Raw genomic sequence first — 57,671 nt, 5'->3', positions numbered from 1 at the left:
TCTGGTCGGCGGCCGGCATGACCGCACCGAAAAGATCCTGGGCGCCGGCATCGGCGCGATCGCGGGCGCCGGCATCGGCTCCTATATGGACGAACAGGAACGCAAGCTGCGCCAGCAGACCGCCGGCAGCGGTGTCGACGTGATCCGCCAGGGCGACGACCTGCTGCTGCGCATGCCCTCGGGCATCACCTTCGCGTTCAACGACGCCAGCGTCCAGCCGCAGTTCCGCCCCACGCTGGACGAGGTATCCTCGATCCTGTCGCAATATCCCAAGACCTATATCGACGTATATGGCCACACCGACAGCGACGGGTCGGACGCCTATAACCAGACGCTGTCGGAACGCCGCGCCCAGTCGGTCGCCGGTTATCTGACCAGCCATGGCGTCCAGTCGGCGCGCATCGCCACGCGCGGCTTTGGCGAAACCCAGCCGATCGCGTCGAATGCGACCGAGGAAGGCAAGGCCGCCAACCGCCGCGTCGAAATCAAGATCTCGCCCGTCACCGAATCCGACGTGCGCAACTGACAATGGCTCGGGCCGCTCGAACGGGCGGCCCGACCGACCATCTGCGCTGCCGACAGCACAAAACCGCCCCTACGCGCCCGTCAACATTATCCTCATTGACCTTCGCGCGCGCCGGGCATAGCAGGGCCGCCGCTGTCGCAACCCAAAGAGTGCCCTGACAATGACCTATGTCGTGACCGACAACTGCATCCGCTGCAAATATATGGATTGCGTCGAGGTCTGCCCCGTGGACTGTTTCTACGAGGGCGAGAACATGCTGGTCATCAATCCCAACGAGTGCATCGACTGCGGCGTGTGCGAACCGGAATGCCCGGCCGAGGCGATCCTGCCCGACACCGAGAACGGCCTTGAGAAGTGGCTGGAACTCAACACCAAATATTCGGCCGAATGGCCCAACATCACGGTCAAGGGCGAGGCCCCGGCTGACGCCGACGCGATGAGCGGCGTAGAGAACAAGCTGGAACAGTTCTTCTCGCCCGAACCCGGCGAGGGCAGCTGATCGATATTATCCTGCGCCATCAAGGCGCAGCGTCCCATTTTGTGCCGCACCCCCAGACTTTGTGTCCGGGGGTGGCAATTTTGTTACGAATCTGCTAAATAGCGCCCAGCGGACGAACATGGTCGCGTTCGTCCTGGAGTATTCGCATCATGTCTTGACGGTGACGCCGCGGACTTTCCCCGACTCGTGCCCCTGCTGCACCTGCCCCGCGACGGCCCGTTCCCCGGTTGAATAGAAAGGTTTCAAATGGCTGCCAAGGCGCTGTCCTTTGACGTTGGTGATTATGTCGTTTACCCCAAGCACGGCGTGGGCCGTGTGATCGAACTCCAAAAGGAGCAGATCGCGGGCATGGAGCTGGAGCTGTATGTGCTCCGTTTCGAAAAGGAGCGCATGACGCTGCGCGTTCCCACCAACAAGGCCGAAGGCGTCGGCATGCGCAAGCTGTCCTCCAACAAGACGCTGGAGGAATCGATGGAAACCCTGAAGGGCAAGCCCAAGGTCAAGCGCACCATGTGGTCGCGCCGCGCCCAGGAATATGAAGCGAAGATCAATTCGGGCGACCTGGTGTCGATTGCCGAAGTGACCCGCGACCTGTTCCGTGCCGACGACCAGCCCGAGCAGAGCTATTCCGAACGCCAGATCTTCGAGGCCGCTTCCAGCCGCCTCGCCCGCGAACTCGCCGCAATGGAAGAGACCGACGAGCCCACCGCGCTGCAGAAGATCCTGCGCATCCTCAATGAGGCCGCACCGAAATATGCCAAGGTCGAAGGCTGATCCCTTCGCCCGAACAGGCTGAAACATGACGAAGGGCGCCCTCCCAGAGGGCGCCCTTCTTCGTTACGGCAGGGCCATTGCGGGAATCCTGCCCTCGTCCGTTGACTCCCCCGAACCGTTCTTCAGGACGCATAGGGGAATAGCCATGAACGACCAGAATGACGCGCAGCAGGATCTGATCCAGCGTGGCTATTCGCGCCGCGACGCCGCCCGCATATTGGGCGTGCTGGGCGCGGGCGTGGCGGTCGCCACCGCCGGCACCCCGGTCTGGGCGCAGCGCAATGACGGCCCGGAAGAAGGCAATTTCCCCAAGGTGCGGATCGGCTCCAACGAATGCTGGACCGGCCCCTTCCCCGTCGCCCAGGCCGCCGCGGCGAAGATCGTCTCCCATGCCAATTTCTACCACCCCGGCACCGAAGTCACCGACTTCAAGAAGACGCTCGCGACCATCGAGGGCGTGCCGGTCGATCATGTCCTGCCCTGGCCGGGGTCCAGCGATCCGCTCTCGCGCATCGTCGTCGCCTTTTGCTCGCCGCAAAAGGGGCTGGTGACCGCCGATGTCAGCTATGAACAGCCCTGGGGCACGGCGGAATGGGCCGGCGCCAAGGTGACGAAGGTGCCGTTGACGCCCGATTATCGTCATGACGTGAAGGCGATGCTGGCCGCCAATCCGGACGCCGGCCTCTATTATATCTGCTCGCCCAACAACCCCACCGGCACGCTGACGCCGGTGGCCGACATCGAATGGCTGGTCGCCAACAAGCCGGCCGGATCGATCGTTCTGGTGGACGAAGCCTATCTCCATTTCTCGCACGGCCAGTCTGCCGCGCCGCTGGTCGCGCAGGGCAAGGACGTGATCGTGCTGCGCACCTTCTCCAAGCTGTTCGGCATGGCCGGCATGCGGCTGGGCGCCACCATCGCGCGGCCGGACCTGCATGCCAGGATGATGCGCTATGACGGCAAGCGCATGTCGACCAACCTGCCCCTGCCCTCGGTCGTGTGCGGCACGGTCGCGCTGACGCAGAAGACGCTGATCGAGCAGCGCCGGGCCGAGATGATCGCCGCGCGCGACTTCACCTTCGCCCATCTCACCAAGCGCGGGGTCAAGTTCATCCCGTCGGACGCCAACATGTTCATGGTCGACTGGGGCAAGCCGGCGGCCGGCGTGCAGGCCCAGTTCCTGGCGGCGGGTGTCGGCATCGGCCGCAACTGGGCGCCCTGGCCCACCATGTCGCGCGTCACCGTCGGCTCGATGGCCGACATGCAGGCCTTCTGCGCCGCGCTCGACAAAATCATGGTCTGAAAAAGGGCCGGCTTCGCTGTGGAAGCCGGCCCCTTGGATCAATTGCCCTTTACCGAATCGGCGGCATCCTTGGCGGCGTCGCCGACATCGCTCGCGGCCTGCCCGACCTGGCTCGCCGCGCTCGACACCGCATCATCCTTGCGGGTCTGGCTGCTGATCAGGAAGAAGGCGGCAACCGCCACCACCACGACCAGCAACAGGATCGCGATGGTCGTGCCACCGCCGCCGCTGCGCTTTTCGATGATGGTCGTCGTGGGCGCCGGGCGTTCCTGATAATCTGCCATAAAGTCTCTCCTCTTTGTCACCCCGTGGGGGCAACAATGCCGGAGAGTGGGCAAAGGTTTCAGCCGCCCCGTTGGCCCGCCTTACTCGCCGGTCGGGACGAAGGCGCCCTTGGCGCGGTCCTTGACCACCTTGTCGGCGCGGAACACCGATCCGCTCATGGTGATATAGACGCCCGGCTCGGCGACCTGCGCGGTGGCAAAGGCCATGCCAAGGTTGAAGCTCGCATCGCTCTCGCCAAAGCGCGCCGGGGCCAGCGCACCGACCAGCACGACGGTCTTGCCGGGAATGTCCTGCAACAGCTTGGCCGTCTCGGTCATGGTGTCGGTGCCATGGGTGATGACGATATGCTTCTCGCGCGCGGCGGCAACGCGGGCGGCGATCAGCGCACGATCCGTGTCGTCCAGTTCCAGGCTGTCCTTGCGGGTGATTTCCTCGATCCGGAAGGGCCGCTTGACCCGTGCCACCTGCAACAGCTTGGCCATCACCGTCTCGCCGACCTGATAGTCGGACAGGGCGTCGAAATAGACCTTGTCGATCGTGCCGCCGGTGGTGAGCAGCAGGATGGGGGTTTCGGGGGACAGCATGAACGGACTCCGTATATCGATCGCGCCCCCTTAACGGATAATGGCGCCGACCGGAACCGTCCCTATTCGCCCCGCGCCATCGCCGCACCCCGGTCGCGCGCGGCGACCAGCGTGTCGGTCAGAAGGTCGAGCAGGCGATTGTCGGCGTCCAGCACATTGAGGCCCTGGCGCGTCATGCCGCCGGGGCTGGCGACCTGATCCGCCAGGGTGGCCGGACTGACGCTGGCGCGCGCCGCCATGTTCGCCGATCCCTGCACCGTGGCCAGCGCCATGCGTGCGGCCTGATCGGCAGGAATGCCCAGCGCCTCGCCGGCGCGCGACAACGCATCGATGAAGCGGAACAGGAAGGCCGGACCGCAGCCCGACAGGGCCGTCACCTGATTGAACAGGGCTTCGTCACCCATCCATTCCGCCAGACCCAGCGGCGCGATCAGCGCGGCAATGTCGGCCTTGGCCACCGCATCCGTCGCCGCATCGGTGTAGAGCGCCACCACGCCCTCGCCCAGCCCGACCGGCAGGTTGGGCATGGCGCAGACGACATCGCGCGGCGCCGGGAAATGCCGGCGCAGGTCGGCGATCGGTGTTCCCGCCAGGATCGACACCAGCCGCGTTTCCGCCGTCAGCAGCGGCGCAAGCCCGGCCGCGACATCGGCAATCTGATAGGGCTTCATGCCCAGCAGCACAGTCGTGCCGGCCGGCAGCGCCGCGGGATAGGCGGTGACGACGGTCACGCCGTGCGCCACCGGCTTGCCGCTTGGTCGCAGCACGGTGACGCGGGCGGGATCGAGCCCGCACGCCAGCCAGCGGGTCAGCATCTGCCCCGCCATATTGCCGCAGCCGACAAGGAAAAGATGATCGGGCCAGCAGGCAATGGTCATGGTCAGGCTTTCAGGCAGATATGTCAGGCTTCGCCGCGGGTTTCGATCAGGCTCGCGCTGATCGCCTCGCTCGGGCTCTTGCCGCCCCACAGGACGAACTGGAACACCGGATAGAAACGCTCGCACTCGTCGATCGCGGTCTCGATCAGCACCTGCGCCTGGTCCAGCGTCAGCGTGCCGCCCTGCCCCAGCAAGGCGCCATGGCGGAACAGGATGATGCCGCTCGACGACCACAGCTCGAAATGACCGAGCCAGAGCTGTTCGTTGATCAGGCCCAGCGTCTCGTAGATGACGGCGCGCTTGTCGTCATTGACGCGGATGTCGGGCAGCGCGAGAAGCTGCAGCACCTGATCCTCGTCGCGCCAGATGCCGCGCAGCTCATATTGCGCCCACGACCCCTGAGTGCTCGCGACGATCTCGTCCTCGCCGACCTGCTCATAGCTCCAGCCATGCGCCTCGTAAAAGGCCGCCAGCATGTCGATCGGCGCGGCCTCATGGCCGCCATTCTCAAATTCGTCGCTATCCATCATCGGCGCGCCTTTATCACCGCAAGCGGCGAAAGGACAGGGCGCTTACTCGGCGCCCGCATCCTTATCCACAGCTTTCGTCTTGGCGGCACGCACGGTCTTGGTGACCGGTTCGGGCGCCTTGCCTTCCAGCGCGTCGAGGCGAGCCTTGAGCAGTTCGACTTCCTCGCGCGCGGCGGCGGCCATGGCCTTGACCGCGTCAAATTCCTCGCGGCTGACGAAGTCGACGCCGCCGATCCATTCCTTGGCGCGTTCGCGCGCATTGGATTCGAACTCGCGGGTCATGCCCGCGACCGTGCCGGCAGCGCCGTTCACCAGCTTGGCCAGGTCGTCGAAAAAGCGGTTCTCGCTCTGCATGATCGTCTATCCTCGTATCAGGCGCGTGGATGCGCCGAAATCATATCTGGGTCTGGAGTGCCGGCGCGACAAGCCTGTGCGCATCCGGGTTCAGGCGGCCGACCTCATAGTTGAGGTAGGAGGCAAAGACCAGCCAGACCAGATAGGGCAGCATCAACGCACCGGCAAAGGGACGGATCCGCCAGAACAGGGCGGTGGTGAGCGCCACCAGCAGCGCCAGCACAAGGATCAGCCCCAGCGCCGCACCGACCTGATGCGCGCGAAAGAAGAGTGGCGACCAGGCAAGGTTGAGCGCCAGTTGCACCAGGAACAGCGCGACCGCCGCTCCCCGCCCCCTGGCCCCGCGCGCATGCAGCACGATCGCGAAGGCCAGCGCCATCAGTATATAGAGGATCGTCCAGGCGACGCCGAAGGCCCAGCCCGGCGGCATCAGCGCCGGCAGGTTGAGCGAGGCGAACCAGCGATTGCCAAAACCGCTATTGGCGAGCCGGCCCGACAGGAAGCCGAGAAAGACGATCGCGGGCACGGTCACCAACGCCCAGCGCAGATAGGCAAGACGCAACTGACCCTGGGACGCGATCTCGTTCATCGGCAACGCAGCTCCAAGCTATTCGGCGGGTTCGGGCGAATCCTTGAGCGCCGAATCCAGTTTGCGACCAACGGTTTGCGGAGAAACCGTGCGCTTGGCAACGCGCGAATAGAAAATGGGAATGAGGAACAGGGTGATGAGCGTCGCCAGGCTGACGCCGAACACGATCACCACGCCGATCGAATGGCGCGCCGCCGCACCGGCCCCGCCGCGCAGCACCAGCGGCACGGCGCCGATGACGGTCGCGATCGACGTCATCAGGATCGGGCGCAGACGGCGCTTGGCCGCCTCGCGGATCGCCTCTGCAATCTCCATCCCTTCGTCCCGCAACTGGTTGGCGAACTCGACGATCAGGATGCCGTTCTTGGCCGCCAGGCCGACCAGCATGACGATGCCGATCTGGCTATAGAGGTTGATCGATCCGCCGGTGATCGCCAGGCCCAGCGCACCACCGGCCACCGCCAGCGGCACCGTCGCGATGATGACGCCGGGGTGGATGAAGCTTTCGAACTGCGCGGCGAGCAACAGATAGACGATCAGAATGGTGAGGCCGAAGACGACCCAGATCGACCCGCCAGTCTCACGCAGCGACTGGCTCTCGCCACGATAGCCGATCGCCAGCACCTCGGGCGACTGGCGCGCCTGGTCCTCCAGGAAGGCCAGCCCCTGCCCCAGCGATGTGCCCGGCGCCAGCGCGGCGGTCAGGGTGATGGCGCGCAGCTTGTTATAGCGGTTGAGCTGACGCGGCCCGGCCACTTCGCGCACGGTCACGACCGCCGACAGCGGCACCAGCACGCCGCTGCGGCTGCGCACCTGGATACGTTCCAGATCGGCGAGCGTCTCGCGCCCGTCGCGCTCCGCCTGCACCAGCACGCGATATTCCTCGCCCCGGTCGACATAGGTGGTGACGCGGCGCGAGCCGAGCAGGCTCTGCAGCGCCTGGCTGACATCGTTCACCGACACGCCCAGGTCGCCGGCGCGCTGCAGATCGGTCTCGATCCGCATCTGCGGCTTGGTTTCCTTGTAATCGCTGTCGAGGTTGATGAGCCCCGGATAGCTCGCCGCCGCCAGCATGATGCGGTCGCGCGCGGCCACCAGCCCTTCATAGGTGGAGCCGGCCAGCACGATATTGACCGGCAGGCCGCGACCACGGCCGAGCCCCGATCGCGGCGCCGCATTGCCCCGCACGCCGGGCTGGTCGGCGATCACCTTGTTGATGATGGTCGCGACTTCCGCCGTGGTGATGGTGCGGTCTTCCCACGGCCGCAGGAAGGCGATGACATTGCCGTTGTTGTAATCGTCGGTGGTGCCGAAGCCGCCGGGGGTGCGGATCACCAGATTCTGCAGCGTGCCGTCCTTGCGCAGGAAGGCGAGATCATTCTCGATCTTCTGCATATAGGCCATCATCCGGTCGAAGCCGGTGCCTTCGGGCGCATTGATATTGGCCTCGACCACGCCAGTATCCTCGGCCGGGGCCAGTTCGGCCGGCAGACGGGTGAAGAGGAAGAAGGCGATCCCCAGGAAGATCGCGACCCCTAGCAGCGGCATCAGCGGTTTCTTCAGCGTGCAGTCGAGCCAGCGGCCATAGCCATGCTCGATGCGCTGGAATCGATCATCGACCCAGCGCGCCAGCCGGCCGCGCTCGGCATTCTTCAGCAGCTTGGAGCAGAGCATCGGCGCGAGGCTCAAGGAAATGAAGCCGGAGAAGCCGATCGCCGCGATCATCGCGATGGCGAGTTCACGGAACAAGAGGCCGGTCTGGCCGGCCAGGAACATGACCGGCACGAACACGGCGCAAACAACCAGGGTGGTCGAAATGATGGCAAAGCCCACCTGCCGCGTGCCGAGATAGGCGGCGACCAGCGGATCATCGCCCTGCTCGACGCGGTGATAGACATTTTCCAGCACCACGATCGCGTCGTCGACCACCAGGCCGATGGCGAGGACGAAGGCGAGCAGGGTCAGCAGGTTGATCGACAGGCCGAGCAGCCACATCACCGCGCAGGTGGCGAGCAGACAGATCGGCACCGTCACGGCCGGCACGATCGTCGCCCGCACCGATCCCAGGAACAGGAAGATGACGAGGATGACGAGCAGCGCCGCCTCGATCAGCGTGTCATAGACATTGTCGATCGCGCGTTCGATGAACAGGGATTCGTCGGTGCCGATCGCCACCTTCATGCCCTTGGGCAGGGTCGGCTCCAGCTCCTTGATCAGCGCCTTGGCCTTCTGCGCCACTTCCAGCGTGTTGGCGCCCGACTGGCGGATGATGCCGATGCCGATCGCCGTGCCCTGGTTGGAGCGGAAGCTGCTATAGGGGTTTTCGGCCCCTTCCTCGATCCGGGCGACATCGCCCAGCTTCACCTGATAGCCATCCTCGCCCCGGCCCACGACCAGCTGCGCGAACTGGTCCGGCGTGGCGAAGGGCCGCTCGACGCGCAGCGTCTGGTTCTGGTCCTTCGATTCAAAGCGACCGGCGGGCAGTTCGACATTCTGGGTGCGCAGCGCCGCCTCGACATCGGCAGGCGTCAGGCCGAAGGCGGCCAGCTTTTCCGCGTTGAACCAGATGCGGGTCGACGGCCGCGCCTCGCCGCCGATGGTGACGCGGGCGACGCCATCGATCGCGGCGAAGCGGTCGGCAATGTTGCGGTCGAGATAGTCGCTGATCTGGATCGGCGACCAGCCGGGACGCGAGAAGGCGAGGAACAGAATCGATCGCGCGTCAGAATCGACCTTGCGGATCTCGGGCGCCAGCGCATCCTCCGGCAGATCTTCGGTCACCGACCCGACACGGTCGCGCACGTCATTGGCGGCGCTGTCGATATCGCGCGAGGGATCGAACTCGATATTGATGTTGGACGTGCCGTCCTGCGAGGTCGAGGTGATGGTCTGGATGCCCTGCACGCCCGCGACCGCATCCTCGATCTGCTGGGTGATGCGGGTTTCCACCACCGACGCGGCGGCGCCGGTATAGGTGGTCTCGACCGAGACGATCGGCGGATCGGTATCGGGATATTCGCGGACTGAGAGGCTGAAATAGCCGACCAGGCCGACGATGCACATCAGCACCGCGACCACCGCCGAAAAGACCGGCCGGCGGACCGAGAGATCGGAGAGCTGCATCGGCTTAGCCGGCGGCCTTGGCGGCCTTGCCGCCCTTGTCGTCGCCACTCTTCTTGTCGCCAGCCAGGCGCACCGGTGCGCCATCGGTCAGCTTCACCACGCCTTCGGTCACGATCTGCTGACCGGCCTTCACGCCGCCCAATATCTCGACCAGGCCGTTCTGGCGGATGCCGGTTTCGACCTTCGTCCGCTTGGCGGTGCGACCGTCCAGCACGAAGACGAACCGTTCGTCGCCATCGCCGATCACGGCCAGTTCGGGCACGCCCAGCGACTGGCGCTCGCGCGAGAAGACGCTGACCGTCAGCAGCATGCCGGGCTTCAGCGCCTTGTCGGGATTGGGCATGATCGCGCGGACCCGAACGGCGCGGGTGGCGGGATCGATCACCGGATCGATCGTCGCGATCGTGCCGTTGAACGGCCGGTCGGGCCAGGCGGCGGACACGGCCTTGATCGGCATGCCCTCGCGGATCATCGACAGGCGCGTCTCGGGCACGGTGAAGTCCAGCTTGATCCGCGAAATGTCGCTGACCGTGGCGATCGCGGTGCCGGCGGTGATGACCGCGCCGGGCGATACGGTGCGCAGAGAGACCCAACCGCTGAACGGCGCGCGGATGGTGCGGTCGCCGATGCCCGCTCGGGCGAGGTCGGCATTGGCGCGGGCGCTGCTGGCGAGCGCGATCTGCTGCTCGACCGTGGCGCCGGTGGCAAAGCCGCGCGACTTGAGCGCCTGGATGCGCTTCAACTGCTGGTCGGCCTGCAGCGCGGTCGCTTCGGCCGCGGCCAGCTCGGCCTTTTCCTGCCCCACGGCCATGCGAGCGATCACCTGCCCCTTGGACACGAAACCGCCATCGGTGAAGTTCAGCACGTCGATCCGCTCGGTCACCGGTGCGGACAGCACCACCTGCTCATTGGCGAGCGCGGTGCCCACCGCCTCGACATTGTCGGTGAAGCGGGTGGGCGCAATCGCCACCGCCTCCACCAGCGCCGGCGGGCGAGCTTTCTTTTCCTTCTCCCCGGCGCAACCGGCAAGACAAAGGGCAACGAGAATGACAGGCAGGGTCGAGCGCATGACGAGGGGCTAACGGGCCTTTGTGACGGACACAACCGCATGGAATGTGTCAAAATGTATCGCAGGGCGGGTAACGAAGCTGGCGCGATTATCCGCCAAGCCGCGCGTGAATCAGAAATTCGACATTTCCCTGTGGCCCGGTGATCGGACTGGTCGTGATTCCAAGCACTTCCCAGCCCTTCTCGCGGACCCAGGCAGCTACTTCGTCGCAGACGCGCTGGTGGATCACGGGATCGCGCACCACCCCGCCCTTGCCCACTTCCTCGCGCCCTGCCTCGAACTGCGGCTTGATGAGGGCAACCATCTGCGCGCCGGGCCGGGCGAAGCTGATCGGCTTTTCCAGCACCTTGGCCAGGCTGATGAAGCTGGCGTCGCACACGATGATGTCGACCGGCTCGGTTATATGGGCGTCGGTCAGGATGCGAGCGCTGGTCTGTTCATGGACGATGACGCGATCGTCGGAGCGCAGTTTCCACGCAAGCTGGTTGGTGCCGCTGTCGACGGCATAGACCTTGGCCGCGCCCTTGCTGAGCAGCACATCGGTAAAGCCGCCGGTCGAGCTGCCGACGTCGATCGCGACGAAACCGGTGACGTCGATGCCATATTCATCGATCGCATGGGCCAGCTTGATGCCGCCGCGCGAGACCCAGGGATGGTCGCGCCCGCGCACGTCCAGTTCGGCGTCGTCGGGCACCTGCTGCCCCGCCTTCTCCACCTTCTTGTCGCCCAGATAGACGAGGCCGGCGAGGATCAGCGCCTGCGCCCGCGCGCGGCTTTCGGCGAGGCCATTGTCGACGAGCAACTGGTCGGCACGAATCTTGGCCATCAGCGCACCAGTCCGGTGAGGGTCGACGGGGTCAATAGCTGCGGCAATGTCTGGGCCTCCTTGCCCGGCGCGTACCAGAGGTAGAGCGGCACGCCCGAACGGCCCTGCGCTTCGAGGAAGCGGGTAATCGCCGGATCGGCATTGGTCCAGTCGCCCATCATGACGGTGACGCCCGCCTTGTCGAACGCCGCACGCACCTCCGCCCGCTCGATCGCGGCGGCCTCATTGGCCTTGCAGGTCAGGCACCAGTCGGCGGTGAAATAGAGGAAGACCGGCTTGTTCGCGGCACGCAGCCCGTCGAGCTTTTCCGCATCGAAGGCTACGACGCCCCCCTCTCCCGCTGCCGCAACGGCCGGCGCGCGCGCGGGCAATGCCATCGCGGCACCGACCAGCAGGATCGCCGCGCCGACGCCGACCTGCAACCAGCCGCCGCGCCCGGCCCGCTGGCGCATACCCAGCCACCAGAGCAGCAGCACCAGCGCCAGCGCCGCGCCCAAACCGATGGTCATGCCACCGACCCCGAGCTGCTGCCCCAGCAGCCAGGCAAGGCCCAGCGCCGTCAGGAACATCGGGATCGACAATATGCGCTGCAACCGGCCCATCCATGCGCCGGGCCGCGGCAGGCGATTGCGCAGCGCAGGCAGATAGGCGAGCAGCAGGAAGGGCAGCGCCAGCCCAAGCCCCAGCCCGGCAAAGATCGCCAGCGCTGCGCCCAGGGGCAGCACCAGCGCCGTTCCCATCGCCGCGCCCATGAACGGCCCGGTGCAGGGCGTCGCGACGAAGGCCACCAACGCGCCGGTCCAGAAGGCGCCGACCATGCCGCCCTTCCCCGCCAGCTTGCCACCGCCGCCAAAGGCCGGCAGGTCGAACAGGCCAGCCAGGTTGAAGGCGATCGCGCTCACCAGCAGCAGCAGCGCCAGGATGATGCGCGGATCCTGCAACTGGAACGCCCAGCCGACCGCGCTGCCCGCCGCGCGTAGGCCCAGCAGCAGGCTGCCCAAAGCCAGACAGGCGACGATCACGCCAAGGGTGTAAGCCAGCGCCTCGCGACGCGCCGCCCGTTCGTCGCCACCCGCCTTGGCCAGGCTCAGTGCCTTCAGGCCCAGGATCGGGAAGACGCAGGGCATGACGTTGAGCAGCAGCCCTCCCAATATCGCCCCGCCCAGCGCCAGCAATATCGTGCCCGCCAGCCCCTTGGGCGCGATCGCCGCGACCTCGCCGGGCTTGGCGCTCAGCAGGAAGCCGACATGGTCGCCGGTGCGCAGCACCGCCTGCGCAGCGCCGCCCTTGAAACCCTCGCCCGCCTGCGTCTCGACGAGCAGCCGATCGCCCTCGCGGCTGACCTTCTGCGCGGCGGCGAAGCGGGCCAGCCCGTCGCTCAACGGGAAGAGATGAACGTCGCGCGCCTGCGCATCGGCCGGGAACGGCACCGACAGGCGCAACTTGCCATCGACGATCTGATAGGTAGCCTCGCTGCCCAGCGGCCGGGGCAGATGGCCGCGCCAGCCATCGAAGCGCGCCTGCATCGCCGGCACGACCTTGCCGTCGCCCGCGACCAGTTCCAGCGCCAGTTCGCCGCTTTCCGGCACGCAGATCTTGTCGGTGCAGGCCAGCCATTCGGCCTTCACCCGGATCGGCAGGCGGGTGCCCGCCGCCACGTCCGGCGCCACGCCCAGATTGGCGAGCACCGCATAGGGGCCTTCATAGACATGATTCATCAGGCCCGAAATCAGCAGCGTCTCGGGCACCGGATAGCGCAGCGCGCCGATCGTCACGCCCTTGGGCAGGGTCCAGGTCACGGTCATGCCCAGACCCGCATCGCCCGGATTTTCCCAATAACCGTGCCAGCCCTTTTCCGGCTTCATGGCAAAGGCAATGGTCGTGCCCTTGCCGGGCGCGGGCGCCGCACTTTCGGCCATCAACTGCGCGGCGATATGCGCCGGGCCGCCGCCAAAGGCCGCCTGGGCCTGCACCGCGGGAGATGCGATCGACAGCCCCGCCAGCATGGCGAGCGTCACGAATATGACTTGAAAAATCCGCATCGGGCCTCTGGTCGGGTGGATGCAAGGGGGCTAGGTCGCTCCCTATCCGCCGTCAAGGCATGAGAAGGTACCCATATGTTGAAACACGTCGCCGCTGCCCTGTTGCTTGCCACCGCCATGCCCGTCGTGGCGCAGAGCCCCGCGCCTGCTGCCGCTCCTGCACCGGCCGCCCGCAGCATTGCCGCGACTCCGCCCAAGCTGATCGTCGCCATCTCGGTCGACCAGTTTTCGGCCGACCTGTTCAGCGAATATCGCCAATATTATACCGGCGGCCTCAAGCGCCTGACCAGCGAAGGCGCGGTCTTCCCGCGCGGCTATCAGAGCCACGCCGCGACCGAGACCTGCCCCGGCCACTCGACCATCCTGACCGGCAGCCGCCCGTCGCGCACCGGCATCATCGCCAATAACTGGTTCGACCTCGACGCCAAGCGCGAGGACAAGAATCTCTATTGCGCCGAGGATGAAAGCCAGCCGGGCAGCAGCAGCGACAAGTACGAAGCCTCGCCCCTGCACCTCAAGGTGCCGACGCTGGGCGGCCGGATGAAGGCAGCCAACCCCGCCACCCGCGTCGTGTCGGTCGCCGGCAAGGATCGCGCCGCGATCATGATGGGCGGCGCGACCGCCGATCAGGTCTGGTGGCTCGGCGGGCCGCAGGGCTATGTCAGCTACAAGGGCGTCGCCCCCACCCCGCTCGTCACCCAGGTCAACCAGGCCTTTGCCCAGCGCCTCGCCCAGCCCAACCCCGGCTTCGAGCTGCCCGCCCAGTGTGTGTCGAAGGATTTCCCGGTCCAGGCCGGCAACCGCACCGTGGGCACTGGCCGCTTCGCGCGGGAAGCGGGCGACTATAAGGGCTTCCGCATTTCGCCCGAGCAGGATGCGATGACCCTGGCCTTCGCCGCCGCCGCGATCGAGAGCATGCAGCTGGGCAAGCAGGCGCAGACCGACATCATCTCGATCGGCTTGTCGGCGACCGACTATGTCGGCCACACCTTCGGCACCGAAGGCACCGAAAGCTGCATCCAGGTCGACCGGCTCGACACCGAACTCGGCGCCTTCTTCGACAAGCTCGACAAGGACGGCATCGACTATGTCGTGGTGCTGACCGCCGACCATGGCGGCCATGACCTGCCCGAACGCCACCGCATGAACGCGATGCCGATGGAACAGCGGGTCGACATGGCGCTGACGCCCAAGGCGCTCAATGCCACCATCGCCGAGAAGGCCGGCCTGCCCGGCAAGAAGGTGATCTGGAGCGACGGCCCGTCGGGCGACATCTATTATGACAAGGGCCTGACCGCCGCACAGCGCGCCAGGGTCGAGACCGAAGCACTCAAATATCTGCGCGCCCATCCGCAGGTGCAGACCGTCTTCACCAAGGCGGAAATCGCCGCCACCCCCTCGCCCTCGGGCCCGCCCGAAAGCTGGAGCCTGATCCAGGAAGCGCGCGCCAGCTTCTACCCCAGCCGCTCGGGCGACCTGCTGCTGCTGCTCAAGCCGCGCGTTATGTCGATTCCCGAACAGGCGGTGATGGGATCGGTCGCCACCCATGGTTCGCCCTGGGATACCGATCGCCGCGTGCCGATCCTGTTCTGGCGCAAGGGCATGCAGCATTTCGAACAGCCGCTGGGCGTCGAGACGGTGGACATCCTCCCCAGCCTCGCCGCGCTGATCAAGCTGCCCGTGCCCAAGGACCAGATTGACGGCCGCTGCCTCGACCTGGTCGCCGGCCAAGGCGACAGCTGCGCCGGGCAATAAGCCCTTGCCGATCCTCCCCCCGTCAAAAGGGGGAGGATCAGATATTCTCGCCAATCCCGTCCGTGCTTTCCAGCAGGGCATGAACTCGGTGCGGGGCCGACACCTCGACCCGGCTGGTCACTTCGTGCCGGGCCTTGGCCTGGCGCACATTGCTGTCGGCCGGCACGCTTTCGGTCAGCCAGACATTGCCGCCGATGACCGATCGGCTGCCGATGATGATCCGGCCCAGCACCGTCGCGCCGGCATAGATGACGACGTCATCCTCGATGATCGGATGGCGCGGCTGCGCCTTTTCGAGCGCGCCCTTCTCGTCCGAGGGGAAGCTGCGCGCGCCCAACGTCACGCCCTGATAGAGTCGCACCCGATCGCCGACGATCGCCGTCTCGCCGATGACGACGCCGGTGCCATGATCGATGAAGAAGCCGTGGCCGATGCGCGCGCCGGGATGGATGTCGATGCCGGTATGGGAATGGGCGATCTCGGATATGATCCGCGCCACCAGCGGCGCCCCCAGTTCATAGAGGCGGTGCGCCAGCCGATGATGGATGATCGCCAGCATCGAAGGGTAGCAGATCAGCACCTCGTCCACGCTGCGCGCGGCCGGATCGCCCAGGAAGGCCGCCTCGACATCGCTGTCGAGCAGGGTGCGCAGCGCCGGCAGGCTGTGCGCGAACTCGCCAATGATCCGCGCCGCCGCCGCGTCAACTGCGGCGATCGGGTCGTCCTTCATCGCATAGATGAGTTCGAGCCGGATCTGGCCATAGAGGCGGCTGAGCACGGTCTGCAGCGTCTCGGCGACATAGGCGTCCTCATTATGCAACCGCACGAAGCTCGGCCCCAGTCGCAGCGGGAACAGCGCGCCGCACAGCGCACCGGTGATCTTCACCAGATTGGCGCGAGACGGGAATCCTTCGGCGCCATATTCGGCATGATGCTGCTGTTCCTGCCGCCAGCGACTGCGCGCGGCGGCCAGGTCCGTGACCAGCCGGTCCAGATCCCAATAGCCCACGCCTTCACCCTGCATATCGCCGTCCGCCATTCCCTGCGCCTCTTGTCCGATGGGCAACCGGAATAACCCGCGTCTGCGCGCCAGGATAAACGAGTTTTGCTTGGGGGTAGCGAGATTCTCTTTGCCGAACGCGCCAGAGGCCGATCAGACCTTGGCTTCCGGCCTGTTCAGATAGAGGCAGATTTCGACGCGCAGCCCGCCCTCGGGCCGGTTGGCGAGAGTCAGGCGACCGCCCTCCTGCTCCACCGTCTTGGCGACGATGGCCAGGCCCAGCCCCATGCCCCGCGTGTTGCGCTGGCGCGCGGTGTCGAGCCGATGGAAGGGTTTCAGCACCTCCTCCAGCCGGTCGCGCGGAATGCCGGGGCCATCATCATCGACGCGGATCAGCACCTCATTGTCATGCCGCGCCACGCTGACCCGTGCGCGCACCCCATAATGGAGCGCATTCTCGATAAGGTTGCGCACCGCGCGCCGCAGCGACAGCGGGCGAACCTCCATCTCCAGATGATCCGGCCCGTCATAGATCACATCGTCGCCATGATCCTGGAATGCGTCGACCACCGTCGCGATCGTGACCGCCACGTCGATCCGCACCGCCGGTTCGGGGTTCTTCTCGCCGCCCAGAAAGGCCAGCACGGACTCGATCATCTCGCCCATCTCCGCCAGATCCTCGCCCATCGCCTCGCGGATTTCAGGATCGTCCACCGCTTCCAGCCGCAATTGCAGCCGGGCGAGCGGCGTGCGCATGTCATGACCGACCGCCGCCAGCGTCTCGGTCCGCTCGTTGATCAGGCGATGGATGCGGGTCTGCATCGCGTTGAAGGCGCGGATCAGGTTGCGCACATCATTGGTGCCCGCTTCCGCCACCGCCACCTGCTGGGCCAGGCCGATCCGCTTGGTCGCATGGGTGAGGTCGCGCAGCGGCGCCAGGGTCCGCCGGATCAGCACGCCGCCGGCAATCAGCAGCGCCAGCACCGGGATCAGCGCCAGGCCGAAGCGGCCGAAGGTGAAGGCCCATTTGCCGCCGCTATGGTGCATGCCGAAATAGAGCCAGCTGCCATCCGCCAGCTGCAGCCCGCCATTGATCTGCGAGGAGCGTCCGGGCGAATTCAGCCGCAGCCACAGCCGCGATTCATGCAGGCTGGGTTCCCAGTCGACGATCTGCTGCCGCATCCGCGCCAGTTCGGGCGACAGCGGCGGTGGCGGCGGCGCGGCCAGCGTCCAGTGGATATCATAGCGGTCGGTGGTCAGCTGCGCGCTGACCCCGCCGCGCTGGCTGACCGGCGCCTTGGCCACCAGCTTGCGCGCGATCACCAGATGCTCGGCCAGGCGGCGCGCCTCGTCATCCTGCAGCGACAAATGGCTGGCGCGCTCATAGATGAGCGTGCCGACCACGAATTCCAGCAGAACGGTCAGCAGCAATATGCCAAAGATGCGGCCGACCAGCCCGAGCGACCGGCTGAACCGCTGTCGTCTCAAGCGCGCGCGACTTCCGCGTTGAACATGTAGCCGACGCCGCGCACCGTGGTGATCGGCGCGGGCCGGTCCTCGGTCGACAGCTTGCGGCGCAGGCGGCTGACCAGCACGTCGATGCTGCGGTCACTGCTGTCACCCATGCGGGTACGCGACAATTCGATCAGCCGCTCGCGCGCGATCACCCGCTGCGGATGGCTGAGGAAGCTGCCCAGCAGGTCGAACTCGGCGCCGGTCAGGTCGACGATCGCACCAGTCGGCGACCGCAGTTCACGCCGCGGGAAGTTGACGATCCAGCCGTCGAAGCGCGCTTCATTCTCGCGCTGCTCGTCCGGGCCACGCTCCACGCCGACGCGGCGCAGGATGGCCCGGATACGGGCGATCAGCTCGCGCGTGCCAAAGGGCTTTGGCAGATAATCGTCGGCGCCCAGTTCCAGCCCGACGATACGGTCGGTCTCGCTGCCCTTGGCGCTGATGAAGATGATGGGCACGTCGCTCTTGCGACGGATCTGGCGGCACAGGTCGATGCCGTTGGTGCCGGGCAGCATGACGTCCAGAACGACCAGGTCGACCGGGCCGGCATCGAAGGCCACCCACATTTCCGGACCGGACGAGGCCGGACGGACCTGATAGCCATGTTCCTGCAACGCGCGCGCCGTCAGCGTGCGGAGCGGCGGATCGTCTTCGACAAGGATGATCGAGGGGGCGGTCATGCGCGGAGCAACATCAGGCTGTTCATGATGTTGGGAGATAAGCAGCGACCGGTGGAGGGTCAACCGCAGCTTGCTGCCGAAACAGTTGACGGGGGCCACAGCAACAATTTGTCACGCCGGCGACAGCTCGGCACAAGATAAGGCCCGGAAATACAGCAGATCGGGCCCGCGCGAACGGGCCCGATCCGTAAAGATCAGAAAGCGGCCGAGATCGAGAAGACAACCGTGCTGCGCGCGATCGACTTGCCGAAATTATCGCCGTCCGCGACCTGGAAGTTGGGACGCAGATAATTTTCCTCGACGCGGGCAATGTCGGTGTCGACATAGGCAATGCTCAGCGTCAGCGGCGTGCCCGGCACGGCCAGGTCGGCACCGACCAGCCAGTCGAGATATTTGCCGGTCGGCGCGACCGACGTGCCGTTCGGGCCCAGGCCGCTATTGCCGTTCGACCAGCCCAGATGCGCCTTCAGGCTGACCGGGGTGTTCGGGATCGCACCGCTGACATCGCCCCAGATGTAGAAATTATCTTCCTTGTCACCCGGCTTGTAGATGGTGCAATCGGCATCGCTGCACCACTTGCCCAGCGCTTCCTGCTTGGGGGCATAGGCCACGCCGAGCAGACCCTTGACCGGACCGACCTGGCTCGACAGCTTCACATAGGGTTCGGCGAAGTCGGTCTTGTCGGCGCCCGACGGGTACATGTACCAGGTCAGGCCGAGGTCCAGCGTCGCGCCGCTGTCACCCAGAGGAATGGCATAGCCTGCGAACAGGTCCAGTTCCATGTTGGCGCCGCCAAAGGTGCCCCAGCCCGAAAGGTTGGAACCCCAGGTGCCGACATAGACGCCGCTTTCATGGGTTGCGGTCAGGCCACCCTGGATCGCCATGCCGCGATCGGACTGCGAAACACCACGGAAGCGATAATCGGAAACCAGGCCGACGCTGCCGGTCACGGTGACCGGGCCTGCGGGTTCTTCCTGGGCGAAGGCCGGCGCACTCGACATCAGAGCCAGAGCGGCACAAGCGATTTGATACTTCATGAACATTCCCCTTTTACGAAAGAATGTTCCGTCCTGCATCCGCGGCCCGAAGATCTGTTGGAATATCGTCTTCCGTACCGGCGGATGACTACTCGACTATTCTCGCCAGCCGTCGGCGCAAACCTCTATCTTCGCATCTGCACAAGGGAAGAGAGGCTCTGTGATATAGCGATCACGGTTCTTTTCTAATTGCCACCGATATTGTTTCTATTTGATGTCCAAATTACATCTGAACATGAAAAAGCCGCCGCATCCGGGGATGCGGCGGCTTTTCTGTCATGCAGGCTCGTGTCAGGCGACGAGCTGGCGCATCCGTCCCGTCGCGCCGAACAGCTCCACCTTGGCGCCAGCGCCGGTGCGGCGATCGGCCCATTCGCGCACCATTTCGGCGCAGGTATGGTCGATATGGGTCAGGCGCTCGACATTGAGGATGACCAGCTGCCCCGCCGGCACCGATTCCAGCTTTGCCGACAGCTTGGGCAGGCTCAGGAAGCTCGCCGTGCCGTGCAGCGCCACTTCATGCGCATCGCCGCGGCTGGCTTCCTCGACGCCCAGACGCAGGCGGCTGGCATGGGGGATCAGTTCGATCAGCGACAGGCCGATGCCCACCAGCACGCCGGTCAGCAGGTCGGTCGCGACGACGCAGATCAGCGTCGCGGCCCACACGATCGCCGGCAGCGGACCATAAAGGTGGAACAGATGCTTGACGTGCGACAGGCTGACCAGGCGGAAGCCCGTCACGACCAGAATGCCGGCCAGCGCCGCCATCGGCACTTCGCGCAGCAGCCAGGGCAGCAGGGCGACGAAGCCCAGGATCCAGGCACCATGCAGGATCGCCGACAGGCGGGTCTTGGCGCCGGCCTGGACGTTGGCGGACGAGCGGACGATGACGCCGGTCATCGGCAGCGCTCCAGCCACGCCGCACAGCAGGTTGCCCACGCCCTGCGCGCTCAGTTCGCGGTTGTAATTGGTGCGCACGCCATCATGCATGCGGTCGACCGCCGCCGCCGACAGCAAAGTCTCGGCACTGGCGATGAAGGCGATGGCAATGGCGGTGGTGATGATCGTCGGGCTCATCAGCTGCGCCAGCAGGCCCTGTTCGGGCAGGCTGATGGCGGACAGGATCGATTCCGGCACGACAACACGGGCGACCGGCAGGCCGAGCGCGAAGGCCACCAGCGTCGCGGCGACAACGCCAACCAGCGCACCCGGCACCAGCTTCATCGATGCAGGGCGGAACTTCTCCCAGCCCAGCATCGCGCCGATGGTGACAAGGCCGACAGCGAAGGCGGTGGCGGCATCCTGATTGGTGAGGCCCAATATCTGGCCCGGCATCGCGATCAGATTGTGCAGGCCGCTCGACAGCGGCTTGTCATCGAACAGCACATGAAACTGGCCGACGACGATCAGCACGCCGATGCCCGCCAGCATGCCATGCACGACGGCCGGCGAAATGGCGCGGAACCAGCCGCCGACCTTCAGCAGGCCGGCGACGATCTGGATCGCGCCTGCCAGGATCAGGATGGGGCCAAGGGCCGACAGCCCCTGTTCCCGCACGATTTCGAAGACGATGACCGCAAGACCGGCCGCCGGACCGCTGACCTGCAGCGGCGAACCCGCCAGCAGGCCGACGACCAGGCCGCCGATGATGCCGGTGATCAGGCCTTTTTCCGGCGGCACGCCGGAGGCAATGGCGATGCCCATGCACAGCGGCATGGCCACCAGGAACACGACGATCGACGCCGTGAAGTCGCGGCTGAACGTGCCGCCGGAAAAGGCCTTCAACATGATTTACTCCGCAGCTTGTGCGATGAGCGATTCGCCGGCCAGGCGACGCCCATGCGGCAGCGCCACGGGCAGCTTCTGCCCTTCGCGCAGCACCGAGAAACGACCGGTTTCGCCGTCCAGGCCCAGGACCTGGCCGGCATGGATGTCGACATACCAGCCATGCAGGGCGATCTCGCCGCGGGCGATGCCCGACGCGACCGACGGATGGGTGCGCAGATGCGACAGCTGCACGACGACATTTTCCAGCGCCATGTTGCGCAGCTTTTCGGCGGCATCCAGGTCGGCAGGATAGGATTCGCGGCACAGCTTCTGCGCGGCATGGCTGTGGCGCAGCCAGGCAGCGACATTGGGCATGCCGGTCAGATCGGCGTCGGTGGCCAGCGCCTTCATCGCGCCGCAGTCGCTGTGACCGCACACGATGATGTCGCGCACGCCCAGCACCATCACGGCATATTCGACCGTGGCGGTCACGCCGCCCAGCTGACTGTCATGCGGCGGCACGATGTTGCCGGCGTTGCGGCAGACGAAAAGGTCGCCCGGCTGGGCCTGCATGATGTGCTCGGGAACGATGCGCGAGTCGGCGCAGGAGATCATCAGCGCCTTGGGGCTCTGACCATGGCTGGCCAACTGATTGTAGAGCGTGCTTTCGTTCGGGAAGACCTTGGTCTCGAAACTGAATACACGACCGATAAGCTCGTTCATGGCTTTCATCCTCTTATTGCTATTGCGTTGCCGATCAGGGGGCGGACCGGCCTAGCTTGCAAAATACGCAGCAGATTTTGCTGCGGCGCAGCGGAATTGTTAAAAATCATGTCTGGGATGCAAAGCGCCCGACAGGCGCGCCAAATGGCGGAAAACCGCCATCAGCGCGCCTTTTCGAGGGGGTCAGCGCCGGTCGACGACCGCGCTGAACATGTATCCGACGCCACGAACAGTCACGATCGCGGCGGGCCGTCCCTCATGGGACAGCTTGCGCCGCAACCGGCTGATCAGCACGTCGACACTGCGGTCGGACGAGGGCGCGTCGCGCACGCCCGCCAGTTCCATCAGCCGCGCACGGGCAATCACCGCCTGGGCATGATCCAGCAACACGGCGAGCAGCGAAAATTCCGCTGCCGTCAGTTCGACCAGCGCGCCGGCCGGGTCGGTCACTTCGCGCCGGGCGAAATCGACTACCCAGTCGTCGAAGCGCGCCTGGGTCTGACGCCGCAGGCCCAGCGCCCGCTCGCTGCGCCCGCGCCGCAGCACGGCGCGCAGACGCGCCGCCAGTTCGCGGGTCGAATAGGGTTTGGCCATGTAATCGTCGGCGCCCAGTTCCAGGCCGACCACCCGGTCGACCTCGCTGCTGTCGGCGCCGACCAGGATGATCGGCACGTCGCTACGCTCACGCACGTCGCGGCACAGGTCCATGCCGTCCGGCCCGCGCAGTCCTGCATCCAGCACGACCGCGCCGACCGGCATCCGGTCCATGGCACTGAATATATCGCTCGACGAGGCCGCAGGCAGAGCGCGAAACCCGCTCTGCTCCAGGAATTCGCGCACCTTGTGCCGCAAATCCTGCTGCGTCTCGGCGACCAGTATCAGCGGTGGACTCATCAGCCCTTCACGGTCAGCGCGCGTACGCTGTCCAGTTCGTTCACCAGCACGGCACGGTCCTGCTGCGCGACCGACACGGCCTCGGCATTGCGGGCGCTGGCATAGCGGGCGACCTCTGCGTCCACCTGGCTGCGGGCAGCAGCGCAGGTGCCGGCATAGCTGCCCGACAGCGGGGCGAAGCGATGGACCGCCTTGCCGAAGGCCGGCACCGACTGGCCCTGGGCCGCGACGGCGCGGTCGACGCGCACATCGGCCTGCCAGCGGCAGACCGGGATGGCGTTGCGATTGCCGAAGCGCGGCTCGACCTGGGTGAAGCGCACCGACGATGCGGTGTGATAGCTGGCCGTATAGGCCTGGGCGCCGTGGGTCAGTTCGGCGCTGTGGATCGGGGTGGGGATCGGGGTGGAGGAAGCGGCGAGCGCCGCGACACTGGCAAGGATCGGCAACATGGGTGGCTTCCCTTCGAAACAGACAATATCCAGCAATAAGCGGGATCCTTCCGACGGGTTTAGGCAGGGAGAATGTCTCCCCAATATGCCGAACGTTACAAATTATTGCTGTGTCGCAGCATGCCGTCAAGCGACCCTTGCGATCACCGGACTGGCCTGAAGCGGCCGCGCCGCCCCCGACAGGGCCTCGATCAGCCCGGAAAGCCACAGCGCATCGGCCACGGCGCGGTGCCGCGCGGTATGCTGCGCATCGGCATGGGCCATGGCGGCCGCGATCCGCGGCTCGTCCGCGCCCCACTCATCCAGCAACAATGAGACATGATCGATCGCGAACGGCGCCACAACGGCCTGCGTATCGGCCAGCGTCTGCAGCCAATATTGATCGATCACGCTGTCGGCGACCACGCGGCAGCCGGCGACCGCCGCCGCCAGTTGCGCCAGCACCACGTCCGCCGGCTCGCCTTCCGCCTCGATCCGGGCGCGCGACAGGCCGTGCAGCGCCTCGGCTTCGGCGGTCCAGTCCCAGCCGGCCCAGGCTGCATGCGGTCGAATGATCCAGCTGCGGGCAATGCCGCCGCCCGCTATGCCCACTTCGATCGGGAAGGACCGTCCGTGCCGGGGCAGGCACGACGCCTCGAAATCGATCGCTATGATGGTCAAAGGCTCTCTCCGAATAATTCCACGTCCGCCCCATTTTTGGGTCTGGCCGTCCACGCCTGATACGCCCCTGTCTCCTCCAACTATGTCAGGCCGATGTCATTGGCCATCAGGATTTTCGGAAAAGATGCGAACCGACGGTCCGGTGCGACCGGTGCGACCATCGCACCGGATTTCAACCGCCTATGGCCAGCGGCCTGCATTGCCGCTACCCCGTCACGATGACGGACGGACGACTGCGGGACGCGAACGACTAATGTGGGTGTTGCTGGGCATCGCCCTGATCGTCGCGGGCTTCGTGCTGCGCTTCAATCCGCTGCTGGTGATCCTGGCCTCGGCCATCGCCACCGGCCTTGCCGCCGGGCTCGATCCGCTCACCATCCTCGCTGCCTTTGGCAAGGCGTTCAACGACTCGCGCTATGTCTCGGTCGTCTGGGTGGTGCTGCCGGTGATCGGCCTGCTCGAAGCGCATGGGCTTCAGGAACGGGCACGCGGCCTCATCGACCGGATGCGCGGCGCCACCACCGGCCGTTTCCTTCTCTTCTATCTTGTCGCCCGCCAGATTTCAGCCGCCATGGGCCTGATCTCGGTCGCGGGCCATGCCCAGACCGTGCGCCCGCTGGTCGCGCCGATCGCCGAAGCCGCGGCCGAGAAACAGGCCGGCGCGCTGAATGAGGAGCAGCGCGACGAGATCAAGGCCTGGGCCGCCGCAACCGACAATGTCGGCGTCTTCTTTGGCGAGGATATCTTCCTCGCCATCGGGTCGATCCTGCTGATCAAGGGCCTGCTGGAGCAATATGGCATCTTGCTCGAACCGCTCCAGCTGTCGGTCTGGGCGATCCCGACCGCGATCGCCGCGCTGCTGATCCACGGCTTTCGCCTGTGGCGGCTCGACCGCCGGCTGAACGCGCAGGGTGCCAAGGAAGCGGAGGACGCCGCATGATCACCCTCCACTGGGTCTATGCGCTGATGGGCGCGGTGTTCGCCGGCTATGCGCTGCTCGGCGCCGCCGATCGCAGCAACCCGCGCCGCTTCACCACCGCCGCCTTCTGGGCACTGCTCGCGCTCAGCATGTGGGCGGGCGATCGGATTGGCGACATCGGCAATGGCGTCCTGGTCCTCGGCCTCGTCGCGATTGCCGGCTTCAAGGGGCTGGGGCGAGGCTGCGGCGGCGTGCCGCTGGAAGAGCGGCAGGCGCGCGCCGACCGCCATGGCAATGGCCTGTTCGCCATCGCCCTGGTCATCCCCGTCACCGCGCTCGCCGGCACCTTCCTGTTCAAGGAGTTCCCCGCCTGGATCGATCCCAAGCAGACCACCCTCATCTCGCTGGCGCTGGGCGTCCTGATCGCACTCGCCATCGGCTGCACCTGGCTGCGCGCCCGGCCGATCGTCGCCCTGCAACAGGGGCGGCAATTGATGGACTCGGTCGGCTGGGTGGGCATATTGCCGCAGATGCTGGCCAGCCTCGGCGCGGTGTTCGCGCTGGCCGGCGTTGGCGATGTCGTCGGCGGCATCGTCCGTCTCGCCATTCCCGATGGCAGCCTGCTCGGCGCGGTGATCGCCTATGGCCTGGGCATGGCGCTTTTCACCATCGTCATGGGCAATGCCTTTGCCGCCTTCCCGGTGATGACCGCCGCGATCGGCATTCCGCTACTGATCCACCACTATCATGGCGATCCGGCGATCATCTGCGCAATCGGCATGCTGGCGGGCTTCTGCGGCACATTGCTGACCCCGATGGCCGCCAATTTCAACCTCCTCCCCGCCGCGCTGCTGCAGCTCAAGGATGAATATGGCGTGATCCGCCGCCAGGTCGGCACCGCCCTCCCCCTGCTCTGCGTCAACATCCTCCTGATCTATTGGCTGGCTTTCCGATGACCCGACTGACCCAAGATATTGCCGATCGCTTCGCTGCGCTGACCCTCTCTCATCTGGGGCGGCAATATCCCTACAAGATGGACCTGACCTATCAGGGACCGGAGGATGCGCGCATCCCGGCCGACCATCATCCGATCTTCCATGGCAGCTATGACTGGCACAGCTGCGTCCATGGCTGGTGGCAGGTGATGCGCCTGCGCCGCCTCTATCCCGCCATGGCCCAGGCCGATGCCATCCGCGCCCGCGCCGACGCGATGCTTGTGCCGGACAAGGTCGCGGGCGAGCGCGCCTTCCTCACCCGCCCGACCGCCGGCGGGTTCGAGCGCCCCTATGGCTGGGCCTGGCTGCTCGCGCTCCATGCCGAACTCGCCCGGCAGGACGGCCCCTGGGCCGCCGCGATCGAACCGCTGGCGCTCGATTTCGCCGCGCGCTTCCACGCCTTCCTGCCGAAAATGACCTATCCGCTGCGCGTCGGCACCCATTTCAACAGCAGCTTCGCGCTGATCCACGCTTATGACTGGGCCAAGGACCGCGATCCCGCGCTCCAGGCGCTGATCCGCGAGCGCGCCCTTGTCTGGTTCGGGCAGGACCGTGCCTGCCAGGCCTGGGAACCGGGCGGCGACGAATTTCTCTCCTCGGCCCTCACCGAAGCGCTGCTGATGAGCCGACTGCTGTCGCGCGATGAATTTGCCGACTGGTTCGGCGCCTTCCTGCCCGATCTTCTGACCGGCCAGCCGGCGACCCTGTTCACCCCGGCCACCGTGTCGGATCGCAGCGACGGCAAGATCGCCCATCTCGACGGCCTCAACCTCAGCCGCGCCTGGTGCTGGCGCGGCATCGCCGCCGCGCTGGGCGCCGACACGCCGATCGCGCCGATTGCCGAGCAGGCGGCCCTCGCCCATCTCGACGCCGCGCTCCCCCATATAGCCGGCGACTATATGGGGGAACATTGGCTGGCCAGCTTTGCCCTGCTGGCGCTGGAGTAACCCCCGCCTCAGGGCATGTTGGCGAGCAGCAGCTTCATATGTGCCGTCGGCGTGGTCGTGCGCGACTGGAGGCGGAACATATAGTCATAGGCCCACCAGGCGCCGCCGCCCCAGGCGGTCCAGCCCAGCACCGCCGACGACGTCTTCAGACGGCGCAGCATATCGGGATATTCCTTCGCGCATTGCGGCTGGCCCGACGCGGCGATCTCGCCGAAGAACAGCTTCACCTTGTACTTCTCGGCCCAGGTCAGCGCCGCATTCACGCGCTGGCCGGCCTTGACCTCGCACTTGTCGGTGGTGCCGGTCGACCAGGCATCCAGATATTGATGCACTTCAAAGGCGTAATTCTTGCCGGGATCGACGAATTTCACCGCCTGCGCGGCATTGCCCGAACTCACCCAATTATGCGCCCCGGTCCAGGCCGTGCCAGGGATCAGCAGCTTGTTGCTGATCTTCTGGGCGCGGATATCCTTGGTCACCTGCCCGGCAATGGCCCACCATTGCGCCGCCGTCTGCCGGTTTGGCTCGTTCATCAGGCCGATCCAGACCTTGGGGTTGGACCGATAATCCTCCATGATCTTGACCCAGGCATTGGTCAGCGCCGTTGTCGCCAGCGTGCCGCTACCGACCAGGGCCGCTGAGCCCTTCACCTGACGCGCACCATAATTATGCATGTCCAGGATCACCGTCAGGCCCAGCGCATTGGCCTGGGTCACGACGGACTTCAGCGCCTTGCGATCGACCTCCGACAAGGGGCCGTAGAGATTGGGCTGCAACCGTTCCCAGCGGAATGGCACGCGCAGCAGCTTGAAGCCCTGCGCCGCATAGCTGCGCATTTCCGCCGTGCTGGGATAGATATAGTTGGTGCCCAGCTTGCCGCCGGCGCCGCCAAATTCGCCGCCGGAAATATTGATGCCCGGCAGAACCTTGGCCGTGCTGGTCGCCGTAGCCGCCGGCACGGCGGCCGCTGCCGCCGCAGCATAGGCCTGCGCCGCCGTCGTGGTCGGCACCGTCGCGCTGGTGCCAGTGCTGGCGGCTGACGCAGAACTGGACGATGACGGGATGGTGATCACCCGTGCGTCCGGCGCATCCGCCTCGCCCCCCGATAGTGTAACGGCCGCAAGAACACCCGTCGCGCCCAGCGCAACCACAGCGGCGGCAACGCCGCCCCCCATCTTCTTCATGAATTGCCTACCCTGTCAGACCCAAAAGGAGGCGGGCCCTTAGCTAGCCTAGTTAGACAATGTCTTCACCCGGTTGCGGGATTTGGTTAAGCCTCCGACAGGCTGTTCCAATAATGCGCCATATGGGTTTTCCCTTAGGCAGAACTCCCGATCTCACAAGGGAAACGGGGGTGGACCATCGTTCCCATGACCGCAAAATCAAGCCGGCATATTTGACCCGGATAAATATCATTTGCCAATATATCCGGGTAATATTAAGGACGCCTCATGACCGAAGAGGAAAAGCGGGCCGCGATCGCCGCCTACAGGGAGCAGAAAGTCGAAAGCGGCATCTATGCCCTATCCTGCCTGCCCTCGGGCCAGCGCTGGGTCGGCAGCGCACTCAATCTCGCCACGATCCGCAACCGGCTCTGGTTCACCCTGCGACTGGGCCATGATCGGCACCCCGGCCTGCAGGACGCCTGGAATGCCCATGGCGAAGACGGCTTCGACTTCGAAATTCTCGAACGGCTGAAGGCGGATGATCTCGGCGCCGGCCGCGACCGCCGGTTGAAGGAGCGCCTGCTCCAATGGGCGGAGGAGTTGCAGGCGACGCGGATCTGACCGAGCCGCCTGCCCTGTTTCAGCTTGCGACTGCCAGCAGCTTGGCACTCATCGCCGGCCATTCGCTCATATCCCATCCTTCGGGCGTCTCGCGGGTGATGATCTGGTCGGCGCCGAAGCAATTGCCGAGGTCAATATCCTCGCTCTTCTCGAACGCCCGGTCGGAGAGCGAATAGAAGGGACGGACCTTGGGCAGGGTCAGATCGTCCGGATTCTGCTCGACCACGATCGCCAGCCGGTGCGATCGCAGCCGCACCAGCGACCCGATCGGATAGATGCCGACCGCGCGCTGGAACGCCTGGAAGATTTCCGCGTCGAACAGCGCGCCGCCATCCTCATCGATCTTCAGCAAGGCGCGCGACGGGTCTTCGCCACTGCGGTGCAAACGATTGGACGTCATGGCGTCATAGCTGTCGCAGATCGCGGCCATGCGCGCGAACATGCCGATCTGCTCGCCGGCAAGGCCATTGGGATAGCCGCTGCCGTCCAGCCGCTCATGATGGTTGAGGCACACGTCCAGCACTTCCGCCGGCATTTCGCCGCCCAGGGTCAGGAACTCGTGCGCCAGCGTGGTGTGGCTCTTGACCACGTCCCACTCCTCCGGCGTCAGCGGTGCGTCCTTGTCCCACACTTCCTGCGGCACATGGGCCATGCCCATGTCCATCAACAGGCCGGCCAGGCCAGCCTTGCGGATATCGTCGGGCGACAGGTGCATCTGCTGGGCAAGGCCGATCATCAGCGCGCAGACCGACAGCGCATGCTGATACAGATATTCGCCGCTATTCTTCATCCGCGTGATCGCCATGAAGGCGTGCGGGTTGCGCTGCACGGAGCTGGAAATCTCGTCGACCATGGTTTCCAGCTTGGCCGCCTTGACCGCCTTGCCCAGCCGCACATCCTCATAGAGTTTGCGCATGGTGCGACCCGACTTGCGCGCCAGCCGCTGGGCATGGACCATCTCGGCGCGGATCGGCAGCTTGTCCTTGGACAGCGGATCGAAGGGACGGTCGACCGGCTGGGGCGCGGCGCGGCGCACGATCGTCGGCCCGGCACGGCCGAACACCCGTTCGCGCGGCTCGGCCATCTGCACCACGCGGGATGGCGCCGGCTGGGCCGGGGCGACATCCGCACCGCGCGACACGTCGATCGTCACCCACTCGACCTTGCTGGCATGCAGGTCCGCCAGTTGCTCGGGATCGTCGAGCAGCATCTTGCGCTTCCAGAAGGGGTGGGAAAACCACGACCCGTCCAGCTTGTGCAAGAACATCCCCAGTTTCACGTCCTGGGTGCGGATTTTTTTCAACATTTATACGGCCCCGTAGTCCCCGCTTTCATTTCGCAGGTCGTGCCTTTCCAAAAGGTTAAGACACATGATGCCGGCAGCAAAAGGGCCGCATCGTTTCACCGCATAAACGCGCACCAACTGCTTGAAAGTCGTCAATTCTCTTCCTGGTTGCGGGAGACGGCACCTCGCGCCGACCAATGATGTCGCTGCGCCTACCGCAACCGGCCATTTTCGCTTATCCTCCTGCGGTCCGGACAGGGAGGCGATCGATGCGCGTGATGGTGCTGGTGAAGGCAACGCAGGACAGCGAGGCAGGCGGCCCGCCCGACCCGGAGATGATGGCGGCGATGGGCCGCTTCAACGACGAACTGGAAGCGGCCGGCATATTGCGCATGGCCGACGGCCTGCTCCCCTCCTCTCATGGCAAGCGCATCGCCTTCGACGGGGCCGATCGCCGCGTCATCGATGGCCCCTTTCCCCAGGTCGGCGAACTGGTCGCGGGCTTCTGGCTATGGGAAGTGGCCGACATGGACGAAGCCGTCGCCTGGGTGAAACGCTGCCCCAACCCCATGCCCGGCCCCAGTGAAATCGAGATCAGGCCGTTCCACGAATGGGCCTAGCGCCCCTCATATCCTTGCATTGCATTGATCTGCTGCCGTTTTTCCCGGCACTCGGTATTTACCCCGATAGCTCTTGGGCCGACGAAGCGGAATCATCCGACCTCCCTTCTTCTCGATTGCCGGCCGCCCCGCACATTTCCGGTGCGGCGCGCGCCAGGGACAGGAGATCGTGTGGCGAAAAAGATTTTCGTGCTCGGCGGCGACGGCTTTTGCGGCTGGCCGACAGCGTTGCATCTGTCCGAACTGGGCCATGAGGTCGTCATCATCGACAATCTTTCGCGTCGCCGGATCGACGCGGAACTGGGCGTCCACAGCCTGACGCCGATCGCCATGGTCGACCAGCGGCTGGATGCCTGGCACCAGGTCAGCGGGCGGACCATCCGCTTCCATTATCTCGACGTCGCCCAGGATTATGCCCGCCTCCTTGCCCTGCTGGCGGAGGAGCGCCCCGACGTGATCGTCCATTTCGCCGAACAGCGCGCCGCCCCCTATTCGATGCGCGGGCCGACCGAGAAGCGCTATACCGTCAACAACAATGTCGGCGGCACCCACAATGTCCTGACCGCGCTGGTCGCCTGCGACCTCGACGCGCATCTCGTCCATCTCGGCACCATGGGCGTCTATGGCTATGGCGGTGCCGGCTTCGAAATCCCCGAAGGCTATCTGACCGTCCAGATCCACGACGATGCTGGTGCCCCGCATGACTGGGAAATCCTGTATCCGACCCGGCCGGGCAGCGTCTATCACATGACCAAGTCGATCGATCAGTTGCTGTTCCAATTCTATGCCCAGAATGACCGGCTGCGCATCACCGACCTGCACCAGGGCATCGTCTGGGGCACCCAAACGGCGGAGACCCGGCGCCACCCCGCGCTCCTCAACCGGTTCGATTATGAGGGCGAATATGGCACCGTGCTCAACCGCTTTCTGGTGCAGGCGGCGCTTGGCCATCCGCTGACCGTCCATGGCACCGGCGGCCAGACCCGCGCTTTCCTCAATATCCAGGACACGGTGCGCTGCATTGCGCTCGCCGTTGCCCATCCGCCGGAGCGCGGCGACCGCGTCAAGATCATCAACCAGATCGCCGAAAGCCTGCGCGTGCGCGACCTAGCCCGGCTGGTATCCGACCTGACCGGCGCGGCGATCGAATATCTGCCCAACCCCCGCAAGGAAGCGGCAGAAAATGACCTCGACGTCAGCAACGCCACCTTCCGCGCGCTGGGCCTCGACCCGATCCTGCTGACCGACGGCCTGCTGGCCGAGACGCTGGAAATTTCCGCCCGTTATGCCGACCGCGTCGACCAGCGCCACATCCCGGCGCGCACGGCCTGGACGCGGGAGCAGCAGGCGGCGCTCGACCGGGCGGGGCCGATCGAGACGATCCGCCCCGTCCTGCCCGGCGTGGCGGGAGCGGGCCGATGAGATTATGGGTCATCTGCCTTCAGGCGCTGCTGTTCATCGGCCTGCTCATCGCGATCGGCCAGAGCGGCCTGTTCGACACGATCATGGGCCGCAACGTCCGAATGGGCGACCCTCTGTTCGAGGATTATCAGCGCGGCTCCATCCCCTTCATCGATGTCGATGGACGCGACGTGTTCGTGGCGCAGTCGCACCCGGACAATCCCCTGATCCTGTCCGGCTTTCCGGCCTATGCCAGCAAGCTCTTCCGCCTGCCGACCGATAGCCGGCCGCTCAGCGGCACCTATAATATCGCCTTCGCGACCGACGCCGTGCCCGATGCCGAAGGGGCGCTGCGGATCAGCATCAACGGGGTCAAGCGCGCCGACGTCGTGCTGAACCAGGGGCGCTTCAAACGGCGCGCCAAGATCGAACTGACCCCCGCCGAACTGGCCTCGGGCCAACTGGAGGTCAAACTGGCGCTGGTCGGGCGTGGCCCGATGGCCGAATGCACGCCCAATGAAGCGCTGGCCGCCGTCGTCACGATCCTGCCGGAAAGCGGCCTGCACCTCAAACTGGACAAGGCGCCGTCCACCACCCGCGACCGGCTCGCCTTGTGGGGCGACCTGATCCCGGTCAAATGGGACGAGGATGACAAGGCGGCGGATCTCGCCACCCTGCTCGCCGCCGCGCGGCTGAGCGAGAAAGGCTATGGCATCTATTTTGGCGAAAGCGGCTATGCCGCCCAGGCGCTGACCGACATCGACAAGGGCGCAGCCATCCGTCCCGGCCGGACGCAGGCGCTGCGCTATCCGGTCAGCCTGGTCAGCACGATCGAGAATGGCGGCGCTCGCCGTTTCGATCGGGAAACCACCTGGCGCTATCGCTATGATGTCGGGCAATTGCCCAATGGCGAACTGCCGTCCGCGCTCGACCTGCGCCTGCTGCTCGGGCCGATTGCCGAAACCCGCACCGCGCTGTTCGTGACGCTCAACGATCATCTGCTCTTCACCCACACCCTGACCGATGAGGATCAGCGCTTCAGCCATTCGATCGCGCTGCCGACCGCCGATCATCTGGATCGCAACCAGTTGGAAATCACCCTGACCGCGCATGAGCGGGGAGAGATGCGGTGCGGCGCGCGCCGTCTGATCGCCGCGGAAATGCTGCCGGAAACCATCTTGCGGGGCGGCGGCGAACGGCTTGTGCCGGCGATCGTCCAGTTGCGGGGCCTGCTTGCCGCCAATCGCCCGGTCGCCTTGAAGGCCGGCGCACTGACCGCACCGCAGGGACAGGCCACAGCCCAGTTGCTGGGTCAGATGCGGCCCAGCGCCCTTGCCTTCGGCACCCAAAGGCCGGGCACCACGATCGAGGTGCTGACTGGCGACATTGCCGGCGCGCTGGCACGGGTCCGCCCCGCCGGACGGCAATGGCTGGTCCACTTTCCCGATGACCGGCGCGAAGGCGTCATGGTGGAACCCTTCGCGCGTGGTGCATCGGCGGCCAGGGCAGCCGTGGCTCTGCTGGTGACGGTCCATCGCCCGGTTCCCGTCCCGCCGCCCGCCACGCCGGCGACCACCCCGCTGCGCGCAACAGCCCCTGCCCCCTGATGCCGCCGCCCCCGGATTATGACCGGACCCAGGCCAATTTCCAGTCGACGGACAGTTTCGCCGGCGGGCTGGCCCGCCCGGTATCGATGTTGCGCGCACCCGCCCTGCTGCTGACCTTCACGACCATCGCCCTGTTCCAGCTATGGCTGTTCGAACTGGGTTTTCTCGACCGCTTCTTCCGCACCCATGATTATGTGTTCGGCCCCTATCTGGGCTTCAGCGCGATCTCGATCCGGACCTTCATCTATTCCTATTTCATCTCCTTCTCGCTCTATGCAGCGGGATCGGTGCGGGCGCGCATCCTGCTCTGCCTCGACCTGTGCCTGCGCTACATGGCGCTCTGCACCATCCTTGACCTGGGCAGCGTGGCGCTGTTCGCCTATGTCGGCACCCCCTTTTCGCTGGCCGCGATCCAGATCATGGCGGGCCTTGCGGGCATGGCGGTCTTCGCCTTCGTCATCATCCGGCGCGGCACCATGCCTGCCCCGGTGCCGGTGCTGCGCGGCCCTCAGCCCAAGGGGCGCGCCCTCTACCGCCTCGCCATTGCCGGCACGATCGCGGCGATCATCGCCATCTGGGCGGCACAGCAACCGATCCTGCTGTTCGAGGAGATGCGCGACATCAGCCTGCTCGGCGGCATCGGTCCGGGCGTCATCCTGTTCGTGCTGCTGACCTTTGCCCAGCTCTACATCGTTGCCGTCGCCGAGCGCTATCGCCTGTCGCGCCCCGACTTCGCCGCCCCGGTCAGCGTCATCGTGCCCGCCTTCAACGAACAATATGTGATCGGCCAGACGATCCAGCATATCGACCGCGCCGCCGCCCATTATGGTGCGGAGGTCGAACTGATCGTGATGGACAATGGCTCGGTCGATGGCACGGCGGACATCGCCCGCGCCGTGATCGATGCCTGCTCCGCGCTCAAGGGGCGGGTCGTGCATGTCGCGACGCCCGGCAAGGCCCATGCCCTGAACGAAGGCGTGCTGCATGCGCGCCATCCGTTCATCGTGCGGATCGACGCCGACACGCTGGTGGGCGAGGACAATCTGACACTGGCAATGCAGAATTTCGCCGATCCCGATGCTGGCGCGGTCGGCGGCGTGCCCTTGCCGCCAGGCGGCGCGATCTTCGATGCCGGGCGCCTGGTCGAGGTGATCGTCAAGCATGGCTATTATTCGCCCGCGCTCAGCGTCATGGCCGGGCTGGTCGGCATTCCCGGCATGTTCGTCATCTATCGGGCGGACGCGCTGCGCCGGGTCGGCCAGTTCGCCTCCGGCATGAATGGCGAGGATACCGACATCTCGCTGCGGATCGCCGAACTGGGCTATCGCACGCTGGTCGATCATCGGGTCAGCTATGTGTCCGAAGTGCCGACCAGTTTCGCTCACCTGCGCGAACAGCGGCTGCGCTGGTTCCGGTCGGTCTATCATGTCAGCGCGCGCGCCCATTCGCTCATCAGCGCCCCGGACTTCAGCATCCGCGGCAAGCTGGTGCTACCCTATATGCTGATGAACACCGCGCGCCGGGCGATGATGATCCCGCTCGTCATCTTCGGCCTGCTTGAACTGTTCATCACGTCGAGATCGATCGCCTTGCCCCATTGGCAGGCGATCGTCGCCGTGCTGGTCGGATCCCCCCTGGTTGCCGCGGCGATCGCGATCCTGGCGAATAACCGCCCCCGCGCCCTGCTGGCGCTGCCCCCCTATATCTTCTTCCGCGCGCTGCGCGCCTGGTACACGCTCGAATCCGCGCTCACCATCCCGATCACGTCGATGTCCACGCGCATCCAGATCGGGCGCGACCCCTGGCCGCAAAGCCCGCCGCCCGATCCACTTCCCCCGCCATCCCCCCCTTCATCGCCGGAGGTCTCATGAAACAGATCGTCATTCCCGCCGCCCTGCTGGGCCTCGCCGCCATGCCTCAGGCCGGCTGGGCAAAGCCGGGCGACCTGTCGGTCGAGGGTGAACTCTCCTACGGGCTCGACGTGGTGCCACCCGACGTGGTCGACAACAGTCCCGATCAGGATCGGATCAAGTCGCTGTTCACCGGCGAAGTGGGCCTGGCCTATGATGCCGGCCCGGCGATCCTGCGCGCGTCCGCGGGCGCCCACATCTATCCGTCGGAAGCCGATTATAATCGCTATCCGCTGACCGTCGGCGCGCAGATCGACTGGCCACTGGCGGCCAGGGGACGGACCAGGCTGCGCTTCCAGCCCAGCTATGAATATGTGCTGGGCGATGATGGCCGGGTGTTCGATCGTGCGCGCATGGATGTGCAACTCATCCACCGCCACAATCCTGCCCACACCAGCACGGTGCGCCTGCGTTACGGCTATCGCAACCAGAGCGAACAGCGCTTCCAGGGCTATGACCAGAGCGAGTGGCTGGGCGAACTGCGCCATCTCTGGCGGCCGGGCGGCGGGCAGACCCGCATCATGGGATCGCTATTGGGCCTGCACGCCAATGCGCAGGCCAACCGCTTCAGCTATAATGGCTATGGCACGATGCTGATCGCCCGCACGCCGCTGCGCGAGGGACTGGAAGTTTATGGCCGGCTCTATCTGGTTCATCGCAACTACAAGGCGGCCTTTTCCAACGCTTACCCTTTCAAGCGGGAGGATACGCAATTGCGCCTGACCGGCGGCGTCGAACAGGCGCTGACCCGGCGGATCAACCTGTTCGGCGAGGCCGGCTATGCCAGCAATGATTCCAACGTCCCCACCCGCGACTATAGCGGTTTCGTCGGCCGCATCGGCATCCGCTTCCATTAGCCACGGCGCGCCAGTCTAACAGGCAGGAAAATGGTGCACCCGACATGAAAGCGATGGGCACTCAAATCATTGGGAAATTTCCGTATCTCTATTGGATTGAGTGCCGCTTTGCGCCGGAGTGGCTACCATACGGTGTCAGGATCCAGAATCCCGAAAGCCTTCCCTGGCTTATCGGTTGGCATGCGCTGGAATGGCTAACTTTTGGGACAAATCGGCCAATCCGGCTGGGCAGCTCGAACTTCCGATCCTACCAAAACCCGACGTTCAACGTCATAGGCTCGCCCGTTCCTGAACGGGAAGGTCTGGCCCTTTGTGCTCTAGCAGCTTTCAAACGCTCGAGGCGAACTAGCGACGCTATCGCAAGCGACCGACGTGAACCATTAAGGCATCCGAGCCGACAATGTCGCAGCTGACCATATCCGAGATACGCTATCCATAAAATCGTCAGCCATGCGATCCATGGAGCGCAGTCGCCGCCTCGTCGTTTGCCTAGGCAGGAGGCTTGATCGTGTGGCGGACAACCGTCCATTCGTGGCCATCGAATTGCAGGCGAACGTCGCCGTCCTGTCCCCCGGTTTGGTTAACGTCGCTCGCAAAGCGTCCTCGATATCCTCGCACCCGCTCCGGCTTCGGCTGGTTGGTGAAAAGCAGCTCGAGCGGACGCTCGCTCGGAAGCCTCGACATGTAGTCAGCCAGCGCCATCGAAGGGCGGTGATGACTGTCCGCTTCGTGCGAAAGCAGCAGATACGTCTTCTGTGTTTCCTCGGCGAATCCGGCGCTTTCGATAGCGCGGTAGAAGTGGCGACTGATACCGCCGTGATGGGGTGCCTGGATCACGGACACCCCCTTCAGCTTGTCGGTGAGCGCAGTCTCGTACGTGGCGGCGCTGTCGCTGCCGACGGCAAAGCCATCGAATCCCGAATCCCCCGTTACCAGGATCCCCTGCCCACCTGCATCAAACCTGATAATGTAGCTGAGTTGGTTGCTGTCGCTTAGCCCTTCAAGATGACCCCAACGCTTAGCGCGGAACGCTACGACGCCCTTGGGAATCCGGTCGCGGCGGTCGGCGATCAGACGATCCGTTGGAGACAGGATTGTCGCAGTCACTTCGCCAGACCTACCTGGAGCGAAGAGGCGGCCGGTCCACGCAAAGGCGCGCGGAGCGCGGTCGGAGCACCCGTGGCATTCGACGAGGATGTCGCAGGGATTCGGCAGGGCATCCACTAGGCTCTTCAGCGCGGACGCGTTGATGCCGTCCTTAGCATTGGCGATGCGCATGTGGGCGAGTTCGGCCCGCGCCGCCCGCGTCGCACCAGCGGGCCAGTCGACGCGGGAAAAAATCCAGTCGCCCAGGTCGCGACGCAGCAGAGCGCGGCCATGCTCGACCGCATCGGCCAAGCGCGCGAGGACGTAGCCGAATCTCGTCCCTTCGCGGACTACGTCGGCGTCCGGAACGTGCTCGCATCCCCGTCTCCCAACGATCGAATACGCGTGGTCCACCTCCGTTTGGAAGCGCGACCGCCATTCATCGACGGGGCGCTCCGCCGACACCGGGTCTCCGTCCGCGATGTTCAAGGCGTCGTCCGACCTATCTTCGGGCCCATCCGAACCGCGCGAGAGGCGCTCCAGCGCGGTATCGATTGCGCGCAGCGTCGTACGCCGCCGGTCCTTCGCGGCGACGTATTGCTGATAGGCCCGGTCGCCTCCCTCGCCACGGAAGCGGTTGGCTAGAAGATTCTCGTCACCCGCAAGACGACCGAATTCTGCGCCTGACTCGTCGTCAGCCACCGGCGGAAGCCACAACTGGCCAATGTCGATGCGGCGCTTCTTCAGGATGATCGTGATGCCGTCCAGATGGTCGGCGTCGTAGTGGGTGCCGATCACCAGATCGATCCGCGGACGACCGAAGCCCGGCGGCTTGAGCCACCGAAAGAGCTTGTCCTCCACTCCCGGCCCCGCGCTTGCGTTGCCGCCATCGGCGAGTACGTGCACCTGGTCGCGATCACTCCAGAAGGTGAGGAGCAGCGCGCTGCCGAGCCCCACGTCATACATCGTCACGTCGACCTTCACACGGAATCCTCCATCAGACAGCCAATTCCCGAGCGACGCTTCCTAAATGCGGCCTGATCAGCCCCATACATGAGCAGTCACGGCGTCGTAGAATTCGACCTCCAGCGGCCACTTATCGTGGCGCAGGCCCTTTAGCCAGTTCGCGCGCGCAATGATGTCCTGATTCCACGCGTCCAACTGATCGCCGTAGAGACCGACATACAGCTTTTTGAACCTGCCGCGTCCAATGCGGGTGAGTATATGGTCGTCGTTCGTCGCAAGTGAGTGACCAAAGATGAACCAGCAATGAGGTCCCTTAGTCACATTGGCAGTGAACTGCTTCAGGCCCTGATAGAGATAGGCATTGTGCCGAATCTTGGCCTTTTTCTGGGCGCTGGTGCCCTCGGCCACGAACAGCGGGAACTTGTTTTCGGCCAGCGCAGTGCGGGCCTGGTCGATCAGGGGCTCACCCTTGCGCACCCATGTGTACTTGAGCAGATCCCTGCCGGAATCGAACAGGTGCAGCGCACCGTGGAGGAACATAACGCTGGCGCTATGCGCGTTCGTTTCGCCCTGCCACACGACATATTCAGCATCAGGCTCGTCCTCGTCGTTCCCGAAGCCGTCGTTCTTCGCGAGGTCGGCGGTGGCTCCAAAGAACGGATCCTCGTGCATCAGCGTCCAGTACAGCAGCAGGTCGTAGTTCAGCGTGAAGACGCAGCCTGCCTTGTCGCCCGACAGGAAATGGGACAGGAATCGGCGGCAAGCGTCGAACTTATCATCCGGGATCTCGGACGGAACATGCGGGTGGTTGCCCGCGATCGTTTGGACCAGGATCTCTTTCAGCATGGCGGCATGGTCGAGCATCTTCTGCGGGGCCGCTCCTCCGTCTGCCACGTAGGCTGGCAGGATAGTCGCCGAACTCTCCAGCGTGCGGATCACCGCCTCGAAGTCCTTGGTCCCCAAGGCCGCGAACACCTGCTCAAGTTCGGGAGCCGCAGAGAAGTCGGCCTGATCGTATAGTGACCCATAGTGGAAGATGTCGGCCCGGCACGCGATGCTAAAGCCGTTGCCCAGCAGCAGGTGCCGCTTGCTGAACTGCTCACTATCCGCGATCGCCTCGTCGAACGTTATCAAGTATCCTCACTCCCTAGAGTTGCAGGTTCCACGCCCGGCCGTCTCCCAGTCTCAACAGTCGGCAGCGGTCTAACGCGATTGTGCCCCTCAATCGAGCCTGTTTACTTTATGCTAACTAGCGAAACTCAGGCTGATATACGCTGTCCAAAGCTGAGCCCGAGCATGGACCGTCCAGCTATTTTCCCAGGAGACATGTTGGTGGAAGTGCCGACCCGCGATACAGGTGGCGTCGCGCTGGACGAATGGCATGTTGCGTCTGAAGCTGTCGTTCAAAACTAGAGCAGCGAACGACCGGCTTTGGTCGACAGTCGACGAAGCGAACCTTCGTTTGGACAACTCAGTCAGAGACCTTTAGTCGGTGAGGCCGAATTCACTCGCGAAGCGGCGCAATTCAGATCGCATTCGCAGAGTGTCGAAAAATGAAATATCATCGCGTAGGTCTGCCGCAAACTTGGCAGCGTCTTTGATTGCTTTGCCGGTCGCCCAGGCCGAACCCACGGCAAGTGGATAGCCGAGCGCTCCCACTCCATATGCCGCTGGAAGCAGAACAGCTGTGCCCACCGCGCCCATTACGTAAGGTGCGGTTTTCATTCGGCCGAGCCGCGCGATAATCTCGAGCGAACGCCATCTCTCCCCAAAGAGCAAGTCGTTCTGAAAGATAGCCACGGCGTCATCAAAATGCGGAACCAGGCCGTTGTACTGCCAATCCATCGTGCGCTGCAGTACGACGTTGCGATACCTGACGATGAAGCTCAGAAATGGGTTCGACGTGGCCACCAGCCTCGTTAGCTGAAAGGGGTCCAGCCGTGCCCACGAACGCGGCTTGATCCCAACGCAGGCCAGAACATGTGCGAACAGGTATGGGTTCGCCGGACTGACCGTCCAAGGCTCGAGCACCGGCTGCTCGTGCTCGCCGGGCATGCGTCGGGCAATGCTGCTGCTGGTGAACAGATAGGCGCCGTGCGCTTCCGCCGCAGCGAGCTGATAGAGCGCATTGGTCCGCGCCAGCGTCGCCGACAGCAGCTTAGGGTCGGCGCCGCGCCGAAGATACTCGTCCTCAACCACCGCCCGGCTGAAATGTCCGTTCAAACTGCGTTCGGTCAGCGCGCTCATATTATATTCGGTCCGTCCGCGCCCAGCATTGCTGAATTGTGCTCCGAACGCCGTCCATGACAGATCGCGAAGACTGCGCACATCGTTGCCCGGCTCGGCATCGCTCGCAACGAGCGCGCGAAACCGTTGTTCGACGCTCGCGATACGCGGCACTACTTTGACATCAGGACCAATCAAATTGCGCCAATCAAGCGGAGTTGCCTCCGGCTGCTCGAGCAAGAAAGGGCTTTCAGGGCGCAATTGCAACCGATCGAACAGCCGCGTGTCGGAGGCGCGTTGAGCAAAATAGTCGCCCGCGGTGGCGACCGCCTCGCGGCTAGTTAGGCGAAGGCCAGGAAGATCGCGCTCCAAGAGCGGCTGATTACGGGCGACCAGCGCTAGCGTCGCGCGCGACTGCCAAACGAAAGGCGTCCCCACCAAGACCCGGTGGCCTAGCAGCGTCAGTACGTTGTGCTCAAAGGTCAGTCGTTCCTCAGCGCGCTTCGGATCAGACTGGAGGACATTGTCGGCGGTGCCGAGATAGATCGGCGCGTCCATGTTACTGGTGAACATCGCTAATTCGGTACCACGCGGCTATAAGACGCCGAAATCAAAGGGCACAGTCGCTGGCAGCGGCTGCAGCCTGCATCTTGACTATGAAGGACGCAGCTCTCCAAACTTGCTCTACGTCGGCTCACCTCTGCCTCTGCCTCGAACGCCGTCCCATCAAAATCGAGTGAGGCCGCCTGCGCAGCAACTTGCGCCGCGCGCAACCCCTCTTCCATCTGGCGCAGATTGGGAACGCCACCCAAATGTTCAACTGCGGTAACCGCATTGATGATGCCTCCGCGGCTCAGACTCATTAACCTCGCCGCGCCAATCGCGCTCGCCACATGATCCATGCCGGAAAACCGGTCACTAACGATAGGCCCCAGCGGCATCGGCGTCACATCCAAAGGCGCGATCATCTCCCAATAATCACCGAGCTCAGAGAGCCGGATGTGTCCCGGGCCTTCCAGCACTACTTGCACGCCCAGTTCTCGCGCCTTGTGAATGAACTGCGCTTGGATCGCGATTTCCTCGCGCACGACCGCATCTAACCCATCAGCCACCGAAGCTGCTCTGAACGCTGTCCCAAGGTTGATGACACCGCCGTATTGAGCGGCGATTGCGCAAATATCGTCGAAGATTTGAGCAAACAGGCTGCGCGAACGCCCATTGATTAACATGTCACGCACCACGATACCCCCGCCACGACTCGTGATCGGCGTCAGCCGCTCGCGTTTCGCTTGTTCGAACAGACCCAAAGTCGGCGTACAATGGACCGTTATGAAGTTGATGCCGAGCTTGAACACAGCCTCGATCCGCGCGAGCAAGTTTGCCGGATCGAGCCCCTCGCTCGGTGAGAACATGAGGTAATGCGGTAACAGACCGATCGGCCCGTCGAATAACTCGCGAGCCACCTGCCAAGGCTCGCGGTCAGCACGCTCAACGCTCAAATCCATCATCAGGTCGGGTCGCGTCTCGGCGGTCAGCAAGCGCTCGACTTTGGCTGCCTCGCGTCCAGCGGCTTCCAGCATCTCGAGTCCGAAACTCAGATTGACTCGAACGGGCACCGCCGAGCCAGCACGAAGACGATTGGGCGAATTGTAATCCACGCAGTGCATGTAAATCTTGGTCTCGAATACGAAAGAAACCGCCGGTACTTATCACGGCAGGCCTCGACCTTGGCCAAAACAATCATCCTCGCCTAGCTGGACAATCACCGTACCTTCATCTCTCGCGATGTGAAGGGAACAGGATAGGAATCCACCCGGTATCAACCGAGGGGGTAGATCGTCTGAAGAGCAACTCCGCTGCGGCCATTGCCGTCGAGTTCGATCACGCGCAGCGGATCCGAGAGGCCGGATGGTGTCTCGATCGGACCTACACCGGAGAATTTCTCGATGAGATGGCGGGCCAGCGCCCGGCTCGATGTCGTGATGACAAGATTGAGCGACTTGCTGTTCTCCAGCACGGTCGCGCGCAGGATGTCGAGCAAGCCGACCCGATTAAGATCGTCGAGATGGATCACGGGCTCGTCGAGGAAGAAAGTACCGCCCAGGCTGCGGGCGCGTGCGAGGAACAGGGCAAGCGCGAGGTCTTGCCGCTGCCCTTGGCTGAAATCCTTGCCGGGATCGAGCTGCTCGCCGCCGGCATCGGCGAGCCAGTGCAGGAAGGCGCTGTCCTCGCCAAGGTTGATGCGATCGCACACGCGATTGGCGTGCATGCGTGCGAAGAGCGGATTGACGACGCGGCTCAGGTCCTGAACCTGCTTGCGGCTGGTCGTCGCATAGGCCTCCTGGAATATTGCGCGAGCGCGATTGGCGGCTGCGATCCGGTCCATCATGCGCTGTTGGCGTTCAAGCGCGGGCGCGATCGCTTTCTGTAACGCATCGAGACGCTCGCGACGCGACTCCGCCGCCCAAGCCGTGCGCGCCGCCTCAATATGCGCCTCCGCGCGCTGGAGGCGGTTCGCCTCGGTCGCAAGCTGCTGTTTCAGCTCTGCCAGTGCCACATCGGACCATGCCACGTCCGGCGCAGCGTCGACCCACGAGCCGCGAAGTCCGGCAAGTTCAGCACCCTTGTCCCGCAGCGTCTCACGGCATTCGCGCAGGCGTTGCTGGGTGCCGGCATGCGTCGCGCGCAATGCGTCTCGCTCGGAGGTCGCGGTCTCGATCACCTTGGCGAGTTCCGCCAGACGGAGTTGCACAACCTGTTCGCGCGCGGCGAAGCTGGCCTCGAGCTGTACGAGCAGTCCGGAGACAGCCGTGTCCGGCGGCAGGAGCGGCGCCGGACCGCCCGGCAGTGCCGGCAAGAGGCCGTCGCGCGCAGCGATCAGTTCCGCGAGGGTGTCGGCCACGTCGAGACGCGCTTGAGCTGAAGCGATCTCCTCGAGCGTGCGATCAGCTGGGAGGCCAAGTCGAGCGATGTCGCGACCGCGTTGCTCGGCGGCAGCCATGAGGGCGGCACGTTCCTTTTCGAGCGCGGCGATGGCAGCTTCGACCGACAAGGCCGTGTCGAGACGGGTTCGCGCCCCGCGCGCGGCTTCTGACGCGGCATCCGCGCCGGCGCGCGCGCTTGCCGCGATCGCCGGAGCCGCCTTCAAGGCTTTAGCGATCGCCGCGCGCAACTCCGCCGCGTTACCCCAGTCATGAGCGCAGGCTGGGCACTGACTGGTGCCGCTATGATCATGTGCGAGGAGATCTCGCGCGGCCTCCTGCAGCCGCGACACCGGCTCGGCGGTCGCATCGAGTGCGGTTCGGGCTGTGCGCGCCCTAGCGTCGGCATCGGCTGCATCGCTGCGCAAGACCGCCAGAGCCTCTTCGGAAACACGCTCGGGCGCGCGGCGCGCGATGTCAGCAACGATCAGGCGGAGCCGCTCGACGGCGCTAGCGGACTGCTCCAGCGACGCTTTGAGCGCTGTGAGGTCTTGGCGTCGCGCCTCGCGCGCCGCGTCGGTCCAGCGCGCTTCGGCCAAGGCTTGCGACAAGGATGCGAGCGATTGGGGCGCTCCGGTGAGCAGACCCGCGTCGAGCAGGGTGGCGAGCAGAACGGCGCCGAGATGAGTCAGGCGATCCTTCGCGCCGGCGAGCTTACGCGCGTCCTCATCGGCGACCTCGCGTTCAGACGTGCGTTCGGTGAGCGCGGCGGCAGCGGCCCGTCCACGCTCCTCGATCTGGGCGAGTTCGGCAGCGAGCTGACCTTCAAGGGCGCTGTTCTCACTGACCGCAGCAACCAGCGACGTGCGCGCGCTCCACTGGGCTTCGACGCGCTGCGCTGCCGCGCTGCGAGCATCGAAGGCGTGGCGCTGGCGCCGGTGGGTAGCCGTCAGCGCCTCGAGCCGATTGTCGAGCGAGACGTCATCGCCGATCTCATCGCCGTCCTCGTCGAGGAGCGTGGCCGCCGCGGCCGCTTCGGATCGCGCGGAGATTGTCCGCGCGGGGGCCTCGTTAGGTCCAGCCGCCAATACCGCGGTAAGATCACGCGCCTCGGTCTCCTGCTGCTCGGTCAGCTGCTTCAAGGCCCGCAGCCGCGATCGGAGCTCACCCGCATATTTTTCGCACTGACGTTCTGCATCAAGAAGGTGCCGGATGCCGAGTAGGTCAGCGAAGACCTGGGTGCGCCGGTCGATTGTCTCCTCGTCCGTATCGACCAGCGCGGCAAGCGCCTCGGCGCTCAAAAAGCGCGTTCCCTTCAGCCAGCGCTGGCGCAAATTGATGGCGGTCAGGTGATGGGCTTCGTCGGCCGCCGCAGCCGGCGCGAGCAGCGATAGGAGTTCGTGCGGGCCAGGCCGTGCCGTGTCGTCACGGGTGGGACCGGAAACGGCTGGTGAGTGCGCTCCTTCGGCTTGCCGCGCGAGAAAGCGTTGAACGCCGGCCACGAACATATTCGCTTCGACCGATGCAGCCTGATCGGCAGCCGCGAACTTCGATCGCAGGACCTGCGCGTCGAAATCCTTGCCATCCTTCAACCGCTCTACCTGGCCGGTGAGCAGCCATTCCGCCGCCTCACACATCGTCGTCTTGCCGGTCCCGTTTGGGGCGAAGACGAGCGTCAGCGGTGCGCTAAGATCGAAATGAACGGGATCGCTGATCCCGCGAAACGCGGTGATCGCAAGTGAATTCAGGCGCACGCCGCGCGTCATGGCGCCTCGTCCTTCAGCAGGACGGCGGACACGCCGATTGCGTCAAGCTCCTCCCATAGCGCCTTGGCCTCGGTATCGATTTCGGGCCATTGCAGTTCTTCGCCGGGCACGATCTCGGCATCGGGTAATCCCACGACGGTGATATCGGCGACACGGCGCCATGGGATTTCGGTATGATCCGGGTCGGCGGGAAGCGACGGCCAGATGAGGTGTTTCCGGCAGACCTGCGCCGAGAGCTCGAGCCTGCGAATGTCTTCGCGCGCGTCGTCCTTCGGCGGCGCCGGAAGGGCGAGCACGAGATAGCCGTCGATCGTCCGGCCGCCCATACCGCGCTCTCCCGAGATCAGCACCTCGTCGAACCAGCGCTGCGCAACAGAGGCGGTCGTCTGGACCGTCCGGGCGTCGCTGGCCGAACAGGGCCAGAGAAGCAGTCGCGAATAAGGTGAAGACCAGAGCGCGATACCGTCGGGCGCTCCCGCCGCTCCCTCGACCTCGGGCGACTGCTCGACGCGCGCGAGCCCGACCTTCACGCAAAGCGGATCGATCGCCGCATAGGCGCTGGCGAGTTCGGTGCCGCCGGCCTGGTCAGTCATTGCCCTTGCCCCTCCTGAAAGAATGCGCCGATGCTCGCCATCAGCGCCGCCACCCGCGCCTCGTCTTCATCTTCCGCATAGTCGGCATAGACAGACGTGACATGCGAGATGCCGAGGCCGGCGACCCGGCGCAGGGGGCGCGTCTCGGTAATGTCGCCGGCAGTGGCCGCGAGCGAACCGCCGGCAGCCAGCGCTGCCCCCGCGGGCGGCGCGAGGCTGATATCGTCGCGGCGATCCTCGGGGATCTCCCCATCGCTGAGTTCGCCAAGCGGCGTCGCGCCAAGCACGACGAGATCGGGGTGCGTGCCGCCGCGCAGCTTCCACGCCGCAAGGTGCCGCTGCATCGACAGCGGCGATTCGCTGGGAGAGCGCCAGACCAGCAGATGGCGCTCCTGCGCCTGAAGCCGGAGCTGCCCGGTCATACCGTCAGTATCCTGCCAGGAGATGCCGTCGATCGACCGGACGGTCGCCAGCGCGTGTAGGCCGGCCTTGAGCGCGCTCGTGACTTCGGCTTCGGACAGCGCATCGGGATTGCGCTTTGCGTCCGCGGTCACGCCGTCGAGCGTGGCGCCCAACACCATGTCAGGCGATGGTGAATTTCCGTCGCCAAGCTGCGCGTTAATCATCGAAATGCCTTCCGTCAGCCGCGGCGCCATACCATTTATGGGAGGATGACGGCGAAGGAAGCGTGCGATCTCGCAGGCGGCTGCCGCGGGCGCTGGCGCTATCGGAAAGGCGAGGCCATCGGCGGTGATCGGGCAATACATGTTACCGCGCCACACCAACACGCCATTGACCGGATCATAGGGCGACCAACCCACCATTCCAGCCGTTGCACAGCCATGAGTGTGGCGGACGACGGCACCAGCAATCCCTTGGGCATTGAGTGCGCGTGCCGCTGGAAGATCGGCCTGTCCCTTCGGCAATTCACCAAAGGGCGCGAACACACCGGTCAGACTTCGCCACTTGTCTTCCTGCTCGTCGGGCCGGGGCCGGTCGTGCGCGATGTTGCACAGCGCGACCGCAGCGGGGCGTCCGACAAGCACGGTGTTGAGCAGAGCGTTGACGGCAATTTCCCAGTTGGCATTGAAGCCATGCTGAAGCAGCGATCCTACAACCAGTGCCGGCCGACCGGCGGCGATAGGCGCGAGAACGTCTCGAATGCGGGCCTGCGGAGATCCCGCATGCTGGGCGGCGGGTTGAATGAGATCGGCGCAGATCAGCGGAAACAGGTCGATATCACCGCAGGACAGGTGAAGAATGATCTCGCCGGTTTGGAGGTCGGGAAGTTGGACGGCTTCGACGGCTTGTTGAAGGACATTCTTCAGATAAACGATACAATGCGTGTCACCTTCCGGTTCGTGAATCCAGCACCAGCCGCCATTGACACGCATCGCCGGGCTGACCGGATTTGCATCCTGATTCCAACTGAGATGGCGCTTGGTGCTCCCGTCCTCTGTTGCAGCTGACCAATCGAGCACGGCTTGAGCCCAGGTCGCGCCGAAGCCCGCGAGCAGGATGATCGGTCGTGCTGCGCCGCGTACCATTGCGTTGATTGCTGACCAGTCCGGCGAGCCGAAAGCATATTCAGGCGCGACGATGAGGACCGGTGCCGCCCCTGGCACGAGTTGCGGCAGGGCCGGTTGCGCATGCGCGGCACCGCCCGCGAGCAGGTCACGCAGCGCAGCGACCGCGCTCGGACGGCTAGCATCAGTCGCGACAGCCTCGTGCGATGAAGGCATTTGAAGCAGGCAAAGATTGAGCTGCCCCGCAGAAAGCAGCGTTGCATCGACTTCGACCCGGGTATGCCCGTTTGCAAAGTGAAATTCGAGCTGGGGCACGCGTGCGTCGATATCCGCTCATGTTGAGACCGTGGCATCCTAGGCGCGGGCAGTTGCGAAGTCATCCGCAAAAGACCTGGTAATCGATCCATAATGAGGGGTTGACCGACGTAGCGTAGTTTTCGACCGCTTTGAATCGATGAGGGATACCCACTCCGCATGATTTTTGATTCAGAATCCGTACTGGTGACGGAGGCAGGCATGGGGGCGCGCGCTCTCGATGAATTTGCGGCTTCGGCTTCTGGCTGCGATTGAAGGCGAGCTGAGTTGCCGGGCAGCGGCGGCGCGTTTCGACGTGGCACCGCTGCCCGGCGATCCGGTGCCACGCGCAGCAGCGCGAAACCGGCAGCGTTGCCCCCAAAACTGAAGGCGGAGATAGGTTCTGATCAATGCAGGGTGGCATAACGCGGCCTTCAATTGTCGCATCCGAGCACGGATGGCGCTTCTTCGCCGGAAATTCTCTCTCGCAGCCAGCTTTTAAGGTGCGCTCACTGGCATTTGCAGCCAAGTCCCCTTACGCCTTCCTGCAAGACTGGGGGTTTTCGAAAACGATGAGCAAGCGCACTCTGAGCGAGCGGGACGTCTGCACTAAGTTCATTACGCCTGCCCTGCGCAATGCCGGTTGGGACGAGATGCTGCAAATCCGTGAGGAGGTCAGCTTCACCAAGGGCCGCATTATCGTGCGCGGCAAGTTGGTGTCGCGCGGCCAAGGCAAGCGCGCCGATTACATCCTATACCACAAGCCCAACCTGCCCATCGCCATCATTGAGGCGAAGGACAAGACGCACAGCGTCGGCGACGGCATGCAGCAGGCGCTCGACTACGCCGAGACCCTGGACATCCTCTTCGTGTTCTCGTCCAACGGTGACGGCTTCGTCTTCCACGACCGCAGTTCGCCCAACGGCGCGAGCGAAGTTACCCTTGGGCTCGACCAGTTCCCGTCTCCCGCCGACCTCTGGGCCCGCTACCGGGCATGGAAGGGCCTGACGCCAGAAACCGAAGAGGTGGTCCTGCAGGACTACTACGACGACGGCAGCGGCAAGACGCCGCGGTACTACCAAGTGAATGCGGTGAACGCCGCCATCGAGGCCATTGCCAAGGGCCAGAACCGCGTCCTGCTGGTCATGGCTACGGGCACTGGAAAGACCTACACAGCCTTCCAGATCATCTGGCGGCTATGGAAGGCAAAACGCAAGAAGCGCATTCTGTTCCTTGCCGACCGCAACATCCTCGTCGACCAGACGATGGTGAATGACTTCCGGCCGTTCGGCGCCGCAATGGCGAAGCTTTCCACCAAGTCCAAGACGATCGAACGCGCCGACGGATCCACGGTCGACCTTGCCCTTGCCGTCGACAAGAAGCGTCGCGTCGACACGGCTTACGAAATCTACCTCGGGCTCTACCAAGCCATCACCGGCCCTGAGGATCGGCAGAAGCTCTACCGCGAATTCTCGCCGGACTTCTTCGACCTGATCGTCATCGACGAGTGCCACCGCGGCAGCGCGGCGGAAGACGCGGCATGGCGCGAAATTCTCGACTACTTCTCGGACGCCACGCAGATCGGCCTTACGGCAACGCCCAAGGAAACCGAATACGCCTCCAACATCGCCTACTTCGGCAAGCCGGTGTACAGCTACACGCTGAAGCAGGGCATCCGCGACGGCTTTCTCGCCCCCTACAAGGTCATCAAGGTCCACATCGACCGCGACGTGTCCGGCTACCGCCCGGAGAAGGGCCAGGTCGACAGGGACGGTGAGGAAGTAGAGGATCGCATCTACAACGCCAAAGACTTCGACCGGACCTTGGTGCTCGACGACCGCACCAAGCTGGTCGCCAAGAAAGTCACGGACTTCCTGAAGAAAAGCGGCGACCGGATGCAGAAGACGATCGTGTTCTGCGTCGACGAAGAGCACGCGGCGCGAATGCGGCAGGCGCTCGTGAACGAGAACCAGGACCTCGTCGCCGAGAACCACCGCTACGTCATGCGCATCACCGGCAGCGACACGGAGGGCAAGAACGAGCTCGGGAACTTCATCGACCCAGAAGTGGATTACCCCGTCCTCGTCACGACCTCGCGCCTGCTGTCCACAGGCGTCGACGCCCAGACCTGCCGCCTGATCGTGCTCGACCGCGAGGTGGGCTCGATGACCGAGTTCAAGCAGATCGTCGGCCGTGGCACGCGCGTGCACGAGGACACCAAGAAGTACTACTTCACCCTCATGGATTTTCGCGGCGCGACCAGCCATTTCGCCGACCCGGAGTTCGACGGTGAGCCGGTCCAGATCTACACGCCCGGCGAGAACGACCCGATCGTGCCGCCTGACGACGAGACGCCCATCGACGAAGACGGCGATCCGCTGCCCGGCAAGCCGGGCGAGGACGAAGTGATCGTCGACGACCCGGACGTCACCTTCGATCCGGACGACCTGAAGAAGAAGTCCCGCAAGGTCTACGTGGATGGCATCGGCGCCTCAATCGTCGCCGAGCGTGTCGAGTACCTCGACGAGAACGGAAAGCTCGTCACAGAGTCCCTGCGCGATTTCACCAAAAAGGCGCTGCGCCGCCATTTCGCCAGCCTCGACGACTTCCTGCGCCGCTGGCAGGGCGCCGAGCGCAAGCAGGCCATCCTGGACGAACTGGAAGCCGAAGGCCTTTCCCTCGATGTCATCGCCGAGGAGCTTGGCAAGGACCTCGATCCCTTCGATCTCATCTGTCACGTCGCCTTCGACGCCAAGCCACTGACCCGCCGTCAGCGTGTCGACAACGTGCGCCGCCGCGACGCCTTCGGAAAATATGGCGAGCAGGCTCGATCCGTGCTTGATGCCTTGCTGGCGAAGTATCAGGACGAGGGCGTCATCAATCTCGACGATACCAACGTGCTGCGCATCTCACCCTTCACCAACCTCGGAACGCCCGTCCAGCTCATCAAGGCGTTCGGCGGCCGCGAAGGTTTCGAGAACGCCGTGCACGAGCTCCAAGCCAAACTCTATCAGGAAGTCGCCTAGTCCATGTCTGTCCGCACTCTCGTAAAATCCATCCAGGACGTCATGCGCAAGGACAGCGGCGTCGACGGTGACGCCCAGCGCATCAGCCAGCTGTGCTGGCTGTTCTTCCTGAAGATCATCGACGATCAGGATCAGGAACTGGAGCTCATGCAGCCGGGCTACCAGTCGCCTGTGCCAGGAGCCTTCCAGTGGCGCACCTGGGCCGCCGATCCCGAGGGCCTGACAGGCGAAGCCTTGCTCAACTTCGTAAACGACGAGCTTTTCCCGGCCATGAAGGGCCTCCAGCCGACCGGCCAGAGGGGTGACCGCCGCGTCGTGGTGCGCGACGTGTTCGAGGATGCCTTCAACTACATGAAGTCCGGCCAACTGCTGCGGCAGGTGGTCAACAAGATCAACGACGTCGACTTCAACGACCTGTCCGAGCGCCAGCATTTCGGGGATGTCTACGAGCAGCTTTTGAACGACCTACAGTCGGCCGGCAACTCGGGCGAGTACTACACCCCCCGCGCCGTCACCGCCTTCATGGTGGACCGAATCGATCCAAAGCCCGGTGAGGTCCTGTTTGACCCCGCCTGCGGCACCGGCGGCTTCCTCACCTGCTCGATCCGTCACATGCGCGACAAGCACGTGAAGCGCCCCGAGGACGAGGCGCTCATGCAGTCCGGTCTGCGCGCCGTCGAAAAGAAGCCGCTGCCGCACATGCTCTGCGTCACCAACATGCTGCTGCACGGTGTGGAGGACGCCAGCTTCGTCCGGCACGACAACACGCTGGCCCGCCCCTACATCAGCTGGGAGCAAAAGGACCGCGTCGACGTGGTTCTCTCCAACCCGCCCTTTGGCGGCAAGGAGGAAGACGGCATCGAGTCCAACTTCCCGCCGCAGTTCCGCACGCGTGAGACGGCCGACCTGTTCCTGGCCCTCATCATCCGCCTGCTGCGCAAGGGCGGTGTCGGCGCCGTTGTCCTTCCCGATGGCTCGCTCTTCGGCGAAGGCGTGAAGACGCGCCTCAAGGAGCACCTGCTGGAAGAGTGCAACCTGCACACCATCGTGCGCCTGCCCAACAGCGTCTTTCGGCCCTACGCCTCCATCGGCACCAACCTGCTCTTCTTCGAGAAGGGCGAGCCGACCAAGGAGGTCTGGTACTACGAACATCAGGTGCCCGCCGGCCAGAAAGCCTACTCCATGACCAAGCCGATCCGGCTGGAGCACTTCCAGTCCTGCATGGACTGGTGGGGCGGCGCAAACCGCGAAGGCCGCGTCGAAGGCCCGCAGGCCTGGAAAGTCAGCATCGAGGACATCAAGGCTCGCGGCTACAACCTCGACATCAAGAATCCGCACAGCGAAGCCGAGGACCATGGCGATCCCGAAGAGCTACTCCGGGAACTCGACGCGGTAGAGGCAGAAGCGGCAAACCTGCGCGACCAGTTGAAGGCCATTCTTGCCGAGGCGCTGGCACGATGAACGCGGAGCAGTTGCTGGCCCACTACGAGCGCATGGCCGAGGCGCCCGACGCAATCGCGCGGCTGCGGCGGTTCGTGCTGGATTTGGCTGTGCGGGGAAAGCTGGTGGGGCAAGAAGCTTCGGATGAGCCGACTGCCCAACTCATAGAAGCCATTGCGACCCAAAAAGGCAATTTCGGGCGTCCTGCGCACGTCGAAGCGCTGCCTACAGTGGACGAGCCCTTTCCCTGTCCCGCAGGTTGGCTTTGGTCGACGGTAGGTGAAATTTGCACCAAAACTGGGTCCGGCAGCACCCCCCGAGGCGGTAAGGACGCATACCAAACTAACGGAATTCCGTTCCTACGATCCCAAAACGTCTACGACGATGGGCTCTTGCTTGATGACGTTGCCTACATCGCGCCCGAGACGCATACTCGAATGGCGGGAACAGCAGTTCGCCCATCCGATTTGCTTCTCAACATTACCGGCGGTTCGATGGGGCGATGCTGCCGCGTGGAAGCCGATTTTCACGAGGCCAATGTGAGCCAGCATGTGGCTATAATTCGCCCTGCGCTCGCTGACATGTCTGCCTTTCTCCACATGGTAGTCCTCTCGCCCTACTTCCAAGGCTTTGTGTTCGGCGAACAGACCGGCGCCGGGCGTGGTGGGTTGCCGAAGAACAAGATGGACCAAATCCCGGTTCCGCTGCCCCCTCTCGCCGAACAGCACCGCATCGTCGCCAAGGTCGATGAACTCATGGCGCTGTGCGACCGGCTGGAAGAGGCGCGCAAGGAGCGGGAAGCCGCCCGCGACTGTTTGACGGCGGCCAGCCTCACCCGGCTGAACGCGCCCGATCCTGATCCGGCCACCTTCACCACCCACGCCCGCTTCGCGCTCGACAACCTCCCCGCCCTCACCACCCGCGCCGATCAGATCAAGCAACTGCGCCAGACGATCCTGAACCTCGCCGTGCGGGGGAAGCTGGTTAAACAGGATCCCTCCGAGTTGCCTGCAAAGGCATTCTGGAAATCGCGGCTCGGCGCCGAAGTGGAGCAAGCAAGTCAACAGGGGGAAGTTCCCTTTGAATGCCCCACAGGCTGGTGTTGGACGACGGTGCAACAGACGCTCGCGATGCATCGAGAAATCTCATACGGCGTCATTAAGCTCGGTGACGAACCGAAAGTCGGAGGAATTTCCACACTCCGATGCAGCGATGTGCGCCCCGGACTCATTGAACTTTCGGGTGTTCGGAAAGTTCGCGAAGAGATTGAAGCAGATTACTCGAGAACCCGTCTTCGCGGGGGAGAAATCGTAATCAATATCCGTGGGACCCTCGGCGGCGTTGCGTTGGTCCCGGATACCTTAGCGGGATTCAATGTTGCGCGAGAAGTTGCGGTTGTCCCGATCGCACCTGAGATTAGCGGGTCATTTATGGTCTACACCATGCTTTCACCGTTCTTCTGGGATTACATTCAGAGCAACTTGCGGGGGATCGCATACAAAGGCCTGAACCTCGGAATCCTCCGCAACCTTCCGATTCCATTCCCCCCCCTCGCTGAGCAATCCCGCATCGTCGCCAAGGTCGACGAACTCATGGCTCTGTGCGACCGACTGGAATCGAGCCTCACAACCGGCGACAATACCCGCCAACGCCTGCTCGAAGCCATCCTGCACGAAGCGCTCGAACCGACCGAAGCGCGGGAACTAGAACCCGCGTGACCCATGCCTGACGTCGACTGGGCAGAGGTGCGCACTCTGCTCGCCTCCCTCTACGGTTCCGCCGAGCGCCTTGAGGCCCTGTTCCCCGGCCGCAAGTTCACGCTCGACGGACACCTAGTGGGCAGCATCGGCGAGGTCATCGCCGCCTACATGTCCGGCCTCACCCTGAACCCCGCGTCGACCATGGCGCACGACGCCCTATGCCCCGCCAGCCGCCGCGTGGAGATCAAGTTCACCCAAGGTCGAACCGTCGCCATCCGCCACGAACCCGACCACCTCCTCGTCCTCCACCGCGCCCGCGGCGCCAACGTCCGCGTCGTCTACAACGGCCCCGGAACGCACCCATGGAGCAATGCCGGCCGCATCCAGAGCAACGGCCAGCGCCCTATCAGCCTCGCACACCTCACCCGCCTGGACGCCGCCATCGCCAACGAACAACGCCTCGCACTCGTTAGGCCCGCTCCGATCTGATGACGTTCGAGAGAAACGATAGCCAGCAGGCCCAATGCCTGCTGGCCCAGGGACGGCCCGAACCACTCTTACAGGGTCGCCGAATACGCCTTTCGCGACGCGGTTCGTGCTACGCCTAACGCCTGCCACCCGGCGGATCGATCATGGTCACTTCGCGCATGAGCCAGTTTCCTGCTGAAAGCTGAGCCAGGCGTTCAATGCATTATGGCAGCCACCGTCCGAGATGATATCGCGGGCATGGCCGGTAAAACCATTTACTGTCAGTCTGCGTGCCGGGAGCACGATATGGATGTGACTGGCGTTCGGTGAACCCGCCAAATATGGTAGGTGGAGGATCATCAGCGCCGCCAATTGTTCCTGCCGGACAAAGTAGGATCGGACCCAGGCTCGCGCCTGCTCCCATCCCCGATGTGGTGGCTGGTCTGGCGGCAATCTCAGGGTAAACTGGGCAAACCCATTCCGCTCTGCGGCAGGCAGCATGGCATCATAGCGCTGCAGCAGATAGCAAAGGTCCATATATTCGCCGCCTGCCGCATCAGGGAGCAGCAGGTCGTTATGCGCGGCCTTGTGCCCGGCGGGTGTCAGCTTTGCCAAGACCGGTTCTATGATACCGGCGCGGTTTGCACCGCGCTTGTAAAAGTAGCGAAGGTATTTGAAACTACCGTCGCCGGCAGGGTCCAGCGGGAAGCAAGACAACTCCTCTGGCCGGTCTGCCATGGCGGGCTTCGTTTTGGCCTTGCTCATGCGGCCTCCTGCCATTGCGTGTCGCTCTGCGTCGCCGGGGAATGGCCTGCTTCGAACCGCCGGGCATCGGGGAAAGGTGCATGTCGGGCGAAAAGCAGTCCGCGCCTGTGGGCGAGAATAAATGGCTGATCGACAACATCACCGGGCGGGCAAAACCAAGGGCGATCCTCGAACACGCGATGATAGGCTGTGAACCACTTGTTGGCGTCGCAACGGTAGATATCGTATGACGCGATCGGCCCAGAGAACCGGGCCAGCAGCAGATCCATGCCATGCTGTCTGGCCACCGCACCAAAGTCGTACAGTCCGATATTCGGGCCGGTCCGGGTTCCGGCAATCAGGAGATTAGCGCCTTCCAGCAGCACGGCATGCTGAGTGCCGGGGAAACGCAGCTCGGGGGCGATATCGATCGGTCCGCCGATGTTCGCCGCCAACATCATGATGGCACGATGCGTAGCGGGCTTGATCCACGGCAAGCCGCTCACGCTCCCCGCGGAGCACGGTGTAAGAATATTCTGCATGTAAGAGACTTTCACTTCTAGGGAGCGCGGCAGCCGAGCGGTGCCGCGCCTTGGCCCTTTTTCATTTGATTTCGCTCAGCTGCCTGAGCCTGTTCCAACCTGACCTTCGCCGCAGCAGTGGCGCCTACCCGTCGCTCCGATCCGGAGACTTGATGTAGACCGTGACCACTGGCGGTGCGGCCGGCTTGGAAAAACCGCCGCTATGGAGCTGACAGAGGGTGGCAACGATGCGATTGCGCATCAGCAATTCACCCGGATCACCGCATTTTTGGCAGGTCACCTTCGACCGCTCCTCGGCAGCGATGATGTAAGGCCTTGCCTCTGGAACCTTGGGCTCAAGATGAATCCGAAGCGATCCGAATTTCTCTTTTACTTCCTCCACAATCACTGGGATGTCATTCGCGGCGAGATCGGCCAGGAAGTCCTGGTAGAGAGCCGACCAGCCGGTCGGTAGGTGGTCCAGCCATCGGAGGTTATCGATCTGGGTCATGCGTAATGCCCTCCGGTCGCCAGTTGCCAGTGCTTCTTGGCGATCCAGAAACCGAGCCTTTCCGCTTCTGCGGTTGACCAAGGTAGATTTGGCAGTGGACGAATGCCGATCTGATCAATCACGAAGGCGCGCATCTCGTCGCCCCCATCAGGATTTGTGACCAGGTGGATCGGTCCGCCGGGTGCCTGAAGCCACATCCATAGGCCTTTGACGATCTGGACCTCGCCATCGCGGCAAAGCAAGAGCGTGATATAGTTGTCGCCCTGCTTCCCTGATCCGTGGCTCGGCTCGACCAAGAGAAGGTCAGTTCGACACTCGGCAACGGCCTTGATGAGGGCGGTGAGCGAGAGCTTCTTGTGCCAGTGCGCCATCACGGTGCTGGCACGCTCCGCATAGTCGAAGTCCACCAAAGCACGCGGCATTATCGATGTGCAGGGTTCAGGCGCCCAGCCGACCATGCCGGCGAATGCGCGAGCGGCTTTTTTCGCAAGCGCGCTGCGCCTGCGGTCTTCTTCACTTACATAGATCATTGAGGTGGGTTCTTTCTCTCCACCCAGCGGCGGCTGCGTCCGCTAGGGTGAGGTTCAGATTTTCATTTCAGTAATTGCAGCCACCTGCTGCTCTTCAAGCTATTCCCACTTCCTATATCGTCGGGGCCGGAGGGATCATTCACGCCCTCTGCCGCGATCCATCGGCCATTCGATCTGATCTGCCAAAGGCCCCTTCGCGACGACGCGCGGCGGCAATTCAACTTGCCATGACGACCAGCCCAAGCCCCCATCGTCAGTGGGTTCGACGGCCTTGATCAGAAGGTTCAATGTTCGCCTGCCCAAAGGCGTCAAGGCGAGCTCGCGAGTGGCCCACCGAACATTAATATCGGGGGCATGGAAAATAAATCGCCCACCATCAAGACGGCATATCAATTTTGAATCAGCCAGAGCTTTCACAACTGCATTGAGCTCATGGCCGATCTTATCAAACTCTTGCTTGAATATGACATCTCTGGCGGACCGCTCTTCAAGTTCCGAAAGAGCATCATTAATTGCCCTGATACGCTCGGCCTTTTTCTGCTTTATATTACGATCCTGGGCCTCACGCTCACGCTCAGCTGCAAGTTGTTGGGACCGCCACAGGTTGAATGACTGCTGCAGCGCCGTTTGGACTTCAGCATCTGCAAGGACCGGCTCAACTGCAGCCTGCATATCGGCAGATAGGCCGGCAGGTGCTAACCCTGCCTCCCTTTGGAAAACTGGGCTATTCTCGCGACCGACATGGAGGCGGGACAACGCAGCCACAAGATTCTGCCATTTTTGACGGAAAGCATGCTGGATTTCCGGCTCTGCCTCAAAGAAGTTCGCAGCGCGCAAGGCTGGATCGTGCTCATGCGCAGGATGAATGGAAAGCCCAGCTGCAGTGCGAACCAAGGGAACATAGGCACGCTGTTCAAGGGCTCTTGCCGCCTCGTTGATGGCAGCACGGCGTTGTGGATCTATCGACCGCTGATTATTAATGGCTGCGATTTCCGCCAGCCGAAGCTTGCCTCGATGAGCCGCCAAGTTAGCGTCCGCGCTCGTGGTGTAATTTCCGGTGTAGATTGAGGTGATCGCATGGGGTTGGGCATGCCCAACCCCATGCGATTTCGAACTCGGTGGCCACCGGGCTCATCGGTAAGGTGGAGTTACCACACGTCACA

The 57,671-nt window shown here is 64.3% G+C and carries 51 protein-coding genes and 1 pseudogene (1 of these 52 running past the window's edge); 19 read left to right on the top strand and 33 right to left on the bottom strand.

The annotated features are described in order from the left end of the window. From AC13EK_RS17130 to AC13EK_RS17115, 4 genes are all read left to right on the top strand, one after another. Positions 1-526: the 3' portion of a YiaD family glycine zipper/OmpA-like lipoprotein gene (locus AC13EK_RS17130; RefSeq protein WP_026108966.1), read on the top strand. The gene continues 155 nt to the left of window position 1, outside the view; the window shows 526 of its 681 coding nt (coding positions 156-681); its start codon lies beyond the left edge, outside the window; the stop codon is at positions 524-526. A 160-nt stretch (positions 527-686) separates the two neighbouring features. Beyond that, positions 687-1,025, top strand: coding sequence for a ferredoxin FdxA (gene fdxA / locus AC13EK_RS17125; RefSeq protein WP_004211101.1), 339 nt, complete (start codon positions 687-689; stop codon positions 1,023-1,025). A gap of 246 nt (positions 1,026-1,271) precedes the next feature. Next, the gene (locus tag AC13EK_RS17120; protein WP_004211100.1) at positions 1,272-1,799 is read left to right on the top strand and encodes a CarD family transcriptional regulator; all 528 of its coding nucleotides are present in this window, start codon (positions 1,272-1,274) and stop codon (positions 1,797-1,799) included. 145 nt (positions 1,800-1,944) lie between these two features. Continuing rightward, positions 1,945-3,102, top strand: a complete 1,158-nt coding sequence (locus AC13EK_RS17115; RefSeq protein WP_069335574.1) for a pyridoxal phosphate-dependent aminotransferase — start codon at positions 1,945-1,947, stop codon at positions 3,100-3,102. 38 nt (positions 3,103-3,140) lie between these two features. Here AC13EK_RS17115 and AC13EK_RS17110 read toward each other — a convergent pair whose 3' ends face one another. The 10 genes from AC13EK_RS17110 to AC13EK_RS17065 all read right to left on the bottom strand — a co-directional run bounded on the left by AC13EK_RS17110 (position 3,141) and on the right by AC13EK_RS17065 (position 13,382). Further along, the gene (locus AC13EK_RS17110) at positions 3,141-3,386 is read right to left on the bottom strand and encodes a hypothetical protein (RefSeq protein ID WP_004211096.1); all 246 of its coding nucleotides are present in this window, start codon (positions 3,384-3,386) and stop codon (positions 3,141-3,143) included. Positions 3,387-3,467: 81 nt separating this feature from the next. Continuing rightward, entirely contained in the window at positions 3,468-3,971 is a 504-nt protein-coding gene (locus AC13EK_RS17105; protein WP_004211094.1) for an asparaginase domain-containing protein, read from the bottom strand. A gap of 62 nt (positions 3,972-4,033) precedes the next feature. After that, a complete protein-coding gene (locus tag AC13EK_RS17100) occupies positions 4,034-4,849 on the bottom strand; it encodes a pyrroline-5-carboxylate reductase family protein (RefSeq protein WP_069335575.1) in 816 nt (271 codons plus the stop codon). A 23-nt stretch (positions 4,850-4,872) separates the two neighbouring features. Then, positions 4,873-5,379 (bottom strand): type III secretion system chaperone family protein, encoded by a 507-nt coding sequence (locus AC13EK_RS17095; RefSeq protein ID WP_004211091.1) that lies wholly within the window; start codon positions 5,377-5,379, stop codon positions 4,873-4,875. A gap of 42 nt (positions 5,380-5,421) precedes the next feature. Continuing rightward, on the bottom strand, positions 5,422-5,733 hold the full coding sequence (locus AC13EK_RS17090) for an accessory factor UbiK family protein (RefSeq protein WP_004211090.1): 312 nt from the start codon (positions 5,731-5,733) through the stop codon (positions 5,422-5,424). A gap of 40 nt (positions 5,734-5,773) precedes the next feature. Continuing rightward, complete coding sequence (locus AC13EK_RS17085; protein WP_037510225.1) at positions 5,774-6,322, bottom strand: TspO/MBR family protein; 549 nt, start codon at positions 6,320-6,322, stop codon at positions 5,774-5,776. Between the two features lie 18 nt (positions 6,323-6,340). Then, positions 6,341-9,445, bottom strand: a complete 3,105-nt coding sequence (locus AC13EK_RS17080; RefSeq protein ID WP_069335577.1) for an efflux RND transporter permease subunit — start codon at positions 9,443-9,445, stop codon at positions 6,341-6,343. 4 nt (positions 9,446-9,449) lie between these two features. Beyond that, positions 9,450-10,514 carry an efflux RND transporter periplasmic adaptor subunit gene (locus tag AC13EK_RS17075; RefSeq protein WP_069335578.1) on the bottom strand — a complete coding sequence of 355 codons (1,065 nt, stop codon included), beginning with the start codon at positions 10,512-10,514 and terminating at the stop codon, positions 9,450-9,452. 88 nt (positions 10,515-10,602) lie between these two features. Then, complete coding sequence (locus AC13EK_RS17070; protein ID WP_069335579.1) at positions 10,603-11,340, bottom strand: TlyA family RNA methyltransferase; 738 nt, start codon at positions 11,338-11,340, stop codon at positions 10,603-10,605. Continuing rightward, entirely contained in the window at positions 11,340-13,382 is a 2,043-nt protein-coding gene (locus tag AC13EK_RS17065) for a protein-disulfide reductase DsbD family protein (RefSeq protein ID WP_069335580.1), read from the bottom strand. The genes AC13EK_RS17070 and AC13EK_RS17065 overlap by 1 nt, the downstream gene beginning before the upstream one ends. A 75-nt stretch (positions 13,383-13,457) precedes the next feature. Between AC13EK_RS17065 and AC13EK_RS17060 the strand changes: the two genes are divergently transcribed. Then, on the top strand, positions 13,458-15,137 hold the full coding sequence (locus AC13EK_RS17060; RefSeq protein ID WP_069335581.1) for an alkaline phosphatase family protein: 1,680 nt from the start codon (positions 13,458-13,460) through the stop codon (positions 15,135-15,137). A gap of 37 nt (positions 15,138-15,174) precedes the next feature. On the opposite strand, the gene epsC is transcribed toward AC13EK_RS17060, so the two are convergent. The 9 genes from epsC to AC13EK_RS17015 form a co-directional block, all read right to left on the bottom strand. Then, a complete protein-coding gene (epsC, locus tag AC13EK_RS17055; protein WP_004211082.1) occupies positions 15,175-16,176 on the bottom strand; it encodes a serine O-acetyltransferase EpsC in 1,002 nt (333 codons plus the stop codon). 114 nt (positions 16,177-16,290) lie between these two features. Beyond that, complete coding sequence (locus AC13EK_RS17050; RefSeq protein ID WP_010337002.1) at positions 16,291-17,625, bottom strand: ATP-binding protein; 1,335 nt, start codon at positions 17,623-17,625, stop codon at positions 16,291-16,293. Continuing rightward, complete coding sequence (locus AC13EK_RS17045) at positions 17,622-18,332, bottom strand: response regulator (RefSeq protein ID WP_004211079.1); 711 nt, start codon at positions 18,330-18,332, stop codon at positions 17,622-17,624. Before AC13EK_RS17045 ends, AC13EK_RS17050 begins: the two co-directional genes overlap by 4 nt. A 194-nt stretch (positions 18,333-18,526) precedes the next feature. Then, the gene (locus AC13EK_RS17040; RefSeq protein WP_010337000.1) at positions 18,527-19,375 is read right to left on the bottom strand and encodes a TorF family putative porin; all 849 of its coding nucleotides are present in this window, start codon (positions 19,373-19,375) and stop codon (positions 18,527-18,529) included. Between the two features lie 285 nt (positions 19,376-19,660). Then, positions 19,661-21,157 (bottom strand): SulP family inorganic anion transporter, encoded by a 1,497-nt coding sequence (locus tag AC13EK_RS17035; protein WP_004211076.1) that lies wholly within the window; start codon positions 21,155-21,157, stop codon positions 19,661-19,663. A 3-nt stretch (positions 21,158-21,160) separates the two neighbouring features. Further along, positions 21,161-21,859, bottom strand: coding sequence for a carbonic anhydrase (locus tag AC13EK_RS17030; RefSeq protein ID WP_004211075.1), 699 nt, complete (start codon positions 21,857-21,859; stop codon positions 21,161-21,163). 183 nt (positions 21,860-22,042) lie between these two features. After that, on the bottom strand, positions 22,043-22,753 hold the full coding sequence (locus AC13EK_RS17025) for a winged helix-turn-helix domain-containing protein (RefSeq protein ID WP_004211073.1): 711 nt from the start codon (positions 22,751-22,753) through the stop codon (positions 22,043-22,045). Then, positions 22,753-23,202, bottom strand: coding sequence for a hypothetical protein (locus AC13EK_RS17020; RefSeq protein WP_010336998.1), 450 nt, complete (start codon positions 23,200-23,202; stop codon positions 22,753-22,755). The genes AC13EK_RS17025 and AC13EK_RS17020 overlap by 1 nt, the downstream gene beginning before the upstream one ends. Before the next feature lie 126 nt (positions 23,203-23,328). Beyond that, positions 23,329-23,862: a hypothetical protein gene (locus AC13EK_RS17015; RefSeq protein ID WP_069335582.1), complete on the bottom strand. Its 534-nt coding sequence runs from the start codon at positions 23,860-23,862 to the stop codon at positions 23,329-23,331. A gap of 253 nt (positions 23,863-24,115) precedes the next feature. Here AC13EK_RS17015 and AC13EK_RS17010 point away from each other — a divergent pair, with 253 nt between their 5' ends. The 3 genes from AC13EK_RS17010 to AC13EK_RS17000 are packed head-to-tail and all read left to right on the top strand — an operon-like array spanning position 24,116 to position 26,723. Continuing rightward, positions 24,116-24,802, top strand: coding sequence for a DUF969 domain-containing protein (locus tag AC13EK_RS17010; protein ID WP_069335583.1), 687 nt, complete (start codon positions 24,116-24,118; stop codon positions 24,800-24,802). Continuing rightward, positions 24,799-25,737: a DUF979 domain-containing protein gene (locus AC13EK_RS17005; RefSeq protein WP_069335584.1), complete on the top strand. Its 939-nt coding sequence runs from the start codon at positions 24,799-24,801 to the stop codon at positions 25,735-25,737. The genes AC13EK_RS17010 and AC13EK_RS17005 overlap by 4 nt, the downstream gene beginning before the upstream one ends. Next, positions 25,734-26,723 carry a DUF2891 domain-containing protein gene (locus AC13EK_RS17000; RefSeq protein WP_069335585.1) on the top strand — a complete coding sequence of 330 codons (990 nt, stop codon included), beginning with the start codon at positions 25,734-25,736 and terminating at the stop codon, positions 26,721-26,723. Before AC13EK_RS17005 ends, AC13EK_RS17000 begins: the two co-directional genes overlap by 4 nt. Positions 26,724-26,731: 8 nt before the next feature. Here the strand turns inward: AC13EK_RS17000 and AC13EK_RS16995 are convergent, their stop codons facing one another. Continuing rightward, positions 26,732-27,907, bottom strand: a complete 1,176-nt coding sequence (locus AC13EK_RS16995) for a glycoside hydrolase family 5 protein (protein ID WP_069335586.1) — start codon at positions 27,905-27,907, stop codon at positions 26,732-26,734. 267 nt (positions 27,908-28,174) lie between these two features. On the opposite strand from AC13EK_RS16995, the gene AC13EK_RS16990 reads away from it, so the two are divergent. Further along, the gene (locus AC13EK_RS16990) at positions 28,175-28,510 is read left to right on the top strand and encodes a GIY-YIG nuclease family protein (protein ID WP_069335587.1); all 336 of its coding nucleotides are present in this window, start codon (positions 28,175-28,177) and stop codon (positions 28,508-28,510) included. Between the two features lie 19 nt (positions 28,511-28,529). On the opposite strand, the gene AC13EK_RS16985 is transcribed toward AC13EK_RS16990, so the two are convergent. Next, positions 28,530-29,816 carry a cyclic di-GMP phosphodiesterase gene (locus AC13EK_RS16985; RefSeq protein ID WP_069335588.1) on the bottom strand — a complete coding sequence of 429 codons (1,287 nt, stop codon included), beginning with the start codon at positions 29,814-29,816 and terminating at the stop codon, positions 28,530-28,532. 248 nt (positions 29,817-30,064) lie between these two features. Here AC13EK_RS16985 and AC13EK_RS16980 point away from each other — a divergent pair, with 248 nt between their 5' ends. The 5 genes from AC13EK_RS16980 (at position 30,065) to AC13EK_RS16960 (ending at position 36,190) form a co-directional block, all read left to right on the top strand. Then, positions 30,065-30,415, top strand: coding sequence for a YciI family protein (locus AC13EK_RS16980; RefSeq protein WP_004211056.1), 351 nt, complete (start codon positions 30,065-30,067; stop codon positions 30,413-30,415). A 171-nt stretch (positions 30,416-30,586) separates the two neighbouring features. Continuing rightward, positions 30,587-31,837: an NAD-dependent epimerase/dehydratase family protein gene (locus AC13EK_RS16975; protein ID WP_069335589.1), complete on the top strand. Its 1,251-nt coding sequence runs from the start codon at positions 30,587-30,589 to the stop codon at positions 31,835-31,837. After that, entirely contained in the window at positions 31,834-33,423 is a 1,590-nt protein-coding gene (locus AC13EK_RS16970) for a cellulose biosynthesis cyclic di-GMP-binding regulatory protein BcsB (protein ID WP_483022284.1), read from the top strand. Before AC13EK_RS16975 ends, AC13EK_RS16970 begins: the two co-directional genes overlap by 4 nt. Further along, positions 33,423-35,294, top strand: coding sequence for a glycosyltransferase family 2 protein (locus AC13EK_RS16965; RefSeq protein ID WP_333702933.1), 1,872 nt, complete (start codon positions 33,423-33,425; stop codon positions 35,292-35,294). The genes AC13EK_RS16970 and AC13EK_RS16965 overlap by 1 nt, the downstream gene beginning before the upstream one ends. Beyond that, positions 35,291-36,190, top strand: coding sequence for a hypothetical protein (locus AC13EK_RS16960; RefSeq protein WP_063142013.1), 900 nt, complete (start codon positions 35,291-35,293; stop codon positions 36,188-36,190). Before AC13EK_RS16965 ends, AC13EK_RS16960 begins: the two co-directional genes overlap by 4 nt. Before the next feature lie 489 nt (positions 36,191-36,679). Here the strand turns inward: AC13EK_RS16960 and AC13EK_RS16955 are convergent, their stop codons facing one another. The 7 genes from AC13EK_RS16955 to AC13EK_RS16925 all read right to left on the bottom strand — a co-directional run bounded on the left by AC13EK_RS16955 (position 36,680) and on the right by AC13EK_RS16925 (position 47,589). Then, positions 36,680-38,260 (bottom strand): ComEC/Rec2 family competence protein, encoded by a 1,581-nt coding sequence (locus tag AC13EK_RS16955; protein ID WP_069335790.1) that lies wholly within the window; start codon positions 38,258-38,260, stop codon positions 36,680-36,682. A gap of 57 nt (positions 38,261-38,317) precedes the next feature. Further along, the gene (locus tag AC13EK_RS16950; protein ID WP_069335789.1) at positions 38,318-39,376 is read right to left on the bottom strand and encodes a DUF4917 family protein; all 1,059 of its coding nucleotides are present in this window, start codon (positions 39,374-39,376) and stop codon (positions 38,318-38,320) included. Positions 39,377-39,727: 351 nt separating this feature from the next. Next, positions 39,728-41,041 (bottom strand): hypothetical protein, encoded by a 1,314-nt coding sequence (locus AC13EK_RS16945; protein ID WP_069335788.1) that lies wholly within the window; start codon positions 41,039-41,041, stop codon positions 39,728-39,730. A 2-nt stretch (positions 41,042-41,043) separates the two neighbouring features. Further along, complete coding sequence (locus tag AC13EK_RS16940) at positions 41,044-42,126, bottom strand: phosphomethylpyrimidine synthase ThiC (RefSeq protein WP_170828623.1); 1,083 nt, start codon at positions 42,124-42,126, stop codon at positions 41,044-41,046. Between the two features lie 161 nt (positions 42,127-42,287). Continuing rightward, complete coding sequence (locus tag AC13EK_RS16935) at positions 42,288-45,155, bottom strand: AAA family ATPase (RefSeq protein ID WP_069335786.1); 2,868 nt, start codon at positions 45,153-45,155, stop codon at positions 42,288-42,290. Beyond that, on the bottom strand, positions 45,152-45,748 hold the full coding sequence (locus AC13EK_RS16930; RefSeq protein WP_069335785.1) for a hypothetical protein: 597 nt from the start codon (positions 45,746-45,748) through the stop codon (positions 45,152-45,154). The genes AC13EK_RS16935 and AC13EK_RS16930 overlap by 4 nt, the downstream gene beginning before the upstream one ends. Then, on the bottom strand, positions 45,745-47,589 hold the full coding sequence (locus AC13EK_RS16925; protein ID WP_069335784.1) for an ABC-three component system protein: 1,845 nt from the start codon (positions 47,587-47,589) through the stop codon (positions 45,745-45,747). Before AC13EK_RS16925 ends, AC13EK_RS16930 begins: the two co-directional genes overlap by 4 nt. A gap of 220 nt (positions 47,590-47,809) precedes the next feature. Between AC13EK_RS16925 and AC13EK_RS16920 the strand changes: the two are divergent. From AC13EK_RS16920 to AC13EK_RS16900, 5 genes and pseudogenes are all read left to right on the top strand, one after another. Beyond that, positions 47,810-47,966, top strand: a pseudogene (locus AC13EK_RS16920) (IS630 family transposase); the annotation flags it as partial. A gap of 174 nt (positions 47,967-48,140) precedes the next feature. Next, positions 48,141-50,594 (top strand): EcoAI/FtnUII family type I restriction enzme subunit R, encoded by a 2,454-nt coding sequence (gene hsdR / locus AC13EK_RS16915; protein WP_069335783.1) that lies wholly within the window; start codon positions 48,141-48,143, stop codon positions 50,592-50,594. Between the two features lie 3 nt (positions 50,595-50,597). After that, complete coding sequence (locus tag AC13EK_RS16910; protein WP_069335782.1) at positions 50,598-52,055, top strand: N-6 DNA methylase; 1,458 nt, start codon at positions 50,598-50,600, stop codon at positions 52,053-52,055. Next, positions 52,052-53,752, top strand: coding sequence for a restriction endonuclease subunit S (locus tag AC13EK_RS16905; protein ID WP_069335781.1), 1,701 nt, complete (start codon positions 52,052-52,054; stop codon positions 53,750-53,752). Before AC13EK_RS16910 ends, AC13EK_RS16905 begins: the two co-directional genes overlap by 4 nt. 3 nt (positions 53,753-53,755) lie before the next feature. After that, positions 53,756-54,223 (top strand): DUF6998 domain-containing protein, encoded by a 468-nt coding sequence (locus AC13EK_RS16900; RefSeq protein WP_069335780.1) that lies wholly within the window; start codon positions 53,756-53,758, stop codon positions 54,221-54,223. A gap of 147 nt (positions 54,224-54,370) precedes the next feature. On the opposite strand, the gene AC13EK_RS16895 is transcribed toward AC13EK_RS16900, so the two are convergent. The 5 genes from AC13EK_RS16895 to AC13EK_RS16875 all read right to left on the bottom strand — a co-directional run bounded on the left by AC13EK_RS16895 (position 54,371) and on the right by AC13EK_RS16875 (position 57,534). Next, positions 54,371-54,967, bottom strand: coding sequence for a hypothetical protein (locus AC13EK_RS16895; RefSeq protein WP_069335791.1), 597 nt, complete (start codon positions 54,965-54,967; stop codon positions 54,371-54,373). Next, positions 54,964-55,407: a hypothetical protein gene (locus AC13EK_RS16890; protein ID WP_069335792.1), complete on the bottom strand. Its 444-nt coding sequence runs from the start codon at positions 55,405-55,407 to the stop codon at positions 54,964-54,966. The genes AC13EK_RS16895 and AC13EK_RS16890 overlap by 4 nt, the downstream gene beginning before the upstream one ends. A 205-nt stretch (positions 55,408-55,612) precedes the next feature. Beyond that, complete coding sequence (locus tag AC13EK_RS16885) at positions 55,613-55,978, bottom strand: hypothetical protein (protein ID WP_069335779.1); 366 nt, start codon at positions 55,976-55,978, stop codon at positions 55,613-55,615. After that, entirely contained in the window at positions 55,975-56,508 is a 534-nt protein-coding gene (locus tag AC13EK_RS16880; RefSeq protein WP_069335778.1) for a hypothetical protein, read from the bottom strand. The genes AC13EK_RS16885 and AC13EK_RS16880 overlap by 4 nt, the downstream gene beginning before the upstream one ends. Positions 56,509-56,643: 135 nt before the next feature. After that, the gene (locus AC13EK_RS16875) at positions 56,644-57,534 is read right to left on the bottom strand and encodes a hypothetical protein (protein WP_483022283.1); all 891 of its coding nucleotides are present in this window, start codon (positions 57,532-57,534) and stop codon (positions 56,644-56,646) included. Between the last annotated feature and the right edge of the window lie 137 nt (positions 57,535-57,671).

The organism is Sphingobium sp. L-44 (assembly GCF_056859495.1).
This window is presented reverse-complemented; position numbering and strand designations above follow the sequence as displayed.

Coding starts and splice junctions, on each gene's coding strand:
- fdxA (WP_004211101.1), top strand. CDS start 687: ATGACCTATGTCGTGACCGACAACTGCATCCGCTGCAAATATATGGAT.
- AC13EK_RS17120 (WP_004211100.1), top strand. CDS start 1,272: ATGGCTGCCAAGGCGCTGTCCTTTGACGTTGGTGATTATGTCGTTTAC.
- AC13EK_RS17115 (WP_069335574.1), top strand. CDS start 1,945: ATGAACGACCAGAATGACGCGCAGCAGGATCTGATCCAGCGTGGCTAT.
- AC13EK_RS17110 (WP_004211096.1), bottom strand. CDS start 3,386: ATGGCAGATTATCAGGAACGCCCGGCGCCCACGACGACCATCATCGAA.
- AC13EK_RS17105 (WP_004211094.1), bottom strand. CDS start 3,971: ATGCTGTCCCCCGAAACCCCCATCCTGCTGCTCACCACCGGCGGCACG.
- AC13EK_RS17100 (WP_069335575.1), bottom strand. CDS start 4,849: ATGACCATTGCCTGCTGGCCCGATCATCTTTTCCTTGTCGGCTGCGGC.
- AC13EK_RS17095 (WP_004211091.1), bottom strand. CDS start 5,379: ATGATGGATAGCGACGAATTTGAGAATGGCGGCCATGAGGCCGCGCCG.
- AC13EK_RS17090 (WP_004211090.1), bottom strand. CDS start 5,733: ATGCAGAGCGAGAACCGCTTTTTCGACGACCTGGCCAAGCTGGTGAAC.
- AC13EK_RS17085 (WP_037510225.1), bottom strand. CDS start 6,322: ATGAACGAGATCGCGTCCCAGGGTCAGTTGCGTCTTGCCTATCTGCGC.
- AC13EK_RS17080 (WP_069335577.1), bottom strand. CDS start 9,445: ATGCAGCTCTCCGATCTCTCGGTCCGCCGGCCGGTCTTTTCGGCGGTG.
- AC13EK_RS17075 (WP_069335578.1), bottom strand. CDS start 10,514: ATGCGCTCGACCCTGCCTGTCATTCTCGTTGCCCTTTGTCTTGCCGGT.
- AC13EK_RS17070 (WP_069335579.1), bottom strand. CDS start 11,340: ATGGCCAAGATTCGTGCCGACCAGTTGCTCGTCGACAATGGCCTCGCC.
- AC13EK_RS17065 (WP_069335580.1), bottom strand. CDS start 13,382: ATGCGGATTTTTCAAGTCATATTCGTGACGCTCGCCATGCTGGCGGGG.
- AC13EK_RS17060 (WP_069335581.1), top strand. CDS start 13,458: ATGTTGAAACACGTCGCCGCTGCCCTGTTGCTTGCCACCGCCATGCCC.
- epsC (WP_004211082.1), bottom strand. CDS start 16,176: ATGGCGGACGGCGATATGCAGGGTGAAGGCGTGGGCTATTGGGATCTG.
- AC13EK_RS17045 (WP_004211079.1), bottom strand. CDS start 18,332: ATGACCGCCCCCTCGATCATCCTTGTCGAAGACGATCCGCCGCTCCGC.
- AC13EK_RS17040 (WP_010337000.1), bottom strand. CDS start 19,375: ATGTTCATGAAGTATCAAATCGCTTGTGCCGCTCTGGCTCTGATGTCG.
- AC13EK_RS17035 (WP_004211076.1), bottom strand. CDS start 21,157: ATGTTGAAGGCCTTTTCCGGCGGCACGTTCAGCCGCGACTTCACGGCG.
- AC13EK_RS17030 (WP_004211075.1), bottom strand. CDS start 21,859: ATGAACGAGCTTATCGGTCGTGTATTCAGTTTCGAGACCAAGGTCTTC.
- AC13EK_RS17025 (WP_004211073.1), bottom strand. CDS start 22,753: ATGAGTCCACCGCTGATACTGGTCGCCGAGACGCAGCAGGATTTGCGG.
- AC13EK_RS17020 (WP_010336998.1), bottom strand. CDS start 23,202: ATGTTGCCGATCCTTGCCAGTGTCGCGGCGCTCGCCGCTTCCTCCACC.
- AC13EK_RS17010 (WP_069335583.1), top strand. CDS start 24,116: ATGTGGGTGTTGCTGGGCATCGCCCTGATCGTCGCGGGCTTCGTGCTG.
- AC13EK_RS17005 (WP_069335584.1), top strand. CDS start 24,799: ATGATCACCCTCCACTGGGTCTATGCGCTGATGGGCGCGGTGTTCGCC.
- AC13EK_RS17000 (WP_069335585.1), top strand. CDS start 25,734: ATGACCCGACTGACCCAAGATATTGCCGATCGCTTCGCTGCGCTGACC.
- AC13EK_RS16995 (WP_069335586.1), bottom strand. CDS start 27,907: ATGAAGAAGATGGGGGGCGGCGTTGCCGCCGCTGTGGTTGCGCTGGGC.
- AC13EK_RS16990 (WP_069335587.1), top strand. CDS start 28,175: ATGACCGAAGAGGAAAAGCGGGCCGCGATCGCCGCCTACAGGGAGCAG.
- AC13EK_RS16985 (WP_069335588.1), bottom strand. CDS start 29,816: ATGTTGAAAAAAATCCGCACCCAGGACGTGAAACTGGGGATGTTCTTG.
- AC13EK_RS16980 (WP_004211056.1), top strand. CDS start 30,065: ATGCGCGTGATGGTGCTGGTGAAGGCAACGCAGGACAGCGAGGCAGGC.
- AC13EK_RS16970 (WP_483022284.1), top strand. CDS start 31,834: ATGAGATTATGGGTCATCTGCCTTCAGGCGCTGCTGTTCATCGGCCTG.
- AC13EK_RS16965 (WP_333702933.1), top strand. CDS start 33,423: ATGCCGCCGCCCCCGGATTATGACCGGACCCAGGCCAATTTCCAGTCG.
- AC13EK_RS16960 (WP_063142013.1), top strand. CDS start 35,291: ATGAAACAGATCGTCATTCCCGCCGCCCTGCTGGGCCTCGCCGCCATG.
- AC13EK_RS16945 (WP_069335788.1), bottom strand. CDS start 41,041: ATGTTCACCAGTAACATGGACGCGCCGATCTATCTCGGCACCGCCGAC.
- AC13EK_RS16935 (WP_069335786.1), bottom strand. CDS start 45,155: ATGACGCGCGGCGTGCGCCTGAATTCACTTGCGATCACCGCGTTTCGC.
- AC13EK_RS16930 (WP_069335785.1), bottom strand. CDS start 45,748: ATGACTGACCAGGCCGGCGGCACCGAACTCGCCAGCGCCTATGCGGCG.
- hsdR (WP_069335783.1), top strand. CDS start 48,141: ATGAGCAAGCGCACTCTGAGCGAGCGGGACGTCTGCACTAAGTTCATT.
- AC13EK_RS16910 (WP_069335782.1), top strand. CDS start 50,598: ATGTCTGTCCGCACTCTCGTAAAATCCATCCAGGACGTCATGCGCAAG.
- AC13EK_RS16905 (WP_069335781.1), top strand. CDS start 52,052: ATGAACGCGGAGCAGTTGCTGGCCCACTACGAGCGCATGGCCGAGGCG.
- AC13EK_RS16900 (WP_069335780.1), top strand. CDS start 53,756: ATGCCTGACGTCGACTGGGCAGAGGTGCGCACTCTGCTCGCCTCCCTC.
- AC13EK_RS16895 (WP_069335791.1), bottom strand. CDS start 54,967: ATGAGCAAGGCCAAAACGAAGCCCGCCATGGCAGACCGGCCAGAGGAG.
- AC13EK_RS16890 (WP_069335792.1), bottom strand. CDS start 55,407: ATGATGTTGGCGGCGAACATCGGCGGACCGATCGATATCGCCCCCGAG.
- AC13EK_RS16885 (WP_069335779.1), bottom strand. CDS start 55,978: ATGACCCAGATCGATAACCTCCGATGGCTGGACCACCTACCGACCGGC.
- AC13EK_RS16880 (WP_069335778.1), bottom strand. CDS start 56,508: ATGATCTATGTAAGTGAAGAAGACCGCAGGCGCAGCGCGCTTGCGAAA.